The sequence below is a fragment of the Phycisphaeraceae bacterium genome (genome assembly GCA_015709595.1).
Taxonomy (GTDB): Bacteria; Planctomycetota; Phycisphaerae; order Phycisphaerales; family SM1A02; genus CAADGA01.
Map to the genome: position 1 here is coordinate 3,686,807 of CP054178.1, position 57,671 is coordinate 3,744,477.

At 66.8% G+C, this 57,671-nt stretch carries 49 protein-coding genes and 2 pseudogenes (2 of these 51 running past the window's edge); 19 read left to right on the plus strand and 32 right to left on the minus strand.

The features are described 5' to 3' along the window. The 10 genes and pseudogenes from HRU76_15570 to tadA (HRU76_15615) all read right to left on the minus strand — a co-directional run. Window positions 1–1,526, minus strand: the start of a protein-coding gene (locus tag HRU76_15570; protein QOJ18921.1) for a Tad domain-containing protein. The gene continues 3,085 nt to the left of window position 1, outside the view; 1,526 of the gene's 4,611 nt are visible here — the first part of the coding sequence; it begins with the start codon at window positions 1,524–1,526; the stop codon falls past the left edge of the window. A gap of 111 nt (window positions 1,527–1,637) precedes the next feature. Continuing rightward, on the minus strand, window positions 1,638–3,050 hold the full coding sequence (locus HRU76_15575; GenBank protein ID QOJ18922.1) for a prepilin-type N-terminal cleavage/methylation domain-containing protein: 1,413 nt from the start codon (window positions 3,048–3,050) through the stop codon (window positions 1,638–1,640). Next, complete coding sequence (locus HRU76_15580; GenBank protein ID QOJ18923.1) at window positions 3,050–4,120, minus strand: prepilin-type N-terminal cleavage/methylation domain-containing protein; 1,071 nt, start codon at window positions 4,118–4,120, stop codon at window positions 3,050–3,052. Before HRU76_15580 ends, HRU76_15575 begins: the two co-directional genes overlap by 1 nt. Further along, entirely contained in the window at window positions 4,117–4,959 is an 843-nt protein-coding gene (locus tag HRU76_15585; protein QOJ18924.1) for a prepilin-type N-terminal cleavage/methylation domain-containing protein, read from the minus strand. Before HRU76_15585 ends, HRU76_15580 begins: the two co-directional genes overlap by 4 nt. Before the next feature lie 2 nt (window positions 4,960–4,961). Continuing rightward, the gene (locus tag HRU76_15590; GenBank protein ID QOJ18925.1) at window positions 4,962–5,762 is read right to left on the minus strand and encodes a prepilin-type N-terminal cleavage/methylation domain-containing protein; all 801 of its coding nucleotides are present in this window, start codon (window positions 5,760–5,762) and stop codon (window positions 4,962–4,964) included. A gap of 752 nt (window positions 5,763–6,514) precedes the next feature. Continuing rightward, window positions 6,515–6,640: pseudogene (locus HRU76_15595) on the minus strand (prepilin-type N-terminal cleavage/methylation domain-containing protein). Window positions 6,641–6,718: 78 nt separating this feature from the next. Continuing rightward, on the minus strand, window positions 6,719–8,011 hold the full coding sequence (locus HRU76_15600; protein ID QOJ19212.1) for a type II secretion system F family protein: 1,293 nt from the start codon (window positions 8,009–8,011) through the stop codon (window positions 6,719–6,721). Between the two features lie 47 nt (window positions 8,012–8,058). Beyond that, window positions 8,059–9,771, minus strand: coding sequence for a Flp pilus assembly complex ATPase component TadA (gene tadA / locus HRU76_15605; protein QOJ19213.1), 1,713 nt, complete (start codon window positions 9,769–9,771; stop codon window positions 8,059–8,061). 219 nt (window positions 9,772–9,990) lie between these two features. Next, entirely contained in the window at window positions 9,991–11,100 is a 1,110-nt protein-coding gene (locus tag HRU76_15610) for a type IV pilus twitching motility protein PilT (GenBank protein QOJ18926.1), read from the minus strand. A 65-nt stretch (window positions 11,101–11,165) separates the two neighbouring features. After that, window positions 11,166–12,911, minus strand: coding sequence for a Flp pilus assembly complex ATPase component TadA (gene tadA, locus HRU76_15615; protein ID QOJ18927.1), 1,746 nt, complete (start codon window positions 12,909–12,911; stop codon window positions 11,166–11,168). Between the two features lie 167 nt (window positions 12,912–13,078). Here tadA (HRU76_15615) and HRU76_15620 point away from each other — a divergent pair, with 167 nt between their 5' ends. The 5 genes from HRU76_15620 to HRU76_15640 all read left to right on the plus strand — a co-directional run bounded on the left by HRU76_15620 (window position 13,079) and on the right by HRU76_15640 (window position 17,909). Continuing rightward, on the plus strand, window positions 13,079–13,747 hold the full coding sequence (locus tag HRU76_15620) for a phosphopantothenoylcysteine decarboxylase (GenBank protein QOJ18928.1): 669 nt from the start codon (window positions 13,079–13,081) through the stop codon (window positions 13,745–13,747). A gap of 61 nt (window positions 13,748–13,808) precedes the next feature. After that, window positions 13,809–15,287, plus strand: a complete 1,479-nt coding sequence (locus tag HRU76_15625; protein ID QOJ18929.1) for a sodium:proton antiporter — start codon at window positions 13,809–13,811, stop codon at window positions 15,285–15,287. A gap of 35 nt (window positions 15,288–15,322) precedes the next feature. Further along, a complete protein-coding gene (locus HRU76_15630) occupies window positions 15,323–16,150 on the plus strand; it encodes a universal stress protein (protein ID QOJ18930.1) in 828 nt (275 codons plus the stop codon). 95 nt (window positions 16,151–16,245) lie between these two features. Continuing rightward, window positions 16,246–17,118, plus strand: a complete 873-nt coding sequence (locus HRU76_15635) for an ABC transporter ATP-binding protein (GenBank protein ID QOJ18931.1) — start codon at window positions 16,246–16,248, stop codon at window positions 17,116–17,118. Further along, window positions 17,115–17,909, plus strand: a complete 795-nt coding sequence (locus HRU76_15640) for an ABC transporter permease (protein ID QOJ18932.1) — start codon at window positions 17,115–17,117, stop codon at window positions 17,907–17,909. Before HRU76_15635 ends, HRU76_15640 begins: the two co-directional genes overlap by 4 nt. Before the next feature lie 53 nt (window positions 17,910–17,962). On the opposite strand, the gene HRU76_15645 is transcribed toward HRU76_15640, so the two are convergent. The 7 genes from HRU76_15645 to HRU76_15675 all read right to left on the minus strand — a co-directional run bounded on the left by HRU76_15645 (window position 17,963) and on the right by HRU76_15675 (window position 28,159). Next, entirely contained in the window at window positions 17,963–19,360 is a 1,398-nt protein-coding gene (locus HRU76_15645) for a phosphomannomutase/phosphoglucomutase (GenBank protein QOJ18933.1), read from the minus strand. Window positions 19,361–19,423: 63 nt separating this feature from the next. Next, the gene (locus HRU76_15650) at window positions 19,424–21,490 is read right to left on the minus strand and encodes a DEAD/DEAH box helicase (protein QOJ18934.1); all 2,067 of its coding nucleotides are present in this window, start codon (window positions 21,488–21,490) and stop codon (window positions 19,424–19,426) included. 71 nt (window positions 21,491–21,561) lie between these two features. After that, window positions 21,562–22,269 carry a 16S rRNA (guanine(527)-N(7))-methyltransferase RsmG gene (gene rsmG, locus HRU76_15655; protein ID QOJ18935.1) on the minus strand — a complete coding sequence of 236 codons (708 nt, stop codon included), beginning with the start codon at window positions 22,267–22,269 and terminating at the stop codon, window positions 21,562–21,564. Next, complete coding sequence (locus HRU76_15660) at window positions 22,266–23,498, minus strand: FtsW/RodA/SpoVE family cell cycle protein (protein QOJ18936.1); 1,233 nt, start codon at window positions 23,496–23,498, stop codon at window positions 22,266–22,268. The genes rsmG and HRU76_15660 overlap by 4 nt, the downstream gene beginning before the upstream one ends. Beyond that, a complete protein-coding gene (locus tag HRU76_15665; protein QOJ18937.1) occupies window positions 23,495–25,834 on the minus strand; it encodes a hypothetical protein in 2,340 nt (779 codons plus the stop codon). Before HRU76_15665 ends, HRU76_15660 begins: the two co-directional genes overlap by 4 nt. A 102-nt stretch (window positions 25,835–25,936) precedes the next feature. Then, window positions 25,937–27,016: a redox-regulated ATPase YchF gene (ychF, locus tag HRU76_15670; protein ID QOJ18938.1), complete on the minus strand. Its 1,080-nt coding sequence runs from the start codon at window positions 27,014–27,016 to the stop codon at window positions 25,937–25,939. Between the two features lie 132 nt (window positions 27,017–27,148). Next, window positions 27,149–28,159: a hypothetical protein gene (locus tag HRU76_15675; protein QOJ18939.1), complete on the minus strand. Its 1,011-nt coding sequence runs from the start codon at window positions 28,157–28,159 to the stop codon at window positions 27,149–27,151. Between the two features lie 94 nt (window positions 28,160–28,253). Here HRU76_15675 and HRU76_15680 point away from each other — a divergent pair, with 94 nt between their 5' ends. Further along, the gene (locus HRU76_15680) at window positions 28,254–28,700 is read left to right on the plus strand and encodes a hypothetical protein (GenBank protein QOJ18940.1); all 447 of its coding nucleotides are present in this window, start codon (window positions 28,254–28,256) and stop codon (window positions 28,698–28,700) included. Between the two features lie 152 nt (window positions 28,701–28,852). Beyond that, window positions 28,853–29,536 (plus strand): phosphatidylserine decarboxylase family protein, encoded by a 684-nt coding sequence (locus HRU76_15685; protein QOJ18941.1) that lies wholly within the window; start codon window positions 28,853–28,855, stop codon window positions 29,534–29,536. Window positions 29,537–29,545: 9 nt separating this feature from the next. On the opposite strand, the gene HRU76_15690 is transcribed toward HRU76_15685, so the two are convergent. From HRU76_15690 to HRU76_15715, 6 genes are all read right to left on the minus strand, one after another. Continuing rightward, complete coding sequence (locus tag HRU76_15690; protein QOJ18942.1) at window positions 29,546–30,670, minus strand: aminopeptidase; 1,125 nt, start codon at window positions 30,668–30,670, stop codon at window positions 29,546–29,548. Between the two features lie 90 nt (window positions 30,671–30,760). Further along, complete coding sequence (fahA, locus tag HRU76_15695) at window positions 30,761–32,077, minus strand: fumarylacetoacetase (GenBank protein ID QOJ18943.1); 1,317 nt, start codon at window positions 32,075–32,077, stop codon at window positions 30,761–30,763. Window positions 32,078–32,199: 122 nt separating this feature from the next. Beyond that, window positions 32,200–32,841 carry a pyridoxamine 5'-phosphate oxidase gene (pdxH, locus tag HRU76_15700; protein QOJ18944.1) on the minus strand — a complete coding sequence of 214 codons (642 nt, stop codon included), beginning with the start codon at window positions 32,839–32,841 and terminating at the stop codon, window positions 32,200–32,202. Between the two features lie 23 nt (window positions 32,842–32,864). Continuing rightward, window positions 32,865–34,388, minus strand: coding sequence for a class II fumarate hydratase (locus HRU76_15705; GenBank protein QOJ18945.1), 1,524 nt, complete (start codon window positions 34,386–34,388; stop codon window positions 32,865–32,867). Between the two features lie 71 nt (window positions 34,389–34,459). Continuing rightward, complete coding sequence (locus HRU76_15710; protein QOJ19214.1) at window positions 34,460–35,179, minus strand: NAD-dependent deacylase; 720 nt, start codon at window positions 35,177–35,179, stop codon at window positions 34,460–34,462. Continuing rightward, window positions 35,179–37,455 (minus strand): hypothetical protein, encoded by a 2,277-nt coding sequence (locus tag HRU76_15715; protein ID QOJ18946.1) that lies wholly within the window; start codon window positions 37,453–37,455, stop codon window positions 35,179–35,181. The genes HRU76_15710 and HRU76_15715 overlap by 1 nt, the downstream gene beginning before the upstream one ends. A 101-nt stretch (window positions 37,456–37,556) precedes the next feature. On the opposite strand from HRU76_15715, the gene HRU76_15720 reads away from it, so the two are divergent. After that, entirely contained in the window at window positions 37,557–38,945 is a 1,389-nt protein-coding gene (locus HRU76_15720; GenBank protein ID QOJ18947.1) for a tetratricopeptide repeat protein, read from the plus strand. Window positions 38,946–38,996: 51 nt separating this feature from the next. Here HRU76_15720 and HRU76_15725 read toward each other — a convergent pair whose 3' ends face one another. Further along, window positions 38,997–39,251: a 30S ribosomal protein S18 gene (locus HRU76_15725; protein ID QOJ18948.1), complete on the minus strand. Its 255-nt coding sequence runs from the start codon at window positions 39,249–39,251 to the stop codon at window positions 38,997–38,999. Window positions 39,252–39,490: 239 nt separating this feature from the next. Here HRU76_15725 and HRU76_15730 point away from each other — a divergent pair, with 239 nt between their 5' ends. The 3 genes from HRU76_15730 to arsB are packed head-to-tail and all read left to right on the plus strand — an operon-like array spanning window position 39,491 to window position 41,945. Then, entirely contained in the window at window positions 39,491–39,940 is a 450-nt protein-coding gene (locus HRU76_15730) for a winged helix-turn-helix transcriptional regulator (protein ID QOJ18949.1), read from the plus strand. A 24-nt stretch (window positions 39,941–39,964) separates the two neighbouring features. Then, window positions 39,965–40,825 (plus strand): arsenite methyltransferase, encoded by an 861-nt coding sequence (gene arsM, locus HRU76_15735; protein ID QOJ18950.1) that lies wholly within the window; start codon window positions 39,965–39,967, stop codon window positions 40,823–40,825. Window positions 40,826–40,856: 31 nt separating this feature from the next. Next, complete coding sequence (gene arsB, locus HRU76_15740; protein QOJ18951.1) at window positions 40,857–41,945, plus strand: ACR3 family arsenite efflux transporter; 1,089 nt, start codon at window positions 40,857–40,859, stop codon at window positions 41,943–41,945. A gap of 88 nt (window positions 41,946–42,033) precedes the next feature. On the opposite strand, the gene HRU76_15745 is transcribed toward arsB, so the two are convergent. Continuing rightward, complete coding sequence (locus HRU76_15745) at window positions 42,034–42,525, minus strand: SEC-C domain-containing protein (protein ID QOJ18952.1); 492 nt, start codon at window positions 42,523–42,525, stop codon at window positions 42,034–42,036. 42 nt (window positions 42,526–42,567) lie between these two features. Next, a complete protein-coding gene (fbp, locus tag HRU76_15750; GenBank protein ID QOJ19215.1) occupies window positions 42,568–43,665 on the minus strand; it encodes a class 1 fructose-bisphosphatase in 1,098 nt (365 codons plus the stop codon). Window positions 43,666–43,796: 131 nt separating this feature from the next. Between fbp and HRU76_15755 the strand changes: the two genes are divergently transcribed. Beyond that, a complete protein-coding gene (locus tag HRU76_15755) occupies window positions 43,797–44,987 on the plus strand; it encodes a thiolase family protein (protein QOJ18953.1) in 1,191 nt (396 codons plus the stop codon). A gap of 57 nt (window positions 44,988–45,044) precedes the next feature. Here the strand turns inward: HRU76_15755 and HRU76_15760 are convergent, their stop codons facing one another. Both HRU76_15760 and HRU76_15765 read right to left on the minus strand, forming a co-directional pair. Further along, window positions 45,045–46,142, minus strand: coding sequence for a DNA adenine methylase (locus tag HRU76_15760; protein ID QOJ18954.1), 1,098 nt, complete (start codon window positions 46,140–46,142; stop codon window positions 45,045–45,047). A gap of 46 nt (window positions 46,143–46,188) precedes the next feature. Further along, the gene (locus HRU76_15765) at window positions 46,189–46,770 is read right to left on the minus strand and encodes a MunI family type II restriction endonuclease (protein QOJ18955.1); all 582 of its coding nucleotides are present in this window, start codon (window positions 46,768–46,770) and stop codon (window positions 46,189–46,191) included. Window positions 46,771–47,013: 243 nt separating this feature from the next. Between HRU76_15765 and HRU76_15770 the strand changes: the two genes are divergently transcribed. Together HRU76_15770 and HRU76_15775 are read left to right on the plus strand one after the other, a co-directional pair. Beyond that, window positions 47,014–47,625, plus strand: coding sequence for a hypothetical protein (locus HRU76_15770; GenBank protein QOJ18956.1), 612 nt, complete (start codon window positions 47,014–47,016; stop codon window positions 47,623–47,625). Window positions 47,626–47,632: 7 nt separating this feature from the next. Next, entirely contained in the window at window positions 47,633–48,436 is an 804-nt protein-coding gene (locus HRU76_15775; GenBank protein QOJ18957.1) for a hypothetical protein, read from the plus strand. A gap of 63 nt (window positions 48,437–48,499) precedes the next feature. On the opposite strand, the pseudogene HRU76_15780 reads toward HRU76_15775, so the two are convergent. Both HRU76_15780 and HRU76_15785 read right to left on the minus strand, forming a co-directional pair. Continuing rightward, a pseudogene (locus HRU76_15780) lies at window positions 48,500–48,607 on the minus strand (DNA adenine methylase). A 119-nt stretch (window positions 48,608–48,726) separates the two neighbouring features. Further along, complete coding sequence (locus HRU76_15785) at window positions 48,727–50,145, minus strand: DUF839 domain-containing protein (protein ID QOJ18958.1); 1,419 nt, start codon at window positions 50,143–50,145, stop codon at window positions 48,727–48,729. 293 nt (window positions 50,146–50,438) lie between these two features. Here HRU76_15785 and HRU76_15790 point away from each other — a divergent pair, with 293 nt between their 5' ends. The 3 genes from HRU76_15790 to HRU76_15800 all read left to right on the plus strand — a co-directional run bounded on the left by HRU76_15790 (window position 50,439) and on the right by HRU76_15800 (window position 52,975). Beyond that, entirely contained in the window at window positions 50,439–50,897 is a 459-nt protein-coding gene (locus HRU76_15790) for an Hsp20/alpha crystallin family protein (protein QOJ18959.1), read from the plus strand. Window positions 50,898–50,970: 73 nt separating this feature from the next. Further along, complete coding sequence (locus tag HRU76_15795; GenBank protein QOJ18960.1) at window positions 50,971–51,378, plus strand: Hsp20/alpha crystallin family protein; 408 nt, start codon at window positions 50,971–50,973, stop codon at window positions 51,376–51,378. A gap of 76 nt (window positions 51,379–51,454) precedes the next feature. Beyond that, a complete protein-coding gene (locus tag HRU76_15800; GenBank protein ID QOJ18961.1) occupies window positions 51,455–52,975 on the plus strand; it encodes a DegQ family serine endoprotease in 1,521 nt (506 codons plus the stop codon). 106 nt (window positions 52,976–53,081) lie between these two features. Here HRU76_15800 and HRU76_15805 read toward each other — a convergent pair whose 3' ends face one another. After that, the gene (locus HRU76_15805; GenBank protein ID QOJ18962.1) at window positions 53,082–53,300 is read right to left on the minus strand and encodes a hypothetical protein; all 219 of its coding nucleotides are present in this window, start codon (window positions 53,298–53,300) and stop codon (window positions 53,082–53,084) included. Between the two features lie 274 nt (window positions 53,301–53,574). Here HRU76_15805 and HRU76_15810 point away from each other — a divergent pair, with 274 nt between their 5' ends. Beyond that, entirely contained in the window at window positions 53,575–54,672 is a 1,098-nt protein-coding gene (locus tag HRU76_15810; protein QOJ18963.1) for an endonuclease/exonuclease/phosphatase family protein, read from the plus strand. Window positions 54,673–54,794: 122 nt separating this feature from the next. Further along, on the plus strand, window positions 54,795–56,564 hold the full coding sequence (locus HRU76_15815; protein QOJ18964.1) for an amidase: 1,770 nt from the start codon (window positions 54,795–54,797) through the stop codon (window positions 56,562–56,564). 244 nt (window positions 56,565–56,808) lie between these two features. Here the strand turns inward: HRU76_15815 and HRU76_15820 are convergent, their stop codons facing one another. Then, on the minus strand, window positions 56,809–57,671 hold the 3' end of the coding sequence (locus HRU76_15820) for a homocysteine S-methyltransferase family protein (GenBank protein ID QOJ18965.1). It continues 2,749 nt past the right edge of the window; 863 of the gene's 3,612 nt are visible here — the last part of the coding sequence; its start codon lies beyond the right edge, outside the window; the stop codon is at window positions 56,809–56,811.

Consider the following 57,671-nt stretch of genomic DNA (forward strand, 5'->3'; position numbering starts at 1 on the left):
CGACCGTAGGGATTTCGCAGAATGGTTGAGCTCAACCCGGTTTCGCCCAGAACCGTGAAGACGCCGCCTTCCCAGCGTGCAACGCCCTGGAAGACGACCTGCTTGTTCCCCCACGGGCTTCGCACATCGCCGTTGGCCAGCCCGCCGTCGGGGAAGACCGATTCCGAGTTCTCCGGATTGTTCAGGAATCCGACGCCGGAGATGGTGTCGAAGCGGTGCTCGAAGAGCGCCAGGTCGGCGGGGGTGTGTCCCTTGGTGCCCACCTGAACGGGGTTGAGCGACGCGTCGTCGCGTCGGACGAACTGCGTCGCCACGTTCAGGTTGAGCATGGAACTGGCGTCCACGACCCGCATGGCCACCAGCGTGCGCAGGTCGTCGTTGCCCGAGGCGGGCGCGAGGAACCAGTAGGAATCGGTCCAGCCGTCGCCATCCGCATCGGCCAGGATGCGGCTGATGTTGTATCGCGGCGCACCGTTGGGGAAGCCCGCCAGCACGCCGGGCCCGGCGAATTCATCCTGGGGACGCTCGCCGATCTCGTGGGCCAGATCCTGGCCGCCGAAATAGCAGTCGGCCAGGCGGAAGTAGTTGCCGGGAATGCCGGGCGGGCGCATGTCGCGGGCGGTGAAGTCATAGAACCGCAGCCAGTTGGCCCACAGCAGCTGCCAGTTGGCGTCGCCGGGGTAGTAGTTCTTGCCGCGCGCGGTGTTGAAGGTGATAGGCAGCAGCGGCGCGAGCGAGTTGGGCCGCGTGGCGCTGTTCCACTGCTCGATGGGCGTGCCCCACGGGCCGAACTGGGTCGCGTACGGAGCGGAGCCGGAGATGAAGGCGTTGGTGGAGAACTCGATGTTGGCGATGTCGGGTACGAACACCCAGCCGTTGTCGGGCCGCATGGGGTTGGCCATGTGGAGCCAGTGGGTGAAATGCTCCACGTGGTCGGGCGTGTCCGGGTTGCCATCCGCCCCTCCGAACCCGACGGTGTTGGGGGCGGGGAAGAGCCGCCGCTCCGGCTCGGTGCTGGAGAGCCAGCGGGCGTCGTTGGTGCCGGGGTTGCCGGGCAGGTCATCCATGCGCGGCGCGGTGTTGTTGGCCAGATCGACCATGGCGTCGGGCCAGTTGGTCCACGGATAGGTGTGGTAAGGAACCGCGTTCCACGGGTAGTCGGGCACACCGTCACCGTTGGCGTCGCGGTCGATGCCGAAGCGGGCGGCGAAGGGCTCGATTCCCAGCCGGGGGACGTTGGGATCAAAGGGGTTGGTCGCCAGCGGATTGACCGGGCGCGGGAAGAGCGCCTCGCTGATCTGGCGGGCGATGTCGTCGCCGATCACCCGGTGACGGTTGTCATCGAAACTGACGCTGCGCACCGCGCCGGCGGCGACGCGCTCCGCCCGCGTGCGCGAGAGGTACGAGGCGCCCACGATCACCAGGAGCACGAGAATCCCCGCCACGAGCACCAGCACGTTGCCACGTCGCTCCGCGGCGCGGCGGGCGGCGTGTGCGGTGCGGGAGGCCTGGGTTCGCATGGTCATGGTTCGTCCTCCGAAGAAACGCTCGATCCGACCCCCCGCCGCATCCCTCTCCCCGGTCCCCCCGCACGTCATTCCAGCCCTCCCCCCGATTCACGCCGATCGTTCAGACGCTCAGCGGCGCTGGGGCAGGTTCACCACGAACTGCACCACGCGTCCGTTGGGCAGGTTGGTTCCCACGTCGTGCAACCGCATGGTGATGCGCAGGGCGGTGGGCCAGGGCGTGTAGGGTTGCACGCCGGAGACGCTGGTATCCCACGGCTCGCCGAACCCGGCGGCGCCGGGCAGGTCGTGCAGGGGCCGGCTGTGATTGAATCCGAACGTGGCCGAGTAGACGCGCACCTGCGCGTTGCTGGTGTCGAGGAACTCAAACTGCGCGGGGAAGATCGGCCCGTTGGAGTCGACCGTCCAGTCCGCCTGCGAGGCCAGCGTGCGGACGCCTCGCGCCGGGTTGGTGGGCGTGGCGCTGTCGGGCATGCCGAACCACGGCTGCGGGCCGGAGTTGACGCCGTCGGTGTCGCCGTCCAGATTCACTCCGCCGTAGAACGCCGGGCCGGTGGTGAGCGGGTTGACGACGAAGCCGGTGTCGTCGCCATACGTCCACTCGACGATGAAGTCGCTCACCGCGCTTCCCAGGGTCGAGGTGGAGGCGGCATGGTCGGTTCGCAGCGACATGACCACGCCTCGCTCAGCCCGCGGCGTGATGACCGACGCGAGCATGCGCCCCCACTGCTGATTCCATGGACGGGAATCGTTCTGGGTGATGTCGCGCCGGATGTCATTCAGCAGCGAGGCGGCGCCGTCCACCACGCTGTTGCGGATGTCATTGTCCCAGATGGTGGCGGTGGAGGTGCCCTGGTTCAGGTAGACCGTGGTCACGCCGCCGTCGTCGGCCAGCAGGATGTTCTGACGGGCGAGCGTCCAGTTCCGCGCCCCGGGCTGGGTGAGGAACGGGATGTTGCCGCCTGGGTTCTCCAGCTGGATGGAGCCCCAGCGCCACGGCTGCACGTCTGACTCGGATGACGCTACGACCTGGCCGGGATCGAGCGGTGAATCGCCCAGCTGGAAGCCGTGGCCGTAGTACACGCGGGCCGCGGTGCTCTGGGCCTTGCGGTTCTCGCCGATGCCGCCCGCGTTGCGATGAATCTGCGTGGTGTGCAGACCGTCGGTGAAGAAGAGCAGTTGATCGGCGCGAATCCAGGCGTCGGCGGGCAGGTCGGGGTTGAGCAGAAGCCGCGGGGCGGCGCCGTTGACGTCGTTGCGCACCGCGCGGGAGACGATGACGAGGTAGCCGTCGCGCGACATCCGCTCGACATCCTGCCGGATCTGCCGCTCGATGGCGGCGACTTCCTGCATGATGTCGGCGGCGCCCTGCCCCATCGACGTCACCTTGCTGACGCTGGCGAAGATCTTGGAGACGAAGAGGATCACCGCCAGCAGAATGGCCACCGCCACCAGCGCCTCGGTGAGCGTGAAGCCGCGGCGGGCGGGCGCCAGAACGCCAGGATGCCTTGGTGACTTCTTCATCACAGTTCCCTCACCATCACGTAGACCGGGGTGAGCGTCCACCCGTTGGGGTCGTTGGGCGGGATGTACATCACCTGCACCACGGGCAGCGTGGCGTTGCCCGCGAACGAGTAGACGGGAATGAACGGCACGGGGACGGGAGCGCGGGACAGCTCCACCGGGCCGTCGCCGATGCTGCGCCGACCGGAAACGACGCGATGCACGTTGTTGTTGTTGTCCAGCACCCACTGGCCCGGGGCCTGCCAGCCGTGGTCGTAGTTGGTGGGGTCGAACACTGTGCCGGGGTCGGTGTTGGCCACGAACTCATCCCCGGAGGTGCCTGGCGTGTTGTCGCCGTTGAAGTCGATCGACCAGGGGTTGTCCATGCCCGTGCCCGTGCCGTCGAACTGGTTGAAGTGCGGCAGCCAGGGCGCGTTGGGCGCGATGGGATTCTGGGCCACGACGTACGGGCCGGACTCGCCGCCCGATCGGTGAACACGGTAGACGAACACGGCGACCAGCACGCGACCCTGGAACCGACGGAAGGCGCACTCCCACACGTACTGCGGGCCGCCCACCTGGCCGGGCGTCCACATCGGGTAGTAACGTTCTTCCTGCGTGATGACGACCTGGGGCGGCACGGCGCCCCACTTGAGCGGGTTGTAGGGAATTTCGGTGGTGGTGTCGGCCGTCGCCCCGCCGTACTGCGACCCGTAGAACAGGTCGATGGAGCCGGGGGTGATGGGCTTGCCCGACACCGAGTTGGCGGCGTTGGCGTGGAAGGCGGGCCGCCTCCAGCGGGTATCGCCCTGGATGGTGGCCAGTTCGGGATCCACCAGCGGGCGGTTCTGCGCGTCGAGGAACATGCCGAAGTCATCCGGGCTGACGCGGCTTCGGATCAGCTCCAGCGCGTTGTTGGCGATGGTGGGGCCGAGGATGTCATCGGCGCTGCGGCGCTGCTGCGTCAGCCCCACCGGGAAGAGCGAGGCGATGGAGATGACGCCGATGCCCAGCACGAAGATGGCGAAGAGCATCTCGACCAGCGAGAAGCCGCGGAACGACGGATTGACGTGGACGGGAAGGGGTTTCATCGCATGACCACTCCCGTGTAACGGTTGAAGATGACACGATTGGCGTACTCGGTGATGTACGCGCTCAGATTGAGGTTGCGGGTTGCGTCGTCGGACCACGCGGTCGTGTCGTACCGCTCGCGGGCCAGGTCGTCGTTGAACACCGCCAGCATGGGCGCGAAGTTGAGGAAGGGCTCGTCGTCCACCAGGGATTGCTGCCAGTACCCCGTCCCCGATGGCGAGGCGCCGGCGGCGTAGTTCGTGCCCGCCTCCCGCTGAAGCCCGTCGTTGTTGAAGTCCACCCAGATGCGCGCCGAATCGGTCTTGCTGTTGCGCGTCACCAGTTCGCCGTTGGGAGCGAACATCACCGCGATGAGCCGGTTGGGCGCTTCGCCGGCCAGCACCACGGCGGGAATGTGCGACTGCGTGATCCAGATCAGGTCCGCGTTGGCTCCGTACCAGGGCTGGGCGACCTTGATGCCCTTGGGAATGGCCAGAATCTCCGACCCCGCCACCGGCGCGAAGCGGTCGATGACCTGCCCGCTCACCACGTTCGAAACCCCGGTGTACTCGGCGAAGAGGGCTTCGAGATACTGCTCGCGGTCGCCCTCGATGCGGGGACGGAACGTCACGAGCGTCAGCCGCCCGTTCTTCATGGCCAGGGCCCGCGCGGTGCCCAGCGCGGCCTTGACGGTGTTGGTGCCCGAGGAGAGCCGGGATTCACGCGCCACCGCGCCCACGGAGATGACCGTCAGCCCGATGAGGATGACGATGATGCCCATGACCACCAGCAGCTCGATGAGCGTGAAGCCCCCGGCGCGGCGGGAAACGGGTTGGCGGAGCCGTGTGCGGGTGCGCATGGTCAGCGGCCCTCCACCTCGTAGGAGTAGATGTTGTCGTCCGCCAGGGCCGAGAGCGCCGCGTTGCGGTTGCCCGGCAGCAGGTTGAGCTGCAGGTTGCCGAACTCGCCGTCGGGACCGGCGGACACGAAGAGCGGGCGCCGGTTGCGGCACACGCCGTAGATGTTCTCGTACACGGTGCGGACGGTGCCGTCCTCATCCGGCGGACCGGAGGAGGCGATGGTGTCGTTCCAGGGCGGCTTGGCGTCCCACAGGCGCCCCGGATGCACCACGCGAATGGGCCGATCCCACGCGTCCAGCACGGTGAGCCGTCCGTTGTACGCGCCGCTCTGCCACTGGGTCACCCACTGGTTGGAGGCGGGGTCCGGCTCGTTGGCGGAGACGTTGCGCAGCCACGGGGGCGCCGTGGCCTGGGCGTTGTTGTACTGGATCAGATGCCGCTCGTCGATCTGGGAGAGGATGGACTTGACGTCGCCGGAGCGCCCCACCACGTCGAGCATCTGCGTGATGAGATAGACGTGCGGCGCATCGGCCTGCATGTCGTAGCGCGACTGGGCGAAGGGCAGTCCGTCCATGCCCCACGTCAGCGATCGATCCGCGCGGTTCTGCCACTCGGTGAGCGCTCCGTCGAGCACCTGCATGAAGTTCCTGGTGCGCGTGATGTTGGTGTTCTCGGCGAGCGTGCCGCCCACCACCAGCACGATGCCCACGAGAACGGCGATCACGCCGATGACGACCATGAGCTCGACCAGCGAGAAGGCGCGGCGCGCCCGGGACGGAATGGACAGGAGGCCTCGTTTCATTGGCCGATCTCCACGAGGTTGTCCTTGTTGAAGCTCGACGTGCCCGCGGTGTTGGCGGGATCGTTCGGGTCGTCCACGCGCAGGGTTGCGTTGAAGGAGCGATCCGGACCGCTCGAGAAGAACGCATAGGACGCGGACTTCAGCGCCAGCGTGGTGGCCCGGCTGCCGGTGGCGTCGGGCGCGCCGGCGGCTTCCGCGCCGGGGGGCATCTGCCACGGACGGAGCAGGAACACGTCGCCCAGATCCAGGCCCGTGTTCACGCCCCTAGCGTAGAAGCGAATGGGACGACCCCAGTAGTCGAGGATGACCTTGGGATGGACAGCGAACAGCGCATCGTTGACGGTGTAGACCGTGCCGTTGTTGGGGTCCATGCTGCCGATGAGCTCATTGTCGCCCAGTTCGAGATACGGCCCGTACACCTGCCCCAGCCGGTTGGGGCGACGCTCGCCCAGCGTGCCGCCGCCCCCCGCCAGCGTGGAGTTCCACGCGGCGTCGGGACCGGGATTGCGGAAGCCCATGCCGTCGGCCCCATCTTCCGTGGCGCTGCCATAGCCCAGCAGGTACTCCGCGGGTGTGGTGAAGGAGAACCAGTTCTGCAGACCCGCGACATCGCCGTTGGCCGGCTCGCCGAGCACATTGCGATTGGCCCCCAGGACAGGCGGGAGCGTGCCGAAGTCGCCGCGGAATCGTTCGACGCCCTGAACCAGCGAGTTCATCAGGACGGTGGTGCGCGCGGCAGCGGCGTAGTTGGACGCCGCCGCCACCGCCACGATGAGCAGGGCGATCAGCAGCACGATGATGCCGACCACCACCAGCACCTCGATGAGGGTGAAGGCGCGCCGAGCGGCGAAGCGGGTTGGGCTGGCGATCGCGGCCATGATTCGGCTCCACGGGTCGCGGAAGGGGGCCGCCGCATCACCCGAGCTCGGTGACGCGGCGGCGCCCGATCCGTGGGATCAGGTCTTGCTCAGCGACTCGATCATCGACACGAGCGGAAGGAACAGCGCGATGACGATGGTGCCGATGATGCCGCCCAGGAACACGACGAGCAGCGGCTCGATGAGTCGCACCAGCGACTGCACCGCCACGTCCACTTCCTCGTCGTAGTTGTCGGCGATCTTCATGAGCATCACGTCGAGGTCGCCGGTCTCCTCGCCCACGTCGATCATGTTGACGACGATGGCGTCGCAGACCTTGGCCTCGCGCAGGGGTCCGGCGAAGGTCTCGCCCTCGCGGATCGAGTCGTGCACCTTGGTCAGCGCCTTCTCGAAGACGTAGTTGCCCGAGGTGTCGCGGGTGATCATGATGGCTTCGAGAATCGGCACACCGGCGGAAATCAGCGTGCCGAGCGTTCGGGTGAACCGCGCGATGGACGACTTGCGGATCAGCGGTCCGATGGCGGGGATGCGGATGCGGATGTGATCCGTCACCGCCCTTCCCGGATTGGTCCGCCGGATCAGTTTGAAGAACAGGAACAGGAGGATCGGGCCGCCCAGAATCCAGATGGCGCCGGGCACCGCCTGGTCGGCGTAGAGGGTTCCCGCGGCCCACAGCGACGAGCGGATGAGCCACTGGGTGAGGGCGGGCAGCTCGACGCCGAACTCCTCGAAGATCTGCTGGAACTTGGGGATGACGAAGACCATGATGCCGGTGAGGATGAGCACCGCGATGGTGATGACCACGACGGGGTAGATCATGGCGCCGATGATGCGTCGGCGCAGGCGCATGGCCTTTTCGAGGAACTCCGCCAGACGCTGGAGAATCACGTCCAGCACGCCGCCGATCTCGCCGGCGTTGACCATCTTGCAGTACAGGCGGTCGAAGGCCCGCGGATGCTTGGCCATGGCGTCGGACAGGGTGGTGCCGGCCTCCACGTCCTCGCACACGTCGCTGAGCACGGACTTGAGTTTGCCGGGCTTCTGCTGGCCTTCGAGAATCTGGAGCGAACGGAGCAGAGGCAGGCCGGCGTCCTGCAGGGTGGAGAGCTGGCGTGTGAACGTGGTGAGCTGCTTATTGCTCACGCCGCCGATGTTGACGGAGAAGGAGCCGCCCTTCTTCTTCTTCTTGATGCGGGCGGGGTCGCCTCCGGTCGCGGCCGCCGCGCCCTTGACCTTCTGTTCTCGCACGGAGGTGGGGAAGAACCCCTGGCCCTTGATGCGCTGAATCGCCTCCTCGCTGGAGGCGGCTTCCACCGTGCCCTTCTGCTGCTTGCCGGCGGAGTTGAGTGCTTCGTACACGTAGGTGGGCATGGGATTCTCCCGGGGCTGCGTCGCCCCATCCTCGGCGGGGGCCGGGGTCATTCGTCGATGATCGTCTCTCGCACCACTTCGTCGATGGTCGTCTGGCCTTCGTAGATGGCCATCAGCCCGCTTTCTCGCAACGGGCGCATGCCGCGACGCTTGGCCTCCACGCGCAGGGCCGCCGTAGAGGCGCGGTTGATGATCATCTCGCGCATCTCGTCGTCCAGCGTCATGATCTCGAACAGCGCGCGTCGGCCGCGATACCCGCTGTTGTTGCAGTTGGGGCAGCCGCGCCCGCGGAAGAACACCCGCCCTTCCACGTCGCCGCGGCGCAGCGCCAGTTCCATCAGTTCCGCCTCGGAGGGTGTGTACTCCTCCTTGCAGTGCAGACAGATGCGCCGCACCAGACGCTGGGCCACGATGGCCTCGAGCGTGGCGGTGATGAGGAACGGCTCCAGGCCGAGATCCACCAGACGCAGAATCGAAGACGGAGCGTCGTTGGTGTGCAGCGTGCTGAACACCAGGTGTCCGGTCAGCGAGGCCTGCACGGCGATCTGGGCGGTTTCAAGGTCGCGGATTTCGCCGACCAGGATGATGTCCGGATCCTGACGGAGGAAGGACCGAAGCAGTCGGGCGAACGTGAGCTCCTGCTCGGTGTTCACCTGGCACTGGATCAGCCCGTCGATGTCGTACTCGACAGGATCCTCGGCGGTGAGAATCTTGTACTGCGGGTCGTTCAGCTCCGAGAGGGCGGCGTAGAGCGTGGTGGTCTTGCCGCACCCCGTGGGACCGGTGACGATGATGATGCCGTTGGGCCTCTGGATCAGGTTGCGGAAGTGCCCCAGTTCGTCATCGCGCAGGCCGATCTTGTCGAGCGACAGCGACACGTTCGACCGGTCCAGCACGCGCATGACCGCCGACTCGCCGAACATCGTGGGCAGAATGCTCACGCGCAGGTCGATGGGGACGTTGTTGACCTGGAGTTCGATGCGGCCGTCCTGCGGCAGGCGACGTTCGGCGATATCCAGGTTCGCCATGACCTTGATGCGCGAGATGATGGGCAGCGCCAGGTGCTTGGGGGGCGGAATCATCTCGTAGAGGACGCCGTCGATGCGGTAGCGCATCTTGAAGTCCTCTTCAAACGGTTCGAAGTGAATGTCCGATGCCTTGTCCTTGATGGCCTGCAGCAGCACCAGGTTGAGCAGGCGGATGACCTTGTTGTCCGAGGCGGCCTTGGAGAGCTCCTCGAGGTCAATCGACTCGCCGCGCCCCTCCAGCGCCACCAGGGCCTCGGAGGTGCCCGCCTCATCCAGAAGCGTCGCCATGCTCTCGCCCTCATCGGCGTAGCACTTGGCGATCACCTTGTCCACTTCGGCCGGGGGTGCGACCACCGCCTCGACCTTGAAGCCCATGAGCAGGCGCAGGTCATCCACCGCGCGGAAGTTATCCGGGCTTTTCAGAGCGACGGTGATCTTGCGCGACCGCTCATCGAAGGAAAGCGGGATAATCTGATAGGTCCGCGCCGTTTCCGCCGGAAGCGCCTTGACGGCTTCCTTGGAAATGTCGTCCGGCGAGACATGCACGAAGCGCATGCCCGCCTGACCGGCCAGGGCCTCCAGCACGTCCTCCTGGGTGATGTACCCGAGACTGACCAGCAGCTGGCCGATCAGTTCCCGGCGGGTCTTCTGAAGGTTCAGCGCCTCCTGGACTTGGTCACGGGTGACCTTGCCAAGCTTGGTCAGCACGCGCCCGAGCCGTCGGCCTTTCAGTTCGGCTGGATCCATCCTGTCTTTCCTTTTCGCCTCGTTGACCGGGGCGGATGGGATGACGCCGTTGGGGCTGCTGAGCGAGTGACCGTGACACTCTTCGGACCATTATGAGCCATTTCTCCAACGGCACAAGCGGCAGAGTCCAACAAAAACGTATGGACATCTGGTTTCTGAGTCCAAAAACAGGCCGGTATGATGCCTACCGGCTTGGGGAGTTTCTCATTCAGTCTTCTCGTCCAGTTCAACGCGACCGACGTATCCACCGGCGCGATGCACCTTCTCGGTCAGTTCGCCGGGATCCTTGCTCTTGTCGATCATCTCGTCGGCGGCGATGATGCCCCGTTCATAGAGCGACCAGAGGTGGTCATCCAGCAGCTGCATGCCGAATTTGCGCCCGGTCTGAATGGCTGAGTCGATACGGAAGGTCTTGTTCTCGCGGATCAGGTTGGAGATGGCGGGCGTGACCACGAGGAACTCGTAGCTGGCCACCATGCCAGGACGGTCGACGCGCGAGAGGAGCACTTGGCTGAGCACGCAGATCAGCGTAACCGAGAGCTGCACGCGCACCTGCGCCTGCTGGTTGACCGGGAAGGCGTCGATGATGCGGCTGATGGTGCCCGCGGCTCCGGTGGTGTGCAGGGTTGCGAACACCAGGTGACCCGTTTCAGCGGCGCGAATGGCGGCTTCCATGGTCTCCAGATCGCGCATTTCGCCGACCAGGATCACGTCCGGGTCCATGCGGAGCACGCGGCGAAGGGCCTCGGAGAATGACGGCACGTCGACGCCCACCTCGCGCTGGTTCACCACCGACTTCTTGTGGTAGTGGTAGTACTCGATGGGGTCTTCGACCGTGACGATGTGCCGGTCGAGGTTGGTGTTGATGTGGTCCACCATGGTGGCCAGCGATGTGGTCTTGCCCGACCCGGTGGGGCCGGTGACCACGAACAGGCCACGGGGGCGGCGGATGAGGTCGCGGCAGATGGGCGGCAGGCCGATCTGCTCGAAGGTGAGCAGTCTGTTGGGGATCAGTCGCAGCGCGATGGAAACGTTGCCGCGCTGTCGGAACACGGCGACGCGGAACCGGGCTTCGTCACCGTAGGCGAAGCCGAAGTCGCAGCCGCCCTCCTCCTGCAGTTCCTGCTGGGAGCGCTCGGGGGTGATCGCCTTCATCAGGGCGACGGTGTCATCCGGCTCCAGCACCTTGGTGTCGAGCGAGCGGAGATGGCCGTGGAGCCGAAGCGTCGGCTTGCGACCCACGGAGATGTGAAGGTCGGAGGCGCCCTGTCTGATGACTGTGTCCAACAGTCGGTCGATCTGAATCGTGGACATTCAATGCCTTTCTTGCGTTGCGTTGGTCGAGTTTCTGATGAATCGCCCTGCGTCGCCCACGGAAATCAGGCGATCGGCTCGACGGTCTCCAGCGTGTCGGCCTGGGCGAAGGTCGCCACTTCCTGCATGGTTGTCGCCCCCTTGAGGGCCTTGATCTTGCCATCCTGCACCAGCGTTCGCATGCCGGCCCGGATCGCCGCAGCCCGGATGCGCCCGATCGGCGCCCGTTCGAACGCGAGTTCGCGGATTTCCTGGTTCATTCGCATCAGTTCGAAGATGCCCTTCCGTCCGCGGAAGCCGGTCTTCACGCAGTTGGCGCATCCCACGGGCTTCATGATCTGCCCCTTGGCGGCCTCTTCAGGCGAGATGCCGATGAGCCGCATGTACTTGGGATCGGGGTTGGATTCGAGCGTCTTGCACTGGGGGCAGAGAATGCGGACCAGGCGCTGGGCCATGATCGCCTGCACCGAACTGGCCGCCAGGTAGGGCTTCACGCCCATATCGATGAGTCGGGTGATCGCGGACGGCGCGTCGTTGGTGTGCAGGGTGGAGAAGACCAGGTGGCCGGTCAGGGCCGCCTGGATGGCCACCTCGGCCACGTCGTAGTCGCGGATTTCGCCGACCAGGATGATGTTGGGCGCCTGGCGCAGCATGGCGCGAAGGATGATCGGGAACGTGAGCCCGATGTTCTCGCGCACCTGGCACTGGTTGATGCCGTTGAAGTGATACTCGATGGGATCCTCGGCCGTGATGATCTTCCGGTCGGGCCGGTTGAGGATGTCCAGCGCCGAATAGAGCGTCGTGGTCTTGCCGGAGCCGGTGGGTCCGGTCACGAGGAAGATTCCGTTGGGCCGCCGGATGATGCGGTTGAACTCATCCAGCGTGTCCTGCTCGAAGCCCAGGTTGATGAGGCCGATGCGGACGGAATCGCTGCGCAGAATACGCAGCACCACCGACTCGCCGTGATAGGCGGGGCAGCACGACACGCGGAAGTCCACCGCCTCGCCGTCCACCGGCATCTTGATGCGGCCGTCCTGGGGCACGCGCCGCTCGGCGATGTTGACGCCCGCCATCAGCTTCAGACGGGCCAGCAGGGCGGCCTGCATGCGCTTGGGCAGGTTGTCGCGCACGTGGCAGACGCCGTCGATCCGATAGCGCAGCAGGACGCGATCCTCCATCGGCTCGACGTGGATGTCAGACGCCCGGCTTCGCACCGCCTCGGTGATCATTCGGTTGACGAGGCGGATGATCGGGGCGTCGGCGCCGGCCTCGATGTCAATCGAGGCGTCCACCGATGTATCCACCGAGCGGTCCATTGTCACGTCCACCGAGTCGGTGACCAGCGACTCCTCGGAGAACATGCCCTTGCCGCCCTCCCCCGACCCGCCCCCGTCGATGTACTGCTTGATCTGCCGCTTGGACGCGATGGCCGTGTCAATCTCGGTATTGAGCCGGAATCGAAGCAGGTCGAGCAGTTCAAGGTCCATGGGATCATGGATCAGCAGCCGCAGGCGGCCGTTCTCCTTGCCCAGCGGCAGGACCAGGTGCTTCTTGATGAGATCCTCGGGAATGAGCGACCGATCAACCCGCCCGCTGGCCTCGGGGCGGTCGAGGTTCAGAAACTCCATGTCAAACTGGGCGGCCAGCCCCTTGGCGACATCCTCCTCGCTGCAATGTCCGGCCTCGATGAGGGCTTCGCCGAGGCGTTTTCCGGTCCGCTGGCTGATCTGAATGGCCTGCTGGACCTGCTCCGCCGTGACGACCTTCCACGAGGTCAGGATATCACCGAGTTTCTGACGCTTTCGTGCCATTCGATCTCCTGAACTCGAACGAGCCCGCTGCGGGACATCCGTCGAACCGACGGGTTCAGCCAAGCCCCCTAGTATGGTGCCTTCTCGACGAAAACGCAAGGTCTTCCCGTCGGGCGGCCCGTACTTCTCCAACGATCCGCCAGCCAAACCCCCTGAACAATAGTCCCATGACGCATCCGCCGAGACTGCTGGTCACGATGGGACCGACGCACGAACCCATCGACCGGGTCCGGTTCATTGGAAACCAGTCGTCGGGCCGCATGGGCCTGGCCATCGCCAAGGCGGCGGTGATGCGGAACTGGACAACCACCGCGCTCGTCGGTCCGGTGGATTCGACGGTCGTTCCGGTCCATTCGGATATCCGGGTGCGTCGGTTCCAGACAACCGCCGACCTGCAGACGCTGCTGCGACAGGAGTGGCCTGTCCATGACATGCTTGTCATGGCCGCCGCGGTGGCGGACTTCCGCCCCGTGCCGGGAACCACACCGGAGAAGATTCAGCGCGGTGCGGCGGGGCTGACGCTCCATTTGGAACCCACCCCGGACCTGGTCGCCGAAGCCGCCTCCAGCCGGCGACCTGACCAACTGGTCGTCGCCTTCGCTCTGGAGCCGTCGGCGCAACTGGAAGCCGCCGCCCGCCGAAAGATGACCCGCAAGGGGGTGGATGCAATCGTCGCCAACCCGCTGGAGACGATGGGTCACCCGGACGTGTGCGGCCGGGTTCTGACTTCAGACGGGCGGGAGCTCATCCCGGCCGATGGTCAGCCCCTGCGCAAGGAGGCCTTCGCATCCTGGCTGATCGACGTCATCTCGACCCTGCGAGCGGCTCGACTGTAGCCCCCGCGGCACTACCCTTGCCGACCGGTCCAGGCGACCTCCGCTTGACTCACGCTCGATCATGAACGATCTGGCATCCCCGCACATCCACGGATCGAACCCCGCCAGAAGACCCGGCGTTGCCTTCTGGATCGCCGTGACCGTCGGTGCGTCGGGCATCGGCTGGCTCATCTGGCACTCACTGGCCGACGTCCATCATGCCCCTCACCGGAGCGAACCGCCCCCGTGGTGGCCGATCGGAGTGCTTCCGTTCGTCGTGATTCTTTCGGCCATCGCCTTTCTCCCCCTGATCCCGGCGACGCGGCACTGGTGGGAGAGCAACCTGCACCGCTTCTACGTGGCCCTGGGATGCGCGGCGGCCACGGTCGCCTTCGCCCTGTTCTCCCTGGGTTGGCACGAGGTCATCACGCTGCTGGAGCACGCGGTGGTGTCGGAGTACCTGCCGTTCATCGTCCTGCTCTTCTCCCTGTACGTGGTATCAGGCGGAATCCGCCTTTCGGGCGATCTTCCCGCCCGGCCCTGGGTCAACACGACCTTTCTGGCCGCCGGAGGGGTGCTGGCCAGCATCATCGGCACGACGGGCGCCAGCATGCTGCTCATCCGCCCGCTGCTGGAGACGAACGCCGAACGGCGTCACAAGGTGCACACCGTGGTGTTCTTCATCTTCCTGGTCAGCAACATCGGTGGGACGCTGCTGCCGATCGGAGACCCGCCGCTGTTTCTGGGTTACCTCAAGGGCGTGGAGTTCTTCTGGACGCTCAACCTGGCCGGCCCCTGGTTTCTCACCGTGCTGCTGCTGCTGGTCGGCTACTTCCTGCTGGATCGCTGGCTCCACGCCCGCGAGGACGTTGCCGGTCTGCAGCGTGACGCGCTCCAGCACCGTCCGCTGCGGCTGGAAGGCGCGGTCAACCTGGTCTGGATCGGCGGCATCGTGCTCGCGGTGGCGGGACTGGTGCCGGGGCGGCAGCTGCCCGTCGTGGAGTGGACGGTCTTCCCATTCCTGCGAGAACTGGTGATGCTCGCCATCGTGGGGCTGTCGCTGTGGACCACGCCGCGACAGGTTCGACTTGACAACCGCTTCAACTACGCGGCCATTCTCGAGGTCGCCGCCCTGTTCATCGGCATCTTCATCGCCATGCAGATTCCGGTCATGGTGCTGCAGGTGGAAGGCCCGCGTTTCGGCCTGAGTGAACCCTGGCAGTTCTTCTGGTTGACGGGCGCCCTGTCCAGTTTCCTGGACAACGCACCGACCTACGTCGTCTTCTTTGAAACCGCCAACGCCATGCCCCAGCCGCCGGGTTCGGACGTGGTGGCGCTCACCGGCGGACGGTTCATCCGTGAGGATCTCCTGGCGGGGATCTCGCTCGGCGCGGTGTTCATGGGCGCGATGACCTACATTGGCAACGGACCGAACTTCATGGTCAAGTCCATCGCGGAGCAGTCGGGCGTGCGGATGCCCAGCTTCTTCGGATACATGGCGTACAGCGGCGTCATTCTGCTTCCCACCTTCGTGCTGGTGACGCTGGTGTTTCTGCGCTAAGGTCACCGGAGACGGCACACGTTCGGAGCCGGACGATGCTCAAGCGAATCCTCGTCGGACTGGGCGGAACGCCGTACACCCTGGCGGCGATGCAGCACGCGCTCGACTTGGCCAGGCGGCATCAGGCCGAAACCACCGGCGTAACCGTGCTCGAGGCCTCGCAGGTGGCGGACGTGGGGCCCGTGCCGCTGGGGGCCGGTGCGGCGGCGGCGGAACTGCGCGAACACCGCGTGCGCGAAATTCTCGCGGCGCAGGATGAACAGATCGCCCGGTTTCATCGACTGTTCGACAGCGCCAACTGCGTGGCCAGGGTCATCCGTGAGACCGGCGACCCCTTCGAGGAACTGACGTCCCTCTGGCGATATCACGACCTCACCATCCTCGGGCTGCAGGGATTGTTCGAGTACGGGGTGGTGCGCGATCCGCAGGACTGCGTCGTCCGGCTCATCGCCAAGGGCGTGCGACCGATTCTCGCGGTGGCGCGCGAACACCGCGTGATCCGCCGCGTCGTGATCGCCTACAACGGGTCGATGGGATCGGCCAAGACGATGAAGCGCTTCATCCAGAGCCGTCTCTGGGATGACCCCGAGATTCATATCGTCTGCTTCGAACTGCCGGAGGGCGAGTCGCGCGCGCTGCTTCACGCCGCCCAGGATTACTGCCGCGCGCATGGATACGAGGCCGCCATTCATCACGTCCAGGAATCCCCCCGCAGCGGCCTGCCGCCGTTCGTCGAGCGACTCGGCGCCGATCTGGTCGTGATGGGCTCGACAAACCGTTCGCGACTCGCCAAACTCATGCTCGGCGACACCGCCGTCCACATGCTCCGACACGCCACCATCCCGCTGTTCCTGGGCCAGTGATCGACGAGTCTTCCCACCCAGCCGCCGACGCGCCGCCAGTCATCGAGGCGAGGAATGTCTCATTTTCCTACGCGGCGCGACGATCGGCAGCACCCGTGCTGAAGGAGGTCGCTTTCAGCATTCAGGCGGGCCAGATGGCGGCGCTGCTCGGCCCCAACGGATGCGGCAAGTCCACCTTGCTGCGGCTGATTGCCGGCGCGCTGACGCCTGACGCCGGGGAGATCCGAGTCGGGGGCCGAGCCGACGCGGCGGAACGCCGCCGCCTGCTCAGCATCGTCTTTCAACGCAATGGTCTGGACAAGCATCTGTCCGTCCGTGAGAACCTGCTGTTTCAGGCGGCGCTCTACGGGCTGACGGGGCGAGCCGCGCGTGAGCGCGTCGAGGCCGACCTGGCGGCCTCCGGACTGATGGAACGGGCGGATCAGCGCGTCAAGACGCTCTCGGGCGGTCTGGCCCGGCGTGCGGAGCTCTGCCGCGCGCTCCTGCACAGGCCGCACGTGCTGCTGCTGGATGAACCGACCGCGGGGCTCGATCCGGGAGCGCGCGACGCGTTTCTTGAATCGCTCGACCAGCGCCGACGCGACGACGGGCTGACCGTGCTGCTCACCACGCATCTGGTGGACGAGGCGGACCGCTCCGATCGCGTGCTGCTGATGCACAAAGGCGAACTGGTGGCCGACGGTCCGCCGGGCGTGCTGCGGGCCCGGTTGGGAGATCGGCTCATTACGCTGCACGGCCCGGCGTCGCCTCCCGCGATGGACGGGATCACCTGGGCGCGGCGCCGCGGCGCCTGGACGGCGGCCATCGCCGGCGGGCGGACGGGCATCGGTGCGATCGCGAACGAACTGGCGTCCCAGGGCCGCTCGTTCACCATCGCGCCGCCCACGCTGGGTGACTTGTTCGAGCAGTTGACGGGCGCATCGCTGTCGCCGCGAGCTGACGACGACGCCGTGGAACTCGCCGCATGAATCACGACGGCGCCATCGATCGACCCAGCGGCATGACGGCGTGCGCCACCCTGGCGCGGCGCGAGGTGCTGCGGTTTCTTCGTCAGCCGGCACGCCTCGTGGCGGCGATCGCAACCCCCGCGCTGCTTTGGGTGTTCCTCACGGCGGGACTGACCGGCGCCATGGGATTGAAACTCACCGGCGACGGCGCGGTGGACTTTGGCGCGTTCCTGCTGCCGGGCACGCTGACGCTGGTGGCGATGTTCGCCTCGATTTTCTCGGCGATTTCCGTGATCGAGGATCGGGATCAGGGATGGCTGCAGGCGGTGCTGGTGTCGCCCGCGCCGCGATGGAGCATCGCACTGGGCAAGACCGCGGGGGGCACGGTGCTGGCCTTCGCTCAGGCGGCCGTGCTGTTGCCGCTGTTCCTGGCACGGGGAGAACTACCCGGCGCGGAATCGGCCGGACTGACCATGCTGGCGCTGTTCCTCACCTGTCTCGGCGTCACGGGCATGGGAGTCGTGCTGGCGTGGCGGTGTGATTCGTCGCAGTCCTTCCACGCCGTGATGAATCTGGTCTTCATGCCCATGTGGCTGCTCTCCGGCGCGTTCTTTCCAATTGACGAGGCGGCCGGCTGGCTGAGCGCCGTGGCGTGGATCAACCCGCTGACGTGGTGCACCGAGGCGATTCGACGACCGCTGCTGGGACAGGAGGTTGGATGGATGCTCTGGCTCACCGCCGCCTACGCGGCGTCGATGCTGCTCGCGGCCACGGCGATGGTCGCCCGACCCGGAAAAAGGTCGGCGACCTGAGCGGCCCCCCCGGCGCCGTCGGCTGCCCGCCCCGTTGCGGCGACGAGGCCGCGTCAGTGATGCACCCGCTCGCCGAGGCAGCGTGAGACTTCCCGGAGCGCGATGTCCACGGTGTGCTGATCCGGTCCTTCGAGATTCAGGCGCAGGAGCGGCTCGGTGTTGCTCATGCGGACGTTGCACCACCAGGCGCCAAGGTCGATGGTGAGCCCGTCAAGCTCCTCGATCCTGGCGTCCGGGTAGAGCCCGCGCAGGCGCTTCAGCGCGCCTTCCTTGTCCTCGGTGCGGAAGTTGATCTCGCCCGACTGGGCGTAACGCCTCGCCGGGGCGATCTGCTTGCTCATGGTTCCGCCGCTCTCCGCCAGGGCGCTGACGATGCAGGCGAAGGCGATGGCGCCGGAGTCGGCGTTGAAGTTGTCGCGGAAGTAGAAGTGGCCCGAGAGCTCCCCTCCGAACACCGCGCCGTGATCGGCCATCTTCTGCTTCATGAACACGTGCCCCACGCGGCACTTGACGGGCACGCCGCCCGCCTCCTGCACCATCTCGGGCAGGGCCTTGCTGGAGCGCAGGTCGTAGACGATCGAGGCGCCGGGGTGGGTCTTGAGGAACCGCGTCGCCAGCCACGCCGTCAGGTGATCGCAGCCCACGGTGCGCCCCGTCTCATCCACCACCACGCAGCGGTCGGCGTCGCCGTCGAAGCAGATGCCCAGGTGCGCCTTGGAATCCACCACCGCCTTCTTGAGCTGCGCCAGGTTCGACTCCACCAGAGGGTTCGGCTCGTGGACGAACGTTCCCTTGCTGTTGTCGAAGTTGAGTTCGATGATCTTCAGCCCCGGGACTCCCTTGAAGACCTTCGGGATCATCGTGCCCGCCATGCCGTTGCTGGCGTCGATGACCACCTTGATGGTCTTGGCGCCGTCCAGCAGAAGCGGGGAGACGAACTGCAGCACGTGACGGGCGTAGTCGGCCCACAGGTCGCGTGACTCCTCGCGCCCGTTCTTCGGCACGATCTTGTCCGCGCTGGCCATGGCGGCGTAGCGGCGCACGTCGTCCAGCCCCGTCTCCATGCCCACCGGCTTGCCGTGAATCTTGCAGATCTTGAAGCCGTTGTAGTTGGCGGGATTGTGCGAGGCGGTCACCTGCACGCCGCCCGCGCAGGACAGGAAGTTGACCGCGAAGGTGACGAACGGGGTGTCGACCAGCCCCACGTCGATGATGTGGGCGCCGTAGTCGTTGATGCCCTTCTTGAGCGCCTTGGCCAGGGCGGGACCGCTGGCGCGCATGTCGCGCCCCACGACGACGTGGCGCATCATGGGGTCGTCGTACCCCGCGTCGGACGCCACCTGCGTCAGATACTGCCCGCACGCGTAGCCGATCTGCCACGAGAGTTTCTCATTGAGCGGCTTGGGATAGGTGGCGCGGACGTCGTAGGCCTTGAAAACCTTGCCCAGCATGATCGGGGGCTCTCCGAAGGGTGTACCGAAGGCCCCAACAATAGGCCCAGGGAAGGACCGATTTCACGGCTCATGCGCGAAATCGGGCTCCCCGCGCGATGATTCGCGACCCGCGCGAATGTCCGTAACTCGTTGATTGACAGTTACTTCCTCAATCACAATCCCGTCCGGCAACGCCGCGAGGAAAATGCGACCATACGGCTTGGTGCGAATGCGGGGATCGAGCACCACCACCTGGCCGGTGTCCGTTCCGGAGCGGATCAGCCGCCCGAACCCCTGCTTGAACCGAATCACGGCCCGGGGCACCTGATCCTCCAGAAAGGGGTTGCCCCCCCGTTCCTCGATCCGTTCCAGCCGGGCCTTGATGAGCGGTCGATCGGGCACATCGAAGGGCAGCCGCGTGATGATGACGTTGCGAAGCGCGCGGCCTCGAACATCCACCCCCTGCCAGAAACTGGCCGTACCGAGGAGCACCGACCGTTCATCCGACCGGAACTGCTCCAGCATCTGCGATCGCGGCCCATCGGCCCCATGCACAAGCACGGGAAAACCCTCGGCGGAGAGCACCGGCTTGAGGCGATCCGCCACCGCGCGGAGCAACGAATAACTTGTGAAGAGCACAAAAGCGCCGCCGCCCGTTTCGCGGACGTAGTGGAGGATGCGCGGGGTCAACTCCTCCATGAACGACGGATCGTTCGGCTCGGGCAGCGTTCGATCCACGATCAGCCGCACCTGCCTGGCGTAATCGAACGGGCTGCCCAAGTGGAGCGTTCGAGCGTCGGCGCATCCCAGTCGTGACTTGGCGTGGCTGAAGTCGCTGTTTCCCGCCGCCAGCGTGGCGGAAGTCAGAATCACCGACTTCCCGCCGCTGAACAGCTGACTCGCCAGAATCGGCCCGACCTCGATCGGGGCGCATCGCATGAGCAGGCGAGGCCGCGATCGACGAGAGGAAGCCCCCCCCTCCGACTGCTCCATCCAGTACACGCTGTCGGGCGCCTGCTGGTCGATGAGGATCACCGTTTCCGAGGCGATGTCCATCGCACGCTGAGCGTAGCTGTTCAGTTCGTACTCGTCCGGCTCGCGGGCGGCTCGCTTTCTGAGCAGCGTCAGCGCTTCGCCCAGCGCTTTCATGGCTGGGGAGAGCGCGTTCTCCACGATGCCGGGCTCGGAGATCCGTCCGCCGCCCTGCGGATGCTCCGCCATCCACGTCGCCAGATCCTCGAACAGTCGACCGCATGCCTCGTCGGCCTTGAGCACCAGGTGAATCGCCTCCTCGATCGCCTTGGTGGACTGGTCCTTCAGCCGCAGCGAGGAGAGAAACCCCTGACCGCCGGTTCGCCGATACAACAGTCGCAGCAGAAAGCGAACCCGGCTCTCGGACATCGAGAAGCCGAAGTGATCGGAGGCGGCGTCCTCGACGCCGTGCGCCTCATCCAGGATCACGTGGTCGTAGGGCGGCAGCAGCGAGGCCCCCTGCATCCGCAGGGCCAGGTCGGCGAAAAACAGAGCGTGGTTGCAGATGAGGAGGTCGCCGTTCTCCATGCGGCGCCGTGCGGCCTGATAGAAGCACTTGTCGTAGGTGGGGCACCGGCGTCCCATGCAGTTGTGGGAGTCCGACTGCACGAAGTCCCACACCTCGGGCCGCGAAAGCATGGGCAGCGTCGCCAGCGTGCCGTCGCGCGTGGTGTGCGCCCAGGAGACGATCTGCTCCAGCGCATGACGCGCCTGATCGTCGGGCAGCAGACGATCCTGCCGCTCATAGGCCAGTTGCAGTCGTCGCAGCGACAGGTAGTTTCCCCGGCCCTTCACGAGCACCGCCGTGAACTCGCCCGGCGCCACGGCCCGCAGAAGCGGGATGTCCTTCTCCATCAGCTGCTCCTGCAGCGAGATGGTGTTGGTGGCGACGATCACGCGCTCGTCGTGCTCGATGAGGCGCTTGATGGCCGGCAGCAGGTAGGCGAACGACTTGCCCACGCCCGTTCCCGCCTCGACCATGAGCCGTCCGCGCGAGTCCATCGCCTCCTCGATCGCCAGCGCCATCTCGATCTGCTGCCGCCGGGGCTCGTAGCCCTGCAGCCGACGTGCGACCGGGCCTTCCGGGCCGAGAAACTGGGCGATGTCGAAGGACATGAGTGGATTGTAGTGGCGGTGGGGTGAAGGGTGAGCCATCAACCACCAGGGCAGACGACGGGGGGCGCTCTTCAACTGAGCGGGTGTCGCTTCGGTTCACCGGGCGGCCTCGGATAGATCCTCGGGGTGGGTCGCTGCTTCTCGATGGCGATGATGACGCCGGTGGGCGTCGGATGCACCCCCGCCACCGCCGCGTGAAGTCGGTGGAGCGCCTGCTTCGACTGCGTGATCTCCTCGTCCGCCCGGGCGCCCTTCATCGCCAGCACCAGTCCGCCCACGCGGGCCAGCGGCACGGTCAGCTCCAGCAGCACGGGCAGCGGTCCGACGGCACGCGCCGTGACCACGTCGAACCGCTCCCGGAAGTGATGGTGATCCTGCCCCGCGGCCTCGGCCCGCTGGTTGACGACCTCAACGTTGCTCAGCCCGAGGGCGGCCGCCGTTTCGCCGAGGAACCGCGCCTTCTTGCCCGTGGCTTCGAACAGGGTGAAACGCACGTCGGGCATCACGCACGCCAGCGGCAGACCCGGCAGCCCCCCACCCGAGCCGACGTCCGCCACCGAAGCGGCGTCGGCGTCCACGATGAACGGCAGCAACGTGAGCGAATCCAGAACGTGGCGGCGCCAGGCCTGCGACGGGTCGGTGATCGCCGTCAGGTTGAATCGCGTGTTGGCCTCCAGCAGCCGGTCCAGGTATGCCCCGAGCCGTTCGAGGTCGCCCGGCTCGAACTCGAGGCCCATGGATCTCGCCGCGGCGAGAAACTCGCTTGGCGGCGTCGTCATGCCCCGACCTCGCGCGGGTCGTCGTCGAAGTCGAACGGTTCACGTTCCAGCATGCGGGGGCGCCGCATGGCGATGTTGTACAGCAGGCCGGTGCTCAGCCACAGGGCCAGCAGACTCGACCCGCCGTAACTGACGAACGGCAGCGTCATGCCGGTGATCGGCAGCAGGCCGATGGTCATGCCGATGTTGATCGACATCTGCGCGAAGATGATCGAGACGCATCCCACCGCGATCAGCCGCCCGAAGGGCTCGCGGCACAGCGCGGCGGTCACCAGCCCGCCCGTGATGTACACCAGGTACAGTCCAACCGTGAAAACGGCGCCGATCAACCCCCAGCGCAGGGTGATGACCGCGAAGATCATGTCGTTGTGCTCTTCCGGCAGGGCGTTGTAGCGGATCAGGTCGCGGGCGGTATCGCGCCCCACGCCCGACCACTGGCCCGCGGCCACCAGCGTCATGGCGCGATCGGCCTGAAAACCGATGTCGTCCCGGTGTCGGGTGTCGCCCGTGGCCTGAGCGATCATGGCCTTGATGCGATCCTTCTGATGCGGCTGCAGAAAGGGATACATGGCCGGCGCGCACGACAAACCCAGCACAATGATGAGCGCGATGTGCCGCTTCCTGGCTCCGGCGGCGATCAGCATGGCGAACAGCGTGGGCAGAAACAGCAGCGCGGTCCCCAGATCGGGCTCGATGAGAATGAGCCCCATGGGAATCATGGTCAGGGCGAACGGGACAAACAGGCCGAACAGGCGACGATGGTTCTCGCGGAAGCGCAGGTAGTTGGCCAGCGCCAGCACGAAGGCGATCTTGGCCAGTTCGGATGGCTGAAAGTCCGTGACGCCCAGGTTGATCCACCGCCGCGCTCCGTTGCGAGGGCGAACGATCTCGTCCGGCACGAAGGGCAGGAGTACGAAGACCAGCAGCGCCACCACGCCCGCCAAGGCGAGGTAACAGATGGATCGAAAGACGCCGTAGTGAGGCAGGGCGACCACCGCCGCCGCCACCAGGCCCGCCGCCAGGAACACCGCCTGCCGCATCGCCAGCCCCGGCTCAGTGGTGGAAATGGCGATGACGCCCAGCACCGAGAGCGCCCCAGCCGCCATGACGCTCAGCAGCGCCGCGTTGACGACCGCAACCGACCCTCGCGTGATCGACCGCGCCGAAACGGGCGGCGACGCCGGATGCGCCCGGGCGATCAGCCGGTCCATGGCGGCCGTCTGGCTCACAGGTAGCCCTCCGACTGCAGCGCCCGGATGATCTGATTGGCGATCGGACCCGCAGCACGGCCCCCCGAGCCGCCATATTCCAGAATCACAGCGATGGCGTACTGCGGACGGGCCCTGCCGGACTCCCCGGCGCCGACCAGACCAACGAACCAGGCGTGGTCGAGTCCCGTGAGATGCCGATCCGCCCTGCCGTCGCCATCATCGTCCACGGGAAAGGGCGGCGCCTGGGCCGTGCCGGTCTTGGCCCACACGGTGACGCCCGGCGCGTTGATGATCGGCTCTGACCGACCGTCGGGATACCGGATGGCGTTTCCTGTTCCGTAGTCCTCGACAATCGAGCGCCGCAGGCCTTCCAGCGCGGCGGCGACGGCCCGCGGATCGAGCGACAGGTCGCCCTCGCGGCGCAGCGTCAGCGGACGGGGATCCTGCTTCAGCAGCCGCGCATCGCGCACATACCCATCGCGCGCCAGGGTGGCGAAGGCGTTGGCGGCGTGAAGCGGCGTCCAGGTGATCGGTCCCTGGCCGATGCCCATCATGATCGTCTCGAAGACCTGGTTGCCCTGACGCTTCCATTGCTCGATGCCCGCCCGAGTGGGTACAGCGCCGGGGTTCTCGCCCACGATGGCCTTGAAGGGCTGGCCGTCCCGGGGACGAACCTCCGCTTCGTACATCAACCCGAGGTCCAGGGTCGCGCCGAGACCGAACCGCGTCAGCCAGTCGGCCATCCGCTCGGCGCCGAGTTTTTCCGCCAGCGTGTAGAAGTAAATGTTGCACGAAGCGCCGATCGCGGTCTGGGCGTCCAGCGGGCCGAACCGCGCGCTGTGGGTTGTCCAGCCGTAGACCTCGCGGTAGATCCAGCAGCGGGCTCGATCCTTCCAGTTGGGGAAGTAGTGCCCGGTGCATTCGATCCTGTCGTCCAGCCGATGCACGCCCTCGGTCACGGCCGCCGCCAGCACCAGCGGCTTGATGATCGATCCTGGCGGATACGGCGCTTCCGCCGCCCGGTTGATGAAGGGATGCTCCAGGGCGCGTCGGGAGCCGGGCCACTGCTCGCCGATGGCGATGGTGGGCATGGTGACCATCGCCAGCACGTCGCCCGTGTCCACGTCGATCACCACCGCGGCGCTGTTGAGCGGGCGTCCCAGCGGCAGCCCCGTGGGTTTGGGCGTGCCGTCGTGCTCCCATCCCGCGTGCCACTGGTTCACCCGCGCCAGGCCGAACTCGGGCGAGAGAATGGCCTGCACCTTGGCCTGCACCCGAATATCAAGGGTCAGGTGCAGATCGCGCCCGGGCGTCGGGTCGACGCGCTCCACTTCGCCGGTGTTGAGGTGCGTGTCGATGACGCCGCGCAGCCCGCGCAGGTGATCTTCAAAGACGAGTTCAAGTCCGCGCGCCCCCACGCTGTCCTCGCCAGCCCGGTAGCCGCCCAGATCGGGCAACGGATCACCGGGATTCTTCGCCGCGAACGGGCGGCGACGAATGTCCGATTCCCACACCTGATCACGCATGCCTCCCAGGATGTGGTCCGCCACGCCCGCCGCCTCGACCACCACCGCGCCCTCGCGTCGGATCGGCTCCGGCAACGTCGAGGCGTCCATGGTCACGTTGACCGTGGACCACGGGTATGCCCGCTGGTGGGCGTCCACGACGACCAGCCCCGGCAGCGATCCCTCCTGCCGCTTGAACTCGAAGGCCACCGATTCCGGCACGCGAGGCAGGATGACATGCGGAGTCTTCTGCTCGCGGATGGGAAGCGGCTTGAAGGTGTCAGGCCGTCCCGGCTCGGGCGCGCCGAACATCTGGTACTCGCGGGCACGCTGGCGGCTCCACGTCTCGGCGGCCATGGCCTCCACCGAGCGGCGGATGCGGTCCAGACGCAACTCCAGCTCCTCACGGCTGATCCCGCCCAGGCCGCAGATCATGTCCCACAACTGCTCGACACGATGTTCGAGGGCCGGACTCTCCTGAAGCAGGGCCTGCTCCCGGGCGACAGGGCTCATCTCGCGCCACGTCGCCCCGGCCTTGTCGCGGGCGACACGCCCCGCCTCCTCCACCACCCAGGTGCCGCTGATGACGCCGTACTGCACCGCTACGTCGTAGCTGGCGCGATCCATCGCCAGGGCGACCCCGTTCCGGTCGTAGATCGCGCCGCGCGTGGTGGGCAGGAACTCGCGTCGATCCAGACGCGACAGGGCGGTCGCCAGCCGGTCGGCGCCCTTGGCCAGCGTCAGGTGAGCGGTCTGAGCCCCGAGCACGACGCAGGCGCACACCATCACCGCCATCAGCAGCGTGAGCCGACGATGAAACATCTTCGGAATCAGTCGCTCGCGGTTCACGGGGACTCCATTCCAGCGCGTGATCGAAGCGGCGTGCGGCTGACCATCCTTCGACCGTCAGGGCCCGCACGCATCACAACCGGCCAGTTCCGCCGACCGGCATCATACATTGAACAGGAAGTGGACGACATCCCCGTCCTGCATGACGTAGTTCTTGCCCTCGCTGCGCAGTTTGCCGGCGTCGCGGATGGCCTTCTCGCTTCCGTGCTTCACCAGGTCATCCACGTGGTAGCACTCGGCGCGGATGAACCCGCGCTCGATGTCGGAGTGAATGACTCCCGCCGCCTGCGGAGCCCTGGCGTCGAAGGGAATGGGCCAGGCCCGGACTTCCTTCTCCCCCGCGGTGTAGAACGAGGTCAGCCCGAGCAGGCGATACAGGGCGCGGGCCATCACCGCCAGCGCCGGTTCGCTCAGACCGAGCGAGGTGAGCATCTCGCCCCGGTCGGCCTCGGGCAGCTCGGCGATCTCGGCTTCGAGCTTGGCGCACAGGGCGACGACCTCGCCGCCTCCTTGATTCGCGATGTCTTCGACGACTTTGACGTGCGGCGAGGCGCCGCCCAGATCCTTTTCGTCAATGTTGGCGACGTAGAGCACGGGCTTGAGGGTAATCATGCCGTAGCCGCGCAGGGCCGCCTTCTCCTCCGTGGTCAGATCGACGATGGATCGAATGGGCTTCCCTTCGCTGAGCACAGGATGCGCCCGATCCAGCGCAGCCAGGCGTTGCTTGGCTTCGCGGTCGCCTGACTTGGCGCTCCGCGACGCCTTGTCCCGGGCCGTTTCCACGACGGACAGGTCGGCGAAGACCATCTCCGTCTCGAGATCGTCGATGTCCTTCGCAGGCCGGGGCGCGGCGCCGGCCAGGTCGGGAAAGCAGCGAACCACGTGGCACAGGGCGTCCACCTCGCGGATGTGCGCCAGCACCTGCCGCGCGAACGCGCTGGCTTCGCCTCCGGTGGCGAAGCCGGGAATATCCACGACGCGAATCGCGGCGGGCGTGATCTGCTTCGTCGGGATGAAGGACGCGATGGTCCGCAGCCGCGGGTCAGGCACCTTGGCGATACCCACGTTGGGCGAGCCGGGACCGCCCTTGCCCGTCGCCCCGGCCCCCGCCGCCAGGCCCGTCAACGACTGGAACAGCGTCGTCTTGCCGACGCCCTGCAGACCGACAATGCCGACTTCCATGCATCCATCCCGTCAAGAGTGCGTGTTCGACCGCGCGATGCGGCGAGCGGCAATCGTAGGTGTCGCGGCGGCGAAAGCAGCGCCCTCCGCCGCACCGTGGCGATTTCGACCTGAATCCGTGTCTCGCACGGGTCAGTCCTGAACGGCGTCCGCCACCGCGGCCTGCGTGGCGCGCGTGCGGATGACGTCGATCATCGTGCGAACCTGTTCGGCCATCTTCGTGTTCGGGTACTGCTCGATGATCACGTTGCCGTGCCGGGCCGCGTCATGCCAGCGGCGTTCCTGCACCGCGATCTGAAACGCCAGCCCCAGCCGATCCCGGTGACGGGTGATGACGGTCTGCGCCACCTGTCCCAGGCGCGAGGCCTCGTCACGACGCATGTATCGGTCGAGCTCCTTGAGCAGGGTCATCGCCTCATCGATCGCGTCGCGGTTGGCGGCATCAAGAAACCGCTGCTCCAGCGACTGCTTGTGGGTTTCCCTGGCCTGCTCGATGCGCTGTTCGAGCGTGCGGGACGCCTCCGCACGAGGGGCCGCCTGGCGGATCGCGCCCGCCGCCTGGTACGCGGCGGCCCAGTCCCGACGCGCCAGGGCCGCATCGAACGAATCCAGCAGCGGCCTGATTCGCTCCTCCTCCTCGCGGGCCTCGATCTGTGCGATCAGTTCACGACCGGCGGCGGCGACATCCGTCAGGCCAAGGGCGTGCTCGGCGACGTGCGCCAACCGGGCGAGTTCATCGATATCGCTCCGCGCCGCGGCGCGGCCGAGCATGGCGCGAAGGACATCCGCCTCGCCGCCCGCGAACAGCGCCCGCCGGGCCTCATCCGACAGGCAGAGCACCTCGCGAAGTTCGATGACGGCCTGCTCGAGCGCGTCCAGGCGCGCCGGGTCGAGCGAAGACGACGAGCGCGCCGCCGCGTCGCGCTCTCGCGGTTCAGGCGCCGGAACCGACGAGTCATTGCGCAGCGCCATCCCCGCGGTCGCCAGCGTGACGATGCCGCCCAGTACGCCGGAGAACAGCGCCGACGGCCCCCACGAGGTGGAGCCATTCATCGCTCCCAACACGATGAGCGTGAGCGACCCCGCGCCAAGAAGGGCGTACAAGGGCCACAGCCCGGATGAACTGGAGAAGCGTGTCGCCATGCCCGCCTCCTGTGGCGGCATCCTATGCGCCTGGCCACGGCACACCGCCCCACCACCCTCACGACTCGAACGGGCGGCGTGGTACGATGCACCCATGAGCGCCGCCCGCCCGATGCCATGCCCGCAGTGCGGCTACGACCTGCGCGGACATGCGAGGGAGGGGACATTCCGCTGTCCGGAGTGCGGAACGGAAACCTCCATCGAGGTCATGCGCGACTGGGAACGGCGACGAACGGAATGGCGGCCGGTGGACACCGCGCTGGTGCTATGCGGCATTGTGCCCGGCATGGTGACGACACTGACGCTGCTGGCAGGAACCCCGGGAGGAACTCGTTGGGGATTCCCGATGTCCATTGTCTGGGTGGCGTGCATCCTCCTGAGCATCGGGCTCGCCTGGATCGGGTCCGATCGTCACAGCCCGGTGCGACGCGCGATTCATACGCTCCTCGCCCCGATCGTCGTGACGATTCTGAATCTGGCGGTCGCCCTGGTGCTCAGCGCCGTCGGGCTGTCGATCCTGTCGCTTCGAGCCGACCCCTGACACAAATCGACCGACGTTCACCCGGAATCCATCTCAGCCCCGTCAACTCCTGCGGGCCCCAGCGCACTTCGACGATACACTCTCACCCCTTCCATGCTCGCACACGGTGTGTCGGGCCACGGGTCTGCGACCAGCCGCGATTCACGCTTGCCATGCCTCTCACCCCCTACGGTCTCCGCGAATGGCTCACCATCACCATCGTCTGCGCCCTGGCCGGCGCGGCGGGGTGGTTGCTGCTGGACTGGTGGGCGATCGTTCCCGTCCTGGTGGTCTGGCTGGCCCTGATGTCGTTCTTCCGCGACCCGATCCGCCGCATCCGCACCGACCTGGCGCCGGGGGTGATGCTCAGCCCCGCCGACGGCGCGATCTCCGCCGTGGAGCGGGTCGATCACCACGAGGCGACCGACGGCCCGGCGGTGATCGTTCGCATCTTCCTCAGCGTCCTCAATGTTCACGTCAACCGCTCGCCCCACGACGCCGAGGTGGTGGCGACGCACTACCGCCCTGGCGAGTTCCTCAACGCCCAGACCGAGGAATCGGCCCGCGTGAACGAATCCAACCTCATCACCCTGCGGCTCCACTGGCCAAGCGGCGCCAGCGAACCCTTCGGCGTCAGGCAGGTGTCAGGCATGATCGCCCGCCGCATCGTCTGCCCGCTCAAGCCCGGCGACCGCCTCGCGCGCGGGCAGAAGTTCGGCATGATCAAGTTCGGCTCGACGACGGAACTGATCCTGCCGCGACCCGATGACGTGATCGTGGACGTGCGCAAGGGCGACAAGGTCCGGGGCGGGTTGACGGTGCTGGCCACGCTGGCGGCGCCATCCTCGCACGCTTGACGCCCCCAGTTACGCCTTGAGCGCAGCGGGGTTCAGTCCCTTCAAGTCGTCGGTGACGAACAATCCATCCTTGCGCACCACCTTGCCGTCGAAGGCCATCGTGCCCCCGCCGTACTCCGGGCGCTGGATGAGCACGAGATCCCAGTGAATCTCGCTCTGGTTGCCGTTGCTGGCGTCCTCGTAGCACCTTCCGGGGGTGAAGTGGATCGACCCGGCGATCTTCTCGTCGAAGAGGATGTCCTTCATCGGGTGCATGATGTGGGGGTGGAAGCCGATGGCGAACTCGCCCACGTAGCGCGCGCCCTCATCGGTGTCGAAGATGGCGTCGAGCTTGTCGCCGTTGAGCGAGGCGTCGGCTTTCACGATCTTTCCGTTGCGGAACTCCAGCCGCACGTTTTCGAACGAGATGCCGTTGTAGATGGTCGGCGTGTTGAAGTGGATGACGCCGTTGACGCTGTCGCGCACCGGGGCGGTGAAGACCTCGCCGTCCGGAATGTTGTGGCTGCCCGTGCAGGGCACGTTGGGAATGCCCTTGATCGAGAAGGTCAGGTCCGTGTCGCCCGGCCCCTTGAGATGGACCTTGTCGGTCTTGCGGAGGCGCGTGGAGAGTTTCCTGGCCGCCGCGTCCATCTTCCTGTAGTCCATGGTGCAGACGTCGAAGTAGAACGTCTCGAACTGCTCGGTGGACATCTGCGCCAGTTGAGCCATGGAAGGCGTGGGCCAGCGCAGCACGCACCAGCGCGTCCTGTTGACGCGCTGCTCGAAATGAACCGGCTTCTGGTACAACCGCCCCCACGCCTTCATCTGCCTGTCAGGCACGCCGGCCATTTCACTGACGTTGGCGCTGCCGCGAAGGCCGATGTAGGCCTGCATGAGCGTCATCCGTCGCAGGTCGTAGTCGGCCCAGGCGGTGAGGTTGTCCTCTCCCGCGTCCTCGACCAGCGCCCGCATCACCCGCCCGTTGCGGATGGCCACGTGGGGATGGGCCTTGGCCCGCCGAGCCGCCCGCACCAGTTCGATCACGATCGACTCGGGACAGTCGAACGCCTCGATCAGCACGTGCTCCCCCTTCTTCATGCGGCAGGAGTAGTTGATGAGCAGTTCGGCTAGTTTCGTGCAGCGGGGGTCGGTCATGTGATGGGAACCTCGATGGTGAGTGAGGCGGAATGATAGCGATTCTCGCGCCGCCCACGTCTCCGCGAATCGTCCCGTGCACGGCCGAAGTCAGGGCGTCGCGGGGGTGATGATCCCTCGGCACTCGCCGAAGCCGATCCGCGCCGCACCGTCGCGCAGGCAGTACGCCCGCATGATGACCTCGTCGCCGTCCTGCAGGAACCGGCGCTCGGTTCCGTCGGCCAGCCGGATGGGCTTCGTCCCGCGCCAGGTGCGCTCCAACAGGCAGCCGCGGCTGACCTCGGCGGAACCGGAGATGGTGCCGGACGCCAGCAGGTCGCCCGGCATGAGGTTGCATCCGGTGGAGGTGTGATGCACGAGCATCTGGGCGATGGTCCAGTACATGTCGCGGAACGCTCCGCGGGACACCAGCACCGGATCGCCGACCCCCGCGCCCCTCAGCCACACTTCCACGGTGATGTCAAATCCCATGTCCTCGGTCGGTCGCAGGTAGTCCAGCACCGGCGGATCGTCGGCGGCGCGGCTGGGGCCCGGCACACGGTACGGCTCCAGCGCGTCCATCGTCACCACCCATGGACTGATCGTGGTGGCGAAGTTCTTGGCGTTGAACGGACCGAGCGGCTGGTACTCCCACTTCTGCACATCGCGGGCCGACCAGTCGTTGACGATGACCATGCCGAACAGGTGCGCCGCCGCGTCGGGCATGGCGATGCGCGACCCCAGTTCGTTGCCCGGACCGACAAAGACGCCCATCTCCATCTCGTAATCGAGCAGGCGGCATGGACCGAAGATGGGCGGCTTCGTCTCATCCGGCTGAATCTGGCCCATCGGTCGCCGGATCGGCGTTCCGGAGACGACGATCGAACTGGCGCGCCCGTGGTAGCCCACCGGCAGGTGCTTGTAATTGGGCAGGAGCGGATTGTCGGGTCGGAACATCGAGCCGACGTTGGTGGCGTGGTGGATCGAGGCGTAGAAGTCGGTGTAATCGCCGATGCGGGCTGGTCGATGCATCGTGGCGTCCGCCATGGGCACGAGCAGGCGGCGTTGCAGGTCGCCGTCGGCTTCGAGGGGCGACCCCGCCTCGGCGCTCAGCAGGGCGAACAGCTCCTCTCGCAGGGCGCGGCAGGCCGCGCGTCCCTGGCCCATCAGGTCGTTGAGCGCCTCGGCATGCAGGGCACAGCGGGTTTCAGCGGGCAGGGCTGAAAGGAGGCCCGATTCCTCGCAGGCGTTCAGATCGAGAATGCGGTCGCCAATGGCCGCGCCAAGGCGAGGCGGCTCGTCATCGCCGGAACGCGAGAAGACGCCCAGGGGCAGGTTCTGAAGCGGAAAATCGCACGCCGGGTCGTTGGCGGCGTCAACCCATGATCGGCGCGAGGGATCGGATGTGAGAGGTGAAGCGTTGGACATCACAGTTCGCCATCGGACTGGAAAGACCGGGATCGGGAGGCCGCGCTGTCCGGCCGCGCCGATCGCAGCGTAGCGTGGGGCTGGAAGGCGAACAACCGCATGGCGGGGTCGCGCGAGGTGAGTTACGGGGCGAGTCGATCGATCCTCCACGACCCATCCGCAAGCCGCGTGTACCGAAGCCGGTCATGAAGGCGGCTTGGCCTGCCCTGCCAGAACTCGATCATGGTCGGGCTGAGCCGGTACCCACCCCAGTGCTCCGGCGTTGGGACTGGCGTTCCTTCCGGAAAGCGCTTGGACATCACCTCCATGCGCGCAGCGAGCGTGTGCCTGCCGGGGATGGCCGCGCTCTGGTGCGACGCCCATGCGCCCAGTTGACTGTCGCGCGGCCTTGAGGAGAAGTACTCGATCGACTCCTCGCGCGCCACGCGCTCCACGCTCCCCTCGATCCGCACCTGTCGATGCAGCTCCGGCCAGAAGAACGTCATCGCCGCGTGGGGGTTGACCGCCAGATGCGCCCCCTTACGGCTTTCGTAGTTCGTGAAGAACGTAAACCCACGTTCATCGAACCCTTTGAGCAGCATGACCCGCGCCGAAGGACGTCCCTGCTCGTCGGCGGTGGCGACGACCATGGCCGTCGGCTCCGGGGTCTTCGACATCAGGGCCGCCTCGATCCAGGCGCGAAACTGCTCGAAGGGATCGCGAGCCGCCTCGGTTTCATCGAGCGGGGCGCCGTGGTAATCGGTGCGGATGGATGCGATGGACATGGAGCACTCCGGCGTGACGACCGTCACCCCCCCTCCACCTTCGCCCCTCCCTTGGCGCTCGGCTCCGTCATCGACCACGGGTCAAGCAGCTGGTCCAGCCGCTTCGGCTCAATCAGTCGATGCTGCAGCACATACTCGCGCACGGTCTGACCGGACGCGAAGGCCTCCTTGGCCACCTTGGCGGCGGCGTCGTAGCCGATCTCCGGCGCCAGCGACGTACACATCATCAGGGACTTCTCCACCATGCCGGTGGCGATGGCCTTGTTGACCTGCAGATCGTTGAGGCAGCGCGACACGAACATTTCCGACGCGCGGGACAGCAGCGTGATCGAGTCCGTCAGGGCCGCCGCCATCACCGGCATGGCCACGTTCAGTTGCAGCAGCGAGCCCACGCCGCCCAGCCCCGCCGCGGTGATGGCTGCGTCGTTTCCGATCACCGCGCAACAGACCTGCATCACCGACTCGCAGATCACCGGGTTCACCTTGCCGGGCATGATGGACGACCCCGGCTGCGTGGCGGGCAAGGCCAGTTCGAACAAGCCGCACCGGGGGCCGGAGCCCAGCAGACGGATGTCATTGGCGATCTTGGAGAGCGAGACGGCAATGGTCCTGAGTTCGCCCGAGGCCTCGACCACGCAGTCGCGCGTGGCCTGGGCCTCGAAATGATTGGCCGCCTCGCGGAAAGGCACGCCCGTGGCCCTGGCGAGCCGCGCCGCCACCAGTCTGCCGAACCGCGGATGCGTGTTGATGCCCGTACCCACCGCCGTACCGCCGATGGGCAGGTTCTCGGCCAGCCGCATCATGGCCCGCTCGGCTCGAAGCACGGCGTAGTCGGCCTGGGCGGCGAAGCCGGAGAACTCCTGCCCCAGCCGAAGCGGGGTGGCGTCCATCAGGTGGGTACGCCCGATCTTGACGATTCGGTCCCACGCCCGCGCTTTCCGGTGCAGCGACTTCGCCAGTCCCCTGAGCGCGGGAATGAGCGAGGTCCTGATCGCCACCGCCGCCGCCACCTGCATGGCGGTGGGAAATGTGTCGTTGCTCGACTGCCCCATGTTCACGTGATCGTTGGGATGCACCGGATCGCGCGCTCCAATCGGCTTGCCCACGTAGCCGCACGCCAGGTTCGAGATCACCTCGTTCACGTTCATGTTGGTCGAGGTGCCCGAGCCGGTCTGGTAGATGTCGATGGGGAAGTGGGCCATCATGTCGTCGGCGGACCATCGGCTGTCGACTGTCGCCTGTCGGTCCGCAGATGCCGAATCGTTCTTCGGCGCCGCCAGCCCTTCCATGATCTCGTCGCATGCGCGGGTGATGAGCGAGAGGCGTTTGCGGTCGAGTTTCCTCAGCTGTCCATTGGCCTCGGCGCAGGCCTTCTTGAGCAGGGCGAAGGCGTGGATCACGGGCGGTGGGACGGGGCGTCCCGACACCGGAAAGTTCAGCACCGCGCGCTGCGTGGTGGCGCCGTAGAGCACGTGGGCGGGAACGGTCATCTCACCCATCGAGTCGCGCTCGATTCGGGTGCTGGTGGATGCGTTTCGTCTGGGCATGCCTGACGGTAGGAAGGCATGGCGAGTTCGCCAACGATCGGAACGCCCTCCGCCCCTGACGGAGAGCCGGGCTATCGCGGCGACACCAGACGCGGCACGATCTCGCCCGCCATGCCGATGATCTCCACGTCCGCGAGACGGCTGGCGTCGGTTCGTTCCGCGTTGATGACGATGACCGACGCGCCCGCCTGCCTGGCGACTCCGATCAGCCCGGCGGCGGGGTACACCGCCGCGCTGGTGCCGATGACGATCATGGCGTCGCATGAGCCGCTGGCCTCGGCGGCGCGGGTCCACGCCTCGGGCGGGAGCGATTCGCCGAACCACACCACCCCGGGGCGCATGGGGGCGGTGCACGTCGGGCAGAGGCGCCGGGGCGGCGGGCTGGCCAGCTCCACCCGCTCGACAAAACCGCACGTACGATGGCAGCGGTCGATCGTCATCGACCCGTGGAGATGCACGACGTTGTCGGCGGGGGCGCCGGCCCGCTCCAGCAGATCATCCACGTTCTGCGTGACGTGCAGCATGTCAGTCCGCGCCGCCAGCGCCCGGTGAGCCGCGTTGGGCTCAACCCCCGCCAGCACCGTGCGGCGCCAGTTGTACCAGGCGATGACTGTCTCCGGGTCGGCGGCGAACCCTTCGGGCGAAGCCAGCTTCATCGGGTCGTACCGCGACCACAATCCCCTGCTGCTCGCGTCACGAAAGGTGGGAACGCCTGATTCCGCGCTCAACCCCGCACCGGAGAAGGTCACCACGCGCCGCGAGGCGGACAGAATCTCGATGGCGCGCTCGATCACGACGTGCCCGCGGAGGCGACCCCGTCATGCTCGCCGTTGTCCGAGGTGGACGATTCGTGTGCTCCGACGCCGCCGACACTGTTGCCCCCGCTTCCGCCGCCGCCATCCCCGCCATTCCCGGCAGGGGGCGACACGGGAGGCAGCCGCGACGCGATCGCCCGAATCTGCTCCCTGGCCTGTTCGCTCAGGTCGGTGAAGCGTCGTTCAATTTCAGTCTTGACGGCGGCGGCGATCTTCAGGTCGCCCTCCATCAGGCGCTCCAGGGCCGCAATCCAGTCCGCGGCGTTGGCGCGAAGCAATGCGGCTTCGTCGTAGCGACCCAGGCGGAGCAGCACGTCAAAGCGGATCTGCGCCGCTTCCGTGGCCAGACCGTTGGGCGCGCCGTTGGTGCGGTCCAGCGCGACCAGCGCGGGTTCAAACTGCCCCAGTCGCACCCGAACACGGGCCAGCACCAGGTGCAGCTGCGCACGAACGTCCGTCGGCACGCCGTCGAGCGGCATGGTCAGCACCCGCGCCAGAATCGACTCACGAAGCACCCATACGTCAGGCGTCGGCAGACGATCCACCGGCACCGCGACAAGCGCCCGATCGGCGATCACCAGGTCGGCGGGGGTGAGCCGATTGCCCAACCCGCGAAGCCCCTCGCGCCAGGTGCGCTGATGATCCGCCGTGGGAGGCACCAGCGCGATCAGGCGCTCGAAGTTCGAGATGGTCGGCTCTCCGTTGGCCAGCACATGCACGGCGGAGGGATAGATCGCCGCGTCCTGCGACCGCGTGAACAGTTCTCCCCATGCCGTGGCGAAGGGGCGCAGGGCCTCGGCGGCGGCGGTGCGGATGGTCGCCTCCGCGTGATCCAGAAGCGGGATGATCTTCTCCACGTCAGCCGCTTCGGCGAGCGAGGCGAGCAGGCGGATCGTGCCGCGCGTCACGGCGGCGCCGAACGCCTCCCTGGCGGCTTCGAGCACCACGCCCCGCTGGTCCGGGGGGAGGACGCCGTCGGTGACGATGCGCTGCACCGCGCCCACGGCGCCGTCCCGCGTCGCTGGCGCCTTCATCAGAGTCAGCAGCGTGGGCAGCGCGGCCGGCGCGGCTCGGCGCCCGAGGATGTCAAGAAAGCCAAGCCGGTTCTCCGCGACGGTCTCCTTCTCCAGCGCAGCGCCGACCAGCGCCGCGGTGTCCGGATGCCCGATCTTGTGCAGGAGCCGGGCGCTGGCCACTCGAATGTCGGGAACACCATCTTCGAGCCGCGCCACGATGGCCCGTCGGACCTCGTCGGTCAGGGGCAGGTTCTCCGAAGTCTGGATGTCCGCCCGATTGAGCGCCCAGCGACGCAGAAACGGATGTTCGTCCCCCATCCATTTCGTCAGTTCCGCCTGGGCCCGGGCGCGGGTGGGGTCCAGATCAACGAGCTTGAACCACAGCTCCTTGAGCGTGTCGTCCAGTTTCTTCTGGAGCGCGTCATTCTCGGCCTTCATCAGTTCCGCCTGTCGCTGCGCCGCCTCCAGCCGCTGGACGAGCCGGTCCACCTCGCTGGGCAGCCAGTCCTCCAGCGGCCTTCGGTGCATCAGCGCCCACCATTCACTCCACGCCTCGGTGTCTCGTCCGAAGTTGGTGAGGGAGGTCAGCCGCTCGAGCGACTCGTAGGCCGCGTCAAGAATCGCCTGCGGCTCGTTGCGCTGGGGCTGGATGATGCGCACCAGCGCATCGACGCTGGCCCGGACCGTCTCCGGTGATCGAAAGCCGACCAGCGCCCGGATGGCGCCCAGGCGAACCGCCGGTTCGTTGGTGGCGTCGAGCGCGAAGTCCGTCACCTTGACCAGTCCGCGCTCTCCGTACCGGGCCAGAATGACGGCCAGCGTCTGGGCCCGCTGGGGCGTGGCGCCTTTCAGCGCCAGGGCCAGGGGATCGAGCAGCCCGGGGGGCGCGGATGGCTCCATCTCCAGGCCGCGGATGACCGCCGCGATCAGGTCGCCATCCCCGCTGCGAAGCGACTCCTCGAGCACCGTCACCGCCTGGGGCACGCCCAGTCGGACCAGCTGCTGGGCCGCGAACGCCCGGCTTGACGCGGAGTTGGTGGTGTTGCGGAGCGACTCGGTGAAGAACGCCAGCTCCTGCTTCTGCCGGTCATTCAGCGCGGGGAGATCCGCCTGAAACGCCAGGGCGGGAGCCGCCCCGACCAGACAGAGGCCCGCCAGAAGAAGACGTGCCGCCGCGCCCGGTCGTCCGCCGGGCTTGCGCGGGGTTCGAGGGCGTGGGGAAACTGGGCGCGTCATGACGCTTCAGACGATAGATCGACCGGTCTCATTCCCTTGTATCGGTTACAATAGGTCCGCGGTGCGGCTGAATCGAAGCGAAACCACTCCGGCGAGGCGAAATGAACGACTGGTCAGATGCGGAACACCATGTCGATCGGGCGCTCGAGCTCTTCGAGCGGGGCCGCTGGTCCGAGGCCGAGGCGGAGCTGCGCAAGGCGATTGCGCTCAATCCGCATCAGCCGGAGTGGCACTACAACCTGGGACTGACGCTTGAGGCCGCCGGGCGAGATGCCGAGGCGTACGGCGCGTTCACCCGGGCCACGGAACTGCTCCCCGATGAAGTGCCCCCCCTGCTCTCGGCGGGCATGACGGCGGCCCGGCTGGGCCGGCTTGAGGAAGCCATCACCTGGTTCGACCGCGTGCTTCGCGTCGATCCACGGTGCGAACCCGCCTACGCCACCCAGATCGAGTGCCTCACCCGCCTGGGTCGGCATGACCAGGCGGAGACTGCGTTCTACCTCTCCCAGCAGATGATCGAGGAGAGCGGTCCGTGCTTCGCCGCCATCGCTGAATCGCTGATTCAGCGCGGCTCGTTCGAGCGGGCGGAGTGGTGCCTGAAGGAGGCGCTGCGTGTTGCGCCCAACCTGCCGCGCGTTCGGGCCAACCTTGGTCGGGTCTACGCCGCCACCGATCGCCAGCACCGCGCCCTGCAGATGTATCTGCGCGAGTTGCGGGATGATCCCGGCAACATCGACGCGCTGCTTGATTACGGCGACCTGCTCTTCGAATCCGGACGCTACCCCGAGGCCGCCGAGAAGTACCGCCGCGTGCTGGAGCTTCAACCCGCGCACGCCGAAGCGCATCTGCGGCTGGGCGAGATCGCGCTGGCCACCAACCGTCTCGATCAGGCCCACGTCGAGTTCGAGCTGGTCCTGAAGCTGGACCCCGGCTGCCCCGGGGTGCGGCTGCTGCTGGCCGAAACGCTGCTCAAGCGGCGCCACGTCAGCGAGGCCCGCGCCTGCCTCACGCACGAACTCGACCTGTACCGAGCCAGCGGTCGGCTGGAAGAGGCCCTCGCCAGTCTTGGCGACTCTCCACGCTTCGACGCTCCACGTCTGGGCAAGCTGCTGCTCGATGCGGGAATGGATCGCGAGGCCGTCGAGGTGCTTGAGCGAACCCTCCGGGAGGATGGAGAAACGATCCAGTCACTCCGCCGCCTGTCGCTGGCGCGGTTCCGGCTCGGTGAACTCCGCGCCGGCGCCGGCGCGGCTCGGCGGGTGCTGCGTCTTGAACCCACGTGCGTCGAGGCGATGTACAACCTGACGCTGGTGGCGCTCCTGCGCGGGCGGCTCCGAGTCGCCGCGACCCGTCTCCGCCGCGGGCTGGCTCTTCACCCGCACGACGAGGGCCTTCGACGGCTGCGCGTTCGCTGGCTCGTCGCCTGCGCGGAGCACGGCTGGACGGAGGCCATGCGATGGCTCCGACGTCGCCTCAATCGCGCCGGGTGAGAACCGACATCCGAACAGTGAATACCGGCAACGGGAATCCCGGCGGCGTCGTCACAGCGTCGCGCTGGTGTAGGGCAGCAGCCCCATGTACCGCGCCCGCTTGATGGCCTGCGAGAGCATCCGCTGCTCGCGGGCGGTGGCGCCGGTTCGCTTGCGGGGATAGATCTTGCCGTTGGGAGTCATCAGCCGCCGCAGATCTTCCACGTTCTTGTAGTCCACGAAGGGTCGTCCGCCCGTGCCGATGGTGGTGATGCGTGTATTGGGGCGGGTCGGAGCACCGGGGCCTGCGTTGCGCGTGTCGTACATGGGTCCGTGAATCCTGCTGGGGGTGTCGTGGATGCTCCCGACGGGAGCAGCCCCCTCGGCGGGGGCGACAAGACCGAAGCGTAGCGACGTGGCAGGTGGAATCAAGAACCGGCGATCGGGCGCCTACGGCCGCCGGAAGCGAGGTCGAAGCGGCCTGACCATTTTTTCTTGATACCTGTATCCGGGTCTACGCTCAGGCATCCTATATTTCGTCATCTGGCGAATCATCGGTGACAATCATGCGTGAACTCTCAACCATCACGAAGGCCCTGGCGGACGATAACCGGCTGCGAATCCTGGCCGCCCTGAGGCATGGTGAACTGTGCGTGTGCCAGGTGATCGAGCTGCTTCAACTGGCTCCGTCCACGGTTTCCAAACACCTATCCGTGCTTCGCATGGCGGGGATGCTCGAAAGCCGCAAGGACGGTCGTTGGATGCACTACCGGCTCCCCAGCGAGTCCGAAGGCAGCCCTGCCGTACACCGCGCCCTCACCCTGGTGCTCGACACGCTGGCGGATGACGAGCGGATCATCGCCGACGACGAACACCTACGACGCATCCTGGCCACCGACCCGGTGGAGATCTGCCTTCGGCAGCGCATGGGCGGCTGCTGTCCGCCTTCCGCCAATGCATCTGAAACGGCCGCGGCGAACGCGACCGGCGAACCCTCATCACCCTGTTGCGGCTGATCTGCCGCGCGAAAGGAACTGACCATGACCACGTTCACACCCACCGATCCCGAAGCCGTCCGCGCCGCCGTGCGCCAGGGGTACGGCGCCATCGCCCGCGAGCAGCCCGTCGGCGCGGGGGGCGGCTGTTGCGGCGGAGGCGGCTGCTGCGGGGGTGTTGATGCCGCCGCCATCGCCGAGGAAGTCGGCTACTCCGCCGAGGAACTCGCCGGACTCCCCGAAGGCGCCAACATGGGGCTTTCGTGCGGCAACCCCACCGCGCTGGCCTCGCTCAAGCCGGGCGAAGTCGTGCTCGACCTCGGCTCCGGTGGCGGGTTCGACGTGTTCCTCGCGGGACCGAAGGTCGGCCCGACGGGGCGCGTGATCGGCGTGGACATGACCGCCGACATGATCGCCAAGGCCCGGCGCAACGTCGAGTCGTACCGGAAGTCCACTGGTCTGAACAACGTCGAGTTCCGACTCGGCGAGATCGAGCATCTGCCCGTGGCCGACGCCAGCGTGGATGTCGTCATCTCCAACTGCGTGCTCAACCTCTCGCCCGACAAGGCGCAGGTGTGGCGCGAAATCGCCCGCGTGCTCAAGCCCGGCGGTCGCGTGGCGGTGAGCGACCTGGCCCTGCTCCGCCCACTGCCGCCCGAGGTGGCCCACGCCGTCGAGTCGCTCATCGGCTGCGTGGCCGGCGCGGTGACGCCCGCCCAGACCGAACAGTACGCCCACAACGCCGGACTGGCGGAGATCGTGCTCGAGGCCAAGTCGGACTACGTGCGCACGCTCGAATCGTTCCAGGATCCGCTCTACCGGCAGATCGGCGAGTCCCTGCCGAAGGGCACGCGCCCGGCGGATTATGTGACCTCGCTCAACATCACGGCGCGGAAGCCCCGCTGATCCCTGCGCCCGCGTCCAGATGAGCCGCAACATGCCCGACGCCATCGCCGAATGTCCACCCTGTCGCAACGGTCGCCTCTCCTTCCTCGACCGATACCTCACCCTGTGGATCTTCCTGGCGATGGCGTCGGGCGTGGCGCTTGGGCGCCTGGCGCCCGGCATGGCGGAAGTGCTCGATCGCGTATCGGTCGGCACGACCAACATCCCCATCGCGATCGGGCTGATCCTCATGATGTACCCGCCGCTGGCGAAGGTGCGATACGAGGAACTGCCGACGATCTTCCGCGACTGGAAGGTGCTCGTGCTCTCGCTGATCCAGAACTGGATCGTCGGTCCGGTTCTGATGTTCGTGCTCGCGGCCATCTTTCTGCACGACAAGCCCGACTACATGCTCGGCCTGATCATGGTGGGGCTGGCGCGATGCATCGCCATGGTGCTGGTATGGAACGACCTGGCCAGGGGCAGCGCCGAGTACGCTGCGGGACTGGTGGCGTTCAACAGCATCTTCCAAGTCCTGTTCTTCGGGCTGTACGCGTGGGTCTTCATGACCTGGCTGCCGCCGCTGATCGGCCTGGAAGGCGCGGTCGTCGAGGTGAGCATGGCGAGCATCTTCGCCAGCGTGATGATCTACCTGGGCATCCCCTTCTTCGGCGGCATGATCACGCGGCTGATTCTGCGGGCGACCAAGGGCGACGCCTGGTACACCGGGACATTTCTTCCTCGAATCTCGCCCATCACGCTGGTGGCGCTGCTCTTCACCATCGTGGTGATGTTCGGACTGCAGGGGGATCGGATCGTGGAATCACCGCTGGACATCCTGCGGATCGCGGTGCCGCTCGTGCTTTACTTCATCATCATGTTCTTCGCGTCGTTCTTCATGGCCCGCCGCGTCGGGGCGGACTATGAGCGCTCGGCGACACTGGCGTTCACCGCCAGCGGCAACAACTTCGAGCTGGCCATCGCGGTGGCGATCTCGGTCTTCGGCATCACCTCGGGCATGGCTTTCGCCACGGTCATCGGTCCACTGGTCGAGGTGCCGGTGCTGATCGGGCTGGTGAGCGTCTCGCTGTGGCTGGGGCGTCGATGGTTCGGCGCCCGTCGAGCGATCCGCGGCGCCTGACCGCGAAGTCAACGTGGGCGACGGGGGTGGGCATCGCGGGCATCACGTCACCCTGCCACGTCCGGCCCCGGCAGTTCGCCTCAGCCGCTCACCCCCTGAGACAGCACGCCTTGTACTTGCGTCCACTGCCGCACGGGCAGGGGTCGTTGCGGCCGATCTTGCTGCCTGGGCGTGTGTAGGTTTCGCCCTTGCCGGACGCGGCCCGCTCGAAGGATTCGCGCAGCGCGCGGATGAACACGCCGAGCATGCGTCCGCCGCTGAGGCGGCCATCCTCTTCCAGCCCGGCGAGGAACAGAGCGCCCAGCGCGGGCACATGAGGGCGGGCTGTCTCGGGCAGGTCGAGGCGGGCGACGCGATCCAGCAGCGCGGTCCTGAGGTCCGGCTCCTCGACATCGCCGGGCTGGGGATTCTGTTCTCCCATTCGTGCGCCGGCCGCCTTGACCGCGTGAGAGAGGAACTCGACCAGCACGGCGGCCGCATACTCGCGGACTGCCGGGTGGACCTGTCGCAGTCGATCGGAGTGACAGAAGTCCCCGACCCAGTTCTCGATGGTTTCGCGGGTGTAGGGCGTAAGGGGCATGGCGCGGTGTCGGGCTTGGACAACTCTCAGCGGTTGACGGGATCACAGATGACGAAGCACGGCGTCAACCTCGTCGGGCGAGCCGATGACCAGTGGCGTCCGCTGGTGGATGCTGGTGGGAACGATGTCGAGGATGCGATCGGGTGATGGACCCTCACCCTGCCCTCTCCCGCCCCCGGAAGAAGAGGGTTCAGGACCGGCGGAACCCGTCACGGCTCTGCCCCCCGCCTGCTCGATGATCATGGCCATGGGGTTGGCCTCGTACATCAGGCGCAGTTTGCCTTCGGGGTTCTTCTTCGTGGGCGGGTACAGGAAGACGCCGCCCTTCATCAGCGTGCGGTGGACATCCGCCACCATCGACCCGATGTAGCGCAGCGAATAACCCTGACGGTGCGCCCAGTCGAGGTAGCGGGTGTAGCCCTCGGGGAAGGTATCGCGGTAGCCCTCGTTGACCGAGTAGGTGGCGCCGGATCGCGGAATGCTGATGTTCCGCTTGACCAGCACGAACGACCCGATGGCCTGGTCAAGCACGAACATGTCCACACCCGACCCGGTGGTGAGCACGAAGACGGTGGAGGAGCCGTAGAGGATGTACCCCGCCGCCACCTGGCGCGAACCGGGCTGGCAGAGGGTCTCCACCGCGCCCGGAATGGTCGGGTCGTTGCGCAGGATCGAGAAGATGGTGCCCACGCTGACGCAGACATCGAGGTTGGACGAGCCATCGAGCGGGTCGAAGATCACGCAGTACTTTCCGCCCTCGTGCCCGCGGCGGATGATGGTCGGCTCCTCATCCTCCTCCGACGCCACCACCGCCACGCTGGGGCGCGCGCCGAGACAGCGCAGGAGAATCTCGTTGGCGATGACATCGAGTTTCTGCTGCCCCTCGCCGTGGATGTTGGCTTCGCCGTGATCGCCGAGCACGTCCTCGATGCGCGCCCGCCGGACCTTGTTGGCGATGGTCTTGGCGGCGAGCGACATGGCGGAGAGAATCCACGACAGGTCGCCCTTGGCCTGCGGGTGCTTCTCCTCCTCGGCGAGAATGTGGCCCTGAAGCGTGGCGAGGTTGTCGCGCGTGAATCGAGGCCGGGTGACGGCGTGGTCGGCTTCGGATGTGACGGGCGTCTCAGTGATCGTCGGCATCATGGGATGAGCGTAGGAGTGCCGGAGCAGACTGACAGCCCGGGGATCGGTGCGGAAGCGGCCGACGCTCATCGTGACCAGTCCGGGGTCCGCTCCTACGATCGGTACTCGACTGAACGGAGTAATCACCGATGCCGCACCCCGTGATCCTCGCCGCTCGACGCACGCCCATCGGCCGCTTCCTTGGCGCGTATTCGAACACGCCGTCGCCGGTGCTGGGGGCGTACGCCATCAGGGCGGTGCTGGACGCTGTCCCCGGCGCGGCGGATCACGTCAATGAGTGCATCATGGGCTGCGTGCTTCAGGCGGGGCTGGGCCAGAACCCCGCCCGCCAGGCGGGTCTGAAGGCCGGGTTGCCCCACTCGCTGAGCGCCCAGACGATCAACAAGGTGTGCGGATCGGGCCTGCAGGCCGTCATGCTGGCGGCGCAATCAATCAAGGCGGGAGACAACCATCTCGTGGTCGCGGGCGGCTTCGAGAACATGACCCTCGCCCCCCACTTCGCCTACCTGCGCGGCGGGACAAAGTTCGGACCGATGGAGTTCAGGGATCACATGCAGTTCGACGGGCTGACCTGCGCCATCGAGTGCTGGGGCATGACCAACGCCGCCGACCACACCGCGAAGAAGCACGGGCTGAAGCGCGAGAACCTTGACCGCTTCAGCGCCCAAAGCCACCAGCGAGCCGCCAGGGCCACGGCGGAAGGATGGTTCAAGTCGGAAATCGTCCCTCTGACCGGCGAGCAGATCGGCAACCGCAAAGCGCCGGGGCCGGAAGGCGGCCTCAGCGTGGATGAAGGCATCCGGAGCGACTCGACCGCCGAGGGGCTGGCGAAACTCCGTCCCGTGCCGGGCCACGAGTTCATCACCGCGGGCAACGCCTCGCAGATTTCCGACGGCGCGGCCGCTGTGGTCGTCGCCAGCGAGGAGAAGGCCAGGCAACTGGGCGCGAAACCCCTGGCGCGCATCGTGGACTACTACACCTCGGGCGTGGCGCCCAAGGACATCTTCGACGCCCCCGCGCTGGGCATCGCCGCGATGCTCAAGCGCAACAATCTGGCGGTGAAGGACATCGACCTGTTTGAACTGAACGAGGCCTTCGCCTCGCAGGTGCTGGCCAACGTGGGCGAGCTGGGTATCCCCGAGGAGCGGCTCAACATCTGCGGCGGCGGCATCGCCCTGGGCCACCCCATCGGCGGCTCGGGCGCGCGGGTCCTGACGACTTTGCTGCATCAACTCGCCCGCACGGGCGGCCAGCGCGGCGTGGCGTCGCTCTGCCTGGGCGGCGGCAACAGCGTCAGCATGCTGGTTGAGCGGGCGTGACGCCCGGCAACCGGTCCGCAGCGGGGGGAACCCCCACGATCACCGTGTCGCCCGCATTCAGACAAACAGACCCGGCTGCTCGGTCCGCTTCGCCCGGATCGGGGCGAGCCGTTCGGCAAGACACTCGCGCGAGACGACGTAGATGTACTCCTTGTTCGCCAGGTGGCTGACGGCGCCGACCTTCTCCCCCTGCGGGTTGTAGATGCCGATCTGCGCGCCGACGTACCGCTTGAAGTCGTTCTCAATGGTTGTGACCTTTCCCTCGCCGTCCCACAAGGCCGCGAGCATGGATTCCATGTCCTCGCGCTGCAGATAGCCCTCGTTGTTGAACGACACGACCAGCACCGGGGCGCGGACGGCGGAGAGGAGCTTCCGCATCGCGTCCGCGAATCGCGGCCGCGAGTTGAAGATGCTCTGTCGCTGCCTGCAGTCGACGCGCTTGCAGGCGATGCCGTAGACCTGCGGCTTGTCCCAGCGCACCAGCGATTCCCAGATGTGGTAGTTGCCCAGGTACGAGTGCTGGTTGTAGGGCGGGTCGATGTACGCCACATCGGCTTCGAGCGTGGCGGCCGCTTCCAGCGCCTCCAGGCACGTCGCCTGCCCCTTGCCGTGCCTGGCGCGAGGCAGCACGTGGGGGACGCGCAACTCCAGGTCGTTGTGGGCGCGCGGCGCCCATGTCTTGAGGTACGCCATCTGCAGGCCGGTCGTGGAGTCCACGCGGTCCGCGGCCTCCATCAGGGAGACGAGCATCACCGCTTCGAGTTCCGGTTCAAGCCCCTTGGCCGCGATCGCCTCGCGGATCGCATCGATGCGCGCTCCGTTCTTCGGCTGGAAGAAGCGGGACTTCACACAGAACGTCTCGGTGAAGTACCCCGGCTCGCCCTTCCCCCCAGCGATCACGTTGAACTCGCGGACGAGTTTCCTGGCGTCGTCCAGCACATCCTCCGCGTCTGCCTGGACGTAGCACCGCGCCAGTGTTGCGGCGTAGGCGTTGTGATCGTTCGAGAGCACGCGGTACCCGGCGGCCTTGAGCGCGTGACCGACGCGCGAGGTGCCGGAGAACAGGTCGATGACGGAGCGCGCATTGGACGCCCGCCGCACCGCATCGAGGATGGTGGGGATCAGGGTGCGCTTTGAACCGATGTACTTGATCACGAATCGCTCCGGGTGTAGGGGCTTGCTGGGCAGTAAGGCATAGGCGTCATCTCGCGCCGCCGCTGCCCGGGCTGCCGTGAGCCCGGAACACCTGCGCACTCTGGTCGTCGAGGATCGTCCTTCGGATCACACGCTCAAGGAAGGCCCTGAGCGCGGCCGTGTCGCTGTAGTCGCACCAGCAGAAGTAGTTGTCAGGCTCGAAGTAGTACGGGTGCTTCGTAACGTACCGAGGGAGCGTCGCCAGCGACTCGCACATGATCGTAATGAAGGAGTGGTACTGGAAGCCGGTGAACTCGCGGAGCCGCTTCTGGAACTGCACCGTGTGGTGCTTGCAGGCACGCTCGTCTGCGTTGCCCGCTGGGCCCTGCTTCTTCACCTCGAAGTAGAGCTTGCGCCTCGTCGACTTGCACATGATGCTGACCTCCGGGACGACGCCGTAGGACTTGCCGTCCCCGTCCTCGGCCGTGGGTGGCAGCATCTTCCGGAGGTCGGCGGGCTTGTCGGTCACCTCGAACAGATCCGGGTTCAGCACGTCGCGCAGGAAGGCGGAGAAGTTGCCCTCTGACGCCCGGTACGTCTGGTCGTGGCCCGGCTGCTTGAGCCGGGCCGAGAGCTTCCGACTGTCCATGCCCATCAGCGACCTCCTTCGCGACGGCTTGCCAGTGGCTCGGGCCACCGGGACCGAACTGCAAGCCTGGGCATCGCGTGAGTGGCAGTGTATGCGATCGCGTCACAGGTGCATAGTGCCGGAGCCCAGCGATCCCAACCTGTGGGGGCAACACCGCCCATAGGGCCTATAGGTAGACGCCCTAACGGTGGTATAATCTCCACAACGCACCGAGCCCGTCGGAAGTTGAACAGGAGGCTCAGAATGTCGGGTTCCCATCAAGAGAGCAAGCCAACAGTGTTCGACGCGGCAAAGACGGTTTCTGACACCATCAAGGGGATGGAGAAGCCCGATCAGGAGCGCGTGCTGCGATGGGTGGCCGAGAGCCTCGGCATCCCGCTATCCGCGAAGACATCCGACGCTCAGCCAGCGCTTCATCACTCATCCGAAGCCGGAGTACGCACCCCGGAATCGTATGGGGCAACTGTGCGAGCGCAGGACATCCGCTCGTTTGTGCAGGCGAAGCAGCCCAAGAGCGATATGCAGTTCGCTGCAACCGTCGCTTACTACTACCGCTTCGAGGCACCCACAGAACAACGATGCAACTCGATCACTCCGGAGTTCTTGCAGGAGGCAACCCGTCGGGCTGGGCGAGATCGGTTGACGAACCCAAGAGCGACTTTGAACAACGCGGTCGCGCAAGGATACCTCGACCGTGCTGACCGAGGTGCGTTCACGATCAACACCGTCGGCGAGAACTTGGTTGCAATGACACTACCAGGCACCGGCGAGAACGGTGGGGTGTCGGGCCGCGGCTCGCGTAAGAAGCTTGGAAAGAAGGCGGCGAAGAAGGCCCGCAGGTCGGGCCGCGGCTGAGCAACCATTGGACCTGCACGCCCACATCGATGACGCCATCAAAGCCGTGGCTCAGGCCCGCAAGGTAGTCACTCGGAGCTCTTCCAAACAGGTCACTTCGGCTGAAGAAAGAGACCACTTCCGCACGGTTGCGCAGGTGTGGTTTCAGAAGATCCGCCCAGTCGTCAACTCATACGCCGACGCCGCCATGCTTGAAGCCGTGGATGCACCTCTCAAGAAGGTGTTCGACAGCACCGCAAAGGCAGCAGCACGATCTACCTATAAGTCGTGCCTCAAGGCTGCCCGAACGGCATTGCTCAAGCTCCGTGAATCGCTGCCCGCTGTCGCACAGCCCGCCGCGTCGATCCAGCCTACCAGTGACGCGCCGCCGAGCTTCGCATCGCTGGCGTCTGATCCCCGCATGCAGCAGATCATGGAGAGACGCTGGGCCGAATGCGTCTGTTGCCTGCAGGCTGGGGCCAATCTCGCCGCAGTCGTGATGATGGGTGGTCTGCTCGAGTCGTTGTTTGTGTCGAAGCAGAACCGCCTCACAGACAAGTCGCCGCTCATCAGAGCATCGCGGGCACCGCAGTTCAAGGGAAAGACGCTTCCTCTACAGGAGTGGACGCTCAACCACTACATTGAGGTCGGTAACGAGCTTGGATGGATTGGGGATGCCGCGAAGCGCGTGGGCGTTGTCCTTCGTGATTACCGCAACTTCATTCACCCACAGGCCGAATACACGCAGCAAGTCGTACTTGCTGAGCAAGATGCCCGGCTCATGTGGGACGTCAGCAAGAGCCTCACACGGGAACTTCTCGCAAGCAGGTGAGATCACTTCGACTACAAACGCTTGAACAGCGTACGACGTTCGGCATGCGTCGTGTCATTCCTCCGAGGTGCCGGAGAACAGGTCGATGACGGAGCGCGCATTGGACGCCCGCCGCACCGCATCGAGGATGGTGGGGATCAGGGTTCGTTTGGAGCCGATGTACTTGATCACCGCGCGCTCCCCGATGGGCGAGGCGTGCCCTCAAACAGACAGAAACAACAGGTCCGAGAGGAATCGAGTGTACTCTGGGACAGTGTCGGCGTGCTCCATCGAGAACCACGCGAAGTTGGTCAGTCGATCCGCCTCCCCCACGGACCCGTGATCGCCAGCGTCAGACCCGGCGTCTGAATGTTCACGAACAGCGTCGAGCCATCGGGCGAAAAACACGGGCCGGCCATCTCCGAGTCATTCAGCACGCACTTGGCCACTTCGTAGCACACGCCTTCGGGCGTGATGCCCAGCAGCCGATCGGTGCCGGGGGAATCCTCGGCGATCACCAGGTCGCCCCAGGGTGCGACGGTCAGGTTGTCGCAGTTCTCCAGCAGCGACTTGTCGTCGGATTCGATGAACAGTTCCAGACGGCCTGGCTGGTCGTTCTCTTCGGGCGTGCCTTCCACCGGACTGGGCGTGTACTTCCAGATCTGCCCGAGCATCTTCGGCCCGCCGTTGGTGCAGGCGAAATACACGCCGTCACGCCCCAGCCACATGCCCTCGCCCCGCGCGAAGCACGCCGCCCCGGCGGCGCGGCCGCGCAGACGCAGGTCATTCTTCGGCGAGTCGATCTCCTCCAGGTCGATCCAGCGCACGGCGTGGGATTCGCCGGGAAAGATCGTCGGTTGGGCGACCGACTCGTCATCGCCGGGCCAGTTGCGCGTGTCCAGCCCGGGCCGGTCGCGCACCATCAGGGCCTGAAGCCGCCCGCCCTGTCGCAACTCGCCCGGCACGGCGGGGATGAAGCGGTAGATCAGCCCCTCGTGCTGGTCCTCGGTCTGGTAGATGATGCCGGTGGGCGGATGCACGGCGACCGCCTCGTGCTTGAAGCGGCCCATCGCGATGAGCGGAATCGGCTCGGCGAGCGCGATCTCCGCGCTGGCGGGCACCTCGAAGTTGTAGCCGTGGCTCTTCTCGTACGTGCCGTCGGCCTGCTGCTCGGTCTCCTCGCAGGTGATCCACGATCCCCACGGCGTGGGACCGCCCGCGCAGTTGACCGCCGTGCCGGCCAAACTGAGGGAGTGCCGCTTCAGCGTCTGCGAGCGTGTGTCGTACACCAGAGTCGTCGTGCCCCCGGCGCAGGGGGTGCGGCCGTAGCCCGCGTCGTACATGCGGCGTCTGTCGAAGGAGGCGAAGAGTTCGTTGCTCCACCCGAACGGGCCGTACCGGGGCAGCGCGGCGGGCGCCTCGTGGTTGCGCACGAGAAGCGTCAGCCCGTCCGGGCCGGGGAAGGCGGCCATGCCGTCGTGCGCGGCGGGCACGTACAGGCCGTCATCCATGCGCTCGCCCGTCTTGGAGAAAACGGAGTACGAGAATCCCTTGGGCAGGTTGAGCACGCCGCGCGGGTCGGCGATCAGCGGACCGTAGCCGGGCGGGCCTTCCTGCGGGACCAGCCCCTCAATCGACAGGCGCGAGACCAGCGTGCGCAAGCCGGACAGCCCCAGGGCGAGGGCGGCGGAGTCTCGAAGAAGTTGGCGGCGGGAGAAGTGTCGCTGCATGGATCGTTGACCATTTCTCGACCGTCGCAGTGTATTCGATCGAGATAACCCGCGCGCCGTCATGGGGTGTGGAATCCGGAAGCATTGCGTTCAGGGCGCCCCCTGTTCCGATTGCCATTTTGGCAGCCGTCGCGTCGAACGCCGGGGATTTCGACAGCGCGAACCCGCACCGCCGCCTTGTCGTAGCGAACCTGGAACTGGCACGATCCTTGCATCGTGCCATTCGTCGGAACCCGGATCGTATCCGGGGCCAATTTCATCGTTCGTTGAACAGATCGAAAGGAGGATGCACGATGTTCGTTCGAACGCTGATGAACGGCACTTCATTCGACGCGCTGGCCCATGAGATGGACCGGCTCTTCGACCGGCTGACTTCGTGGCAGCAGGACATGGCGGCGCCGGTGTTCGCCCCGTCGCAGGCCTATCCCGCCCTGAACGTGTGGGAGGACGAGTCGAAGATCCACGTCGAAGCCGAAGTTCCCGGCCTGTCGATCGATCAGGTGGACATCTCGGCGACGGCGGAGGAGCTGACCATCCGCGGCGCGCATCGGTTCGAGATTCCCGAGGATGGTACGGCGCTGCGTCGTGAGCGCCCGGTCGGTGAGTTCAGCCGCACCATTTCGCTGCCGACGCCCGTCAACGTGGACAGCGTGGAGGCCACGCTGCGCGACGGGGTGCTCATGATCTCGCTGCCCAAGGCCGAGCCGTACCAGACCCGGCGCATCGAGGTGAAGGCCCTGCCCGCCTCGTGACCGGGCGGCTCGCGCCTGGACGCGGCACACGTCATTCATTCGCCTGACGACACGACTGAAAGGAGCGTGCGATATGACCACCACGGCCAACGCCATTCAGACCAGTCCATGCACCGCCCCCGCGAGGAACGGCGCCGATTCGAACTCCGCGACGTGGACGTACCGTCCCCGGGTGGACATCGTTGATCGACCGGAGGAGGTCGTGATCTTCGCCGACCTGCCCGGCTGCACCCGCGAGAGCATCCAGGTGGGCGTCGAGCGGGGCGTGCTGACCATCGACGCCGCCGTGCCCGCGCGTACCCCGAAGAGCTCCCGCTGGATGCGACAGGAGTACGGGGTGGGCAACTTCCACCGACGCTTCGGGCTCGACGACACCATCGATGCCTCCAAGGCCTCGGCCGATTACCGCAACGGCGTCCTCGCCGTGCGGCTGCCCAAGACCGGCGCCGCCGTGCGACGCACGATCAAGGTGAAGGGCTGAGTGCATCCCATCCACCGGCGGCGGTGCGGCCCGCTCCCCATGCGGGCCGCGCCGCGCCGTTTGAGGAGAAACCACCATGATTCACAGCAACCGCAGGATTCCAATGCTCGCGGCCGCCGCGGCGACCGTCGGGCTGGCGCTGCTCGTGGCGCCGCTGGCGACCACCTGGGCCGACGTTCAGCCGCGCGCCGTCGCGCCGCTGCAGGACTCGCGCCTGGCGGACGAACTCTCGCTTGCCTTCGAGCGAGTGGCCCAGTCGATCAAGCCCTCGCTCGTCTCGATCACCACCGCACGGCGCGTGGAGACGCGCGGGTTCCAGCGCATCATGCCCCAGCCGTTCCTTGACGACCAGCGGCTGCGCGAGTTCTTCGGCGGTGAGAATCCCTTCGAGCGCTTCGGCTTCCGGTTCTTCGAGGCGCCTCAGCAGCCCACGCAACCCTTCGTGCAGCAGGGGCAGGGATCCGGCGTCATCGTCAGCCGCGACGGGTACATCCTCACCAACAACCACGTCGTGGCCGGGGCCGATGAAGTCACCGTCACGCTGCAGAACGAGCGCCGCTACGCCGCCCGGGTGATCGGCACGGACCCCAAGACCGATCTCGCCGTGATCCAGATCAACGCGGATGAGTCGCTCACTCCCGCCGTGCTCGGCGATTCCGACGCGCTGCGCGTCGGCCAGTGGGTGGTGGCGGCGGGCAGCCCCTTCGGACTGAACTCGTCGATCACCGCCGGCATCGTCAGCGCGGTGGGCCGGTCGCGCATGGGCATCGCCGACTACGAGGACTTCATCCAGACCGACGCGGCCATCAACCCCGGCAACAGCGGCGGGCCGCTGGTCAACCTCAAGGGCGAGGTGGTGGGCATCAGCACCGCCATCGTCAGCCGCACCGGGGTCAACCTGGGCGTGGGCTTCGCCATCCCCGTCAACATGGCCCGTCAGATCATGGATGAACTGATCCGCGACGGCAAGGTGGTGCGTGGGTGGCTGGGTGTGGCCATTCAGAATCTCGATGAGGATCTGGCCGCCTCGTTCAACTATGACGGCGCCGACGGCGCGCTGGTGGGCGATGTGAACCGGGGCAGCCCGGCGGAAAAGGCCGGTGTGCAGCCGGGCGACATCATCACCGCCATCAACGGGCGACCCGTCGCTTCCGTCGAGCGCCTTCGCAATGAAGTGGCCCTGCTCAAGCCGGGCGCGAACGCCGAACTCACCATCTTCCGCGACGGGCGAACGCGCACGCTGAAGGTCGAGATCGGCGAGCAGCCCGCGGATCTGGCCGCCCGACCCGCCGGTCAGCCCTCGACCAGCGACGACCTGGGCATGGCGCTCGAACCGCTCTCGCGCGACCTGGCTCGTCAGCTCAATCTCGACCGATCCACGCGGGGCGTGGTCATCACGCAGGTTGATCCGCTCAGCCCCGCGGGCAGGGCGGGGCTGCGAGCACGCGACGTGATCGTCGAGGTCAACGGCGAGCCGGTGGAGTCGCCCGAACAGGTGCGGCGACAGCTCGAACGGGGCGACCTCGAGAAGGGCGTCCGGTTGACCGTGCTCAGCGACGGGCTTCGACGCTTCGTCATCCTCAAGTCGCAGCCATAGGCGGCAACCGACCGCGCCGATCCGATCGCGTCGAAGCATCGCACACCGGCCGCGAGTCGAGTCCTACACAGTCGACTCGCGGCCGGGTTTCACACGCGCCGCCTCGTCACCGATCCGTCACCGTCGCCACCGCCGTGGTCGGCGCGGCGGGTCGGGCGGGCGAAGCGCGATCGAAGCCGAAGGCGATGCTCACCTCGTCCTGACGGTTGGGCGATGGCTCCAGTCGATGGGTTCGATGCTCGGTGTAATGCCGGCGTCCCGGCGACATCACGCACCCGCTCGCCACGCCCATGACGATCCCCAGCGCCACGCCCAGCGTGACCATGAATCGCGGCCTGGATGGCCGCGCGATAGCCGCACCGTCGGCATGGCTCGTGTTACACCGCGGTCGGGTTGGAAGCGGTTCGTCCGGCATGGTCGCGCCGCCGCGCCTCCACGGCCACCCGATGATCAAGCATGTCAAACACGCCGCACGGGACGAAGCAGGGCGCTCGATTCCCGCCTGTTCAGGCCATTGCATTCGTCACACCACCCGGCATGGCCCGCAACCCATGTGATTACCGGGCTGACCCGCCGGCGGCGGCCCGGTACGATCGTTCATGCCCTCCAAGCACCCATCCGCCCACCCATCCGCCGGTCTGCTGGCGCGTTTCATCGTCGCGGTCGCGATGCTCTGCGGCCTTTCCGTCGCGCCGTGGTCACGGGGCCAGGAACCGCCGTCCACCGCATCGGTCACGGAGCCAGCGCCTCCGGACGACATCACGTTCGGACTGCGCGAACCCAGGCCGCGCACCCCGGGCGCCATCCGCATCGCCACCTACAACGTCGAGAATCTTTTTGATCACGTGGACGACCCGGACCTGTCGGGTGAGTTCGACGACAAGGATCTGGGAATCACGCCGGAGCGCGCCAAGGCCGTGGCCGACGTGATCCGCCGCCTCGATGCGGACGTGATCGCGCTGGTGGAGATCGAGTCGCTCGACGCCCTGCGCTGGTTCCGCGACACGTATCTGGCGGACATGGGCTACGAGCACGCGGCGGCCATCGACGTGGGCTATTACCGGGGCGTGGAGCAGGGCGTCCTCAGCCGCTTCGAGATCGTCTCGGCCAAGGTCTGGCCCAACGCGCCATTGGACGACCTCGAGCGCCCCGGACTGGGCTGGACGCCCATGCCCCGCGTCATCGATCCCTCGGAGATGACCATTCAGCGCAGCCCGATCATGGTGGAGATCCGCACGTCGGGCGGATACGAGTTCACCATGTTCGTCGTTCACCACAAGGCGGGCAACTTCGCCTGGAAGCGCGAACTGGAGGCGCTGCGAATCGTGGAGTGGCTCCGGCGCGAGGAGGCCCGCGATCCGTCACGGAACATCATGGTGCTGGGGGACTTCAACGCCGCCCCGTGGGACAAGTCGCTCCGCGTGTACCTCGAGGCGGGGCTGGTGGACGTGCTGGCCCACCGCGCCACACGGGGCGACGAATCGCTGCAGCACAAGACTCACCGCACCGATCGAGTGCTGGATTACATCCTGCTCAACAGCGCGGCGCTGCGCGAATACGTGGTGGGCAGCGCCCACGTGGTGGGCACCTACAACCCGCCGCCCACCTGGAACTGGCGCACCGACCCCCACCCGCCGGGGTATGCGGCCGATCACTATCCGGTCGTGATCGACATGGTTGGTCAGGATCGGAAGTAGCTGCCGCAACATCTGGTAGGATGAAGACGGCGGTCGACCGCGCCGGAGTGGTCGGCGCGCCCCTCGATCCGCTGCCTGCGGAAGCAACTTCAGGTGTGATTCGACTCGACCGAGACACCCCCATGACCCACTCCCCCACTACCGTACCCGCGGCGTCGTCCACTCCCACGCGCCGTGAGTTCCTCGTCGCGGGCGGCTCCGTCATCGCCGCGGCGGCCGCGGGCGCGCCCGCTGGAGGGGCGTTGTCGCCTCGCGCGATCGAGGCCGCCGCCTCCCCCATGACGCAGGACCCGCCTGATCAGGCCACGGGCCGGCCCGCCATCACGCGCGAGACAATCGTCGAGGCGGAAAAACTCGCGGGCGTGGAATACACCGACGCCGAGCGAGAGATGATCCTGCGGGGCATCGGGCGCGACGTGGCGGGGTACATCCGCCGCCGGCAGACGCCCCTGCCCAACGACCTCGCCCCCGCCACCACGTTCGACCCGCGTCTGCCCGGCGTGTCGTACGACCGCGGGCTGGCCCGGCTGGTGCGTTCGCCCGACGACGCGGGTCACCCCCCCACCAGCGGTGAAAACATCGCCTACGCCCCGGTCACGAAACTCTCGCGCTGGATCGAACGCCGCGAACTGACCAGCGAGAAGCTCACGCGCATCTACCTGCACCGGCTCAGGGAGATCGGGCCGAAACTTCAGTGCGTGGTGACGCTGATGGAGGACGCCGCGCTCGCGCAGGCCAGGCAGGCCGACGCGGAAATCGCCGCGGGCAAGTATCGCGGTCCGCTGCACGGCATTCCGTGGGGCGCGAAGGACTTGCTCGACACCAGGGGGGTGCCCACCACGTGGGGCGCTGAGCCGTACAAGGACCGCGTGCCAGACGCGGACGCCGCGGTGGTGCGGATGCTCCATGACGCCGGCGCGGTGCTGGTCGCCAAGCTCACGCTCGGCGCGCTGGCGTACGGCGACATCTGGCACGGCGGGCGCACCAACAACCCGTGGAACCTGGAGCAGGGCTCCAGCGGCTCCAGCGCTGGCTCGGCGTCCGCCACCGCGGCGGGGCTGGTCGGCTTCTCCATCGGCACCGAGACGCTGGGCTCGATCGTCTCGCCCTCCATGCGCTGCGGCACAACGGGGCTGCGCCCCACGTTCGGAAGGGTGCCGCGCACCGGCGCGATGGCCCTGTGCTGGTCGCTGGACAAGATCGGGCCGATCTGCCGCACTGTGGAGGATTGCGCCCTGGTGCTGGACGCCATCAACGGGTTCGATGCGGGCGATGCATCATCCCTCGCCATGCCGTACTCCTTCGACGCAACCCGGCCAATCAAGGGGCTGCGCGTGGGCTGCGACATGCGCTGGTTCGAGGGTCAGCGCGTGCAGCCGCTGGATCGTCGCATGCTGGAGATCGCGCGCGAACTGGGGCTGGAGATCGTGGATGTGAAGTTGCCGGAACTGCCCTACGGTGCGCTGCGGACGATTCTCACCGTCGAGGCGGCCAGCGCGTTCGAGGAACTGACGCTGAGCAACCGCGACGATGAGCTGACGTGGCAGGCCCCGCAGGCGTGGCCCAACACCTTCCGCCAGGCGCGGTTCATCCCCGCCATCGAACTGGTGCAGGCGGATCGTCTGCGCCGCAAGGTCATGCAGGTCATGCACGACCTGTGGGAGACAAACCGGCTCGACGCCATGATCGGCCCCAGTTTCGCGGGCGACATGCTGCTGATCACCAACAACACGGGCCACCCGTCATTGACGATCCGTTCGGGCTTCTACGACAACGGCACGCCCCACGGGTTCACGATCTGGGGGCGGCTGTTCGACGAGGGGACCATCTGCTCGATCGGCATGGCGCTGGAGCGCGAGTTGGGCGTGTGGGACAAGCGGCCGGGGGTGTAATGAGGTTCGTCCACGTGTGCCACGGCTCTATGAGCCGTGCGCCATCTCGGGTGCCACGACTCTGTGAGCCGTGCGCCATCTCGGGTGCCACGGCTCTGTGAGCCGTGCGCACTCACCCAGGCGCTGTTCACAGGCATCTCAAAGAATTGCGGTCACGCCACGACATGATCGCTTGGGTTATCCTCGCCGTTCTCGTGTGCTCGCACGGTCGGCACGGAAGTGGCCCGCGGCGTGCGGACCACGATCACACGTTGAAATACTTCGCCGCCGGGTGGTGCACGATGATGGCGCTGGTGCTCTGCTCCGGGTCGATCTGCCAGTTATCCGTGAGCGTGCAGCCGATGCGCTCCGGCTTGAGCAGGCGGAAGAGTTTCTCCTGGTCGCTCATCTCGGGGCAGGCGGGGTAGCCGAAGGAGTAGCGGCTGCCGCGGTAGTGCTGCGTGAACAGTTCGCGGATGCGGGGCGAGTCGTCCTGCCCGATGCCCAGTTCGGCCCGCATGCGCTTGTGCCACAGTTCGGCGAGGGCCTCGGCGCATTCCACGCCCATGCCGTGCAGGTAGAGGTACTCGGTGTACTCGTTGCGCTCGAAGAGCTGGCGGGCGCGGTGGCTGGCCTCGACGCCCATCGTCACGCAGGAGAAGCCCACCACGTCGCGCTCGCCGCTCTCGACAGGGCGGAAGAAGTCGCTGATGCACAGCCGCTCGCGGGCGGATTGCCGGGGGAAAGTGAATCGCTCGATCTCGCGGGCGTGGTCCTGTGCATCGTAAATGACGAGGTCATCGCCCTCCGCGTTGCAGGGCCACCAGCCGTACACCACCTGGGGGCGGAGGATTTTCTCCTCGCGGCAGATGCGCTGCAACCGCTGGAAGATGGGCTGCACCGTCTCCTCGATCTCGCGCTCGTACTCCTCCGCGGTGCGGCTGCCGCGCTTGAAGCCCCACTGACCGCGGAACAGGGCGACCGTGTTGATGAAGGGGTAGATGTCATCGAGGTCGATGGATTCGACGAGCCGGTCGCCCCAGAAGGGCGGCGTGGGGACGGGCACATCCGTCGCCACCGAAGAGCGCGTCGTCGCGGTCGCCACCCCCCCCACTCCTCCCGCCCCGC

What these genes read in the sequence shown, in the direction of transcription:
- HRU76_15575 (QOJ18922.1), bottom strand. Translation starts at nt 3,050, where the DNA reads ATGAAGAAGTCACCAAGGCATCCTGGCGTTCTGGCGCCCGCCCGCCGC.
- HRU76_15580 (QOJ18923.1), bottom strand. Translation starts at nt 4,120, where the DNA reads ATGAAACCCCTTCCCGTCCACGTCAATCCGTCGTTCCGCGGCTTCTCG.
- HRU76_15585 (QOJ18924.1), bottom strand. Translation starts at nt 4,959, where the DNA reads ATGCGCACCCGCACACGGCTCCGCCAACCCGTTTCCCGCCGCGCCGGG.
- HRU76_15590 (QOJ18925.1), bottom strand. Translation starts at nt 5,762, where the DNA reads ATGAAACGAGGCCTCCTGTCCATTCCGTCCCGGGCGCGCCGCGCCTTC.
- HRU76_15600 (QOJ19212.1), bottom strand. Translation starts at nt 8,011, where the DNA reads ATGCCCACCTACGTGTACGAAGCACTCAACTCCGCCGGCAAGCAGCAG.
- HRU76_15610 (QOJ18926.1), bottom strand. Translation starts at nt 11,100, where the DNA reads ATGTCCACGATTCAGATCGACCGACTGTTGGACACAGTCATCAGACAG.
- tadA (QOJ18927.1), bottom strand. Translation starts at nt 12,911, where the DNA reads ATGGCACGAAAGCGTCAGAAACTCGGTGATATCCTGACCTCGTGGAAG.
- HRU76_15620 (QOJ18928.1), top strand. Translation starts at nt 13,079, where the DNA reads ATGACGCATCCGCCGAGACTGCTGGTCACGATGGGACCGACGCACGAA.
- HRU76_15625 (QOJ18929.1), top strand. Translation starts at nt 13,809, where the DNA reads ATGAACGATCTGGCATCCCCGCACATCCACGGATCGAACCCCGCCAGA.
- HRU76_15630 (QOJ18930.1), top strand. Translation starts at nt 15,323, where the DNA reads ATGCTCAAGCGAATCCTCGTCGGACTGGGCGGAACGCCGTACACCCTG.
- HRU76_15640 (QOJ18932.1), top strand. Translation starts at nt 17,115, where the DNA reads ATGAATCACGACGGCGCCATCGATCGACCCAGCGGCATGACGGCGTGC.
- HRU76_15645 (QOJ18933.1), bottom strand. Translation starts at nt 19,360, where the DNA reads ATGCTGGGCAAGGTTTTCAAGGCCTACGACGTCCGCGCCACCTATCCC.
- HRU76_15650 (QOJ18934.1), bottom strand. Translation starts at nt 21,490, where the DNA reads ATGTCCTTCGACATCGCCCAGTTTCTCGGCCCGGAAGGCCCGGTCGCA.
- rsmG (QOJ18935.1), bottom strand. Translation starts at nt 22,269, where the DNA reads ATGACGACGCCGCCAAGCGAGTTTCTCGCCGCGGCGAGATCCATGGGC.
- ychF (QOJ18938.1), bottom strand. Translation starts at nt 27,016, where the DNA reads ATGGAAGTCGGCATTGTCGGTCTGCAGGGCGTCGGCAAGACGACGCTG.
- HRU76_15675 (QOJ18939.1), bottom strand. Translation starts at nt 28,159, where the DNA reads ATGGCGACACGCTTCTCCAGTTCATCCGGGCTGTGGCCCTTGTACGCC.
- HRU76_15680 (QOJ18940.1), top strand. Translation starts at nt 28,254, where the DNA reads ATGAGCGCCGCCCGCCCGATGCCATGCCCGCAGTGCGGCTACGACCTG.
- HRU76_15685 (QOJ18941.1), top strand. Translation starts at nt 28,853, where the DNA reads ATGCCTCTCACCCCCTACGGTCTCCGCGAATGGCTCACCATCACCATC.
- HRU76_15690 (QOJ18942.1), bottom strand. Translation starts at nt 30,670, where the DNA reads ATGACCGACCCCCGCTGCACGAAACTAGCCGAACTGCTCATCAACTAC.
- fahA (QOJ18943.1), bottom strand. Translation starts at nt 32,077, where the DNA reads ATGTCCAACGCTTCACCTCTCACATCCGATCCCTCGCGCCGATCATGG.
- pdxH (QOJ18944.1), bottom strand. Translation starts at nt 32,841, where the DNA reads ATGTCCATCGCATCCATCCGCACCGATTACCACGGCGCCCCGCTCGAT.
- HRU76_15705 (QOJ18945.1), bottom strand. Translation starts at nt 34,388, where the DNA reads ATGCCCAGACGAAACGCATCCACCAGCACCCGAATCGAGCGCGACTCG.
- HRU76_15715 (QOJ18946.1), bottom strand. Translation starts at nt 37,455, where the DNA reads ATGACGCGCCCAGTTTCCCCACGCCCTCGAACCCCGCGCAAGCCCGGC.
- HRU76_15720 (QOJ18947.1), top strand. Translation starts at nt 37,557, where the DNA reads ATGAACGACTGGTCAGATGCGGAACACCATGTCGATCGGGCGCTCGAG.
- HRU76_15725 (QOJ18948.1), bottom strand. Translation starts at nt 39,251, where the DNA reads ATGTACGACACGCGCAACGCAGGCCCCGGTGCTCCGACCCGCCCCAAT.
- HRU76_15730 (QOJ18949.1), top strand. Translation starts at nt 39,491, where the DNA reads ATGCGTGAACTCTCAACCATCACGAAGGCCCTGGCGGACGATAACCGG.
- arsM (QOJ18950.1), top strand. Translation starts at nt 39,965, where the DNA reads ATGACCACGTTCACACCCACCGATCCCGAAGCCGTCCGCGCCGCCGTG.
- arsB (QOJ18951.1), top strand. Translation starts at nt 40,857, where the DNA reads ATGCCCGACGCCATCGCCGAATGTCCACCCTGTCGCAACGGTCGCCTC.
- HRU76_15745 (QOJ18952.1), bottom strand. Translation starts at nt 42,525, where the DNA reads ATGCCCCTTACGCCCTACACCCGCGAAACCATCGAGAACTGGGTCGGG.
- fbp (QOJ19215.1), bottom strand. Translation starts at nt 43,665, where the DNA reads ATGCCGACGATCACTGAGACGCCCGTCACATCCGAAGCCGACCACGCC.
- HRU76_15755 (QOJ18953.1), top strand. Translation starts at nt 43,797, where the DNA reads ATGCCGCACCCCGTGATCCTCGCCGCTCGACGCACGCCCATCGGCCGC.
- HRU76_15765 (QOJ18955.1), bottom strand. Translation starts at nt 46,770, where the DNA reads ATGGACAGTCGGAAGCTCTCGGCCCGGCTCAAGCAGCCGGGCCACGAC.
- HRU76_15770 (QOJ18956.1), top strand. Translation starts at nt 47,014, where the DNA reads ATGTCGGGTTCCCATCAAGAGAGCAAGCCAACAGTGTTCGACGCGGCA.
- HRU76_15785 (QOJ18958.1), bottom strand. Translation starts at nt 50,145, where the DNA reads ATGCAGCGACACTTCTCCCGCCGCCAACTTCTTCGAGACTCCGCCGCC.
- HRU76_15790 (QOJ18959.1), top strand. Translation starts at nt 50,439, where the DNA reads ATGTTCGTTCGAACGCTGATGAACGGCACTTCATTCGACGCGCTGGCC.
- HRU76_15795 (QOJ18960.1), top strand. Translation starts at nt 50,971, where the DNA reads ATGACCACCACGGCCAACGCCATTCAGACCAGTCCATGCACCGCCCCC.
- HRU76_15800 (QOJ18961.1), top strand. Translation starts at nt 51,455, where the DNA reads ATGATTCACAGCAACCGCAGGATTCCAATGCTCGCGGCCGCCGCGGCG.
- HRU76_15805 (QOJ18962.1), bottom strand. Translation starts at nt 53,300, where the DNA reads ATGGTCACGCTGGGCGTGGCGCTGGGGATCGTCATGGGCGTGGCGAGC.
- HRU76_15810 (QOJ18963.1), top strand. Translation starts at nt 53,575, where the DNA reads ATGCCCTCCAAGCACCCATCCGCCCACCCATCCGCCGGTCTGCTGGCG.
- HRU76_15815 (QOJ18964.1), top strand. Translation starts at nt 54,795, where the DNA reads ATGACCCACTCCCCCACTACCGTACCCGCGGCGTCGTCCACTCCCACG.